Genomic DNA, 57,671 nt, shown 5'->3' with positions numbered 1-57,671 from the left:
GCTTAGGAAAAGGAATTGTACACACTTTATTATCTCGAGCTGTAGATGAAGAAATGGTTTTAGAAGTCGAATACTTTGGTCAGCGTTATAAAGCAACAATGATGACACACTCCCCAGCGGTAGTTTAATTGATCAATCGAAAGACAGGAGGAATGCAGATGTCAACACATTATGATGTCATTATTATCGGATTAGGAGCTATGGGGAGTACGGCTGCTTATCAGCTCGCCAAAAAAGGTCAGCGGGTATTGGGGTTAGAACAATACGGTCCCGCTCATGACCTAGGATCGAGTCACGGCGGTTCTAGAATCATTCGACAGTCGTATTTTGAAGACCCTGCTTACGTTCCATTATTGCTTCGCGCCTACGAATTATGGAATGAAATTGAAAGAGAAAGCGGTCAAGAAATTCTTACGGTTACCGGTGGACTTATGATGGGACCTCCTGATAGCTTGACGGTTTCTGGAAGCATCGAAAGCTCTAAACAGTGGAATCTTGCGTATGAGATTCTAGAAGCAAAGGATATTTACAAACGGTTTCCGGCGTTTACACCTTCACCTGCTACGGTTGCTCTATATGAAGAAAAAGCTGGATTCGTTAGGCCGGAAGCGAGCGTATATACTCACCTTCTTCAAGCAGAAAAGTACGGAGCTGAGCTTCATTTTTTTGAGGAAGTGGTGTCGTGGGAAGCTCATCCTTCTGGTGAAGGCGTGCGCGTTGTAACAGCTAATGGAATATATGAAGCTGGAAAAATCATTATTTCTGCAGGCGCTTGGGCACCCGATTTATTACGGGATTTAGGTGTTAGCTTACAAGTAGAGCGTCATATGCAAATGTTTTTTGAACCAACACAAGGAATAGATGTTTTTTCAGTGGGAAAACAGCCGATTTATATTTGGGAAGCAGATGATTATGTACAGTTGTATGGTTTCCCTTCTTTTGGATTAAAGGCTGAAGGAGCAAAAGTGGCGTTTTTTCGAAAAGGAACAGCGTGTACGCCGGAAACGATTGATCGAAATATATATGAAGACGAAGTGAACATGATGCGGCACTATCTATCTCAAGGTATTCCACAGCTTAACGGTCGATTTTTACAAGGGAAAACGTGCATGTATACCAATACACCAGATGAGCATTTTGTCATTTCACTGCATCCTGAATATCCTCAAGTAGCGATTGCAGCTGGATTTTCTGGACATGGTTTTAAGTTTGCAAGCGTAGTAGGAGAGATTTTAGCAGATTTAGTGATAGAGGGAAAAACTAATCACCCAATTGATTTGTTTACTCCGCAGCGATTTGCGGCGAATAAACTAGTATAAATCGTCGTCAGCTCTTGCGAAAGGTTCTATTTAAATGTTTCTAAAGAAGCGAAGGAGGAATAGTAGATGGTTATGGAACATGGTTTAGTGAATGATAATGGGAGACTTGAGCCCACGTTGAAAGGAGAGCTGTATACATCTTCGGACATTTTTAAGTTAGAAAAAGATCATATATTTTCTAAATCATGGAGTTTAGTTGCATTTGAATACGAAATAGCAGAGCCGGGACAATATATTACGACGAGAGTTGAAGGCGAAAATATTTTAATTACTAGGGGAAAAGATCACGTGCTGCGTGGATTCTTGAACGTATGTCGGCATCGAGGAGCTAAGCTGTGCAGCCAAGCATCCGGTAAAGCAGGTGTTATTCGCTGTCCATATCATTCGTGGAGTTATAGCTTAGATGGTGATTTAGTGGGTGTTCCTAACACAAGCCACTGTCGAGAAGAACTCGTGCATAATGAAAATTACGGACTAACATCCGTTCACATTGAAGTGTGGCACGGTATGGTTTGGGTTAATTTATCTGACAATCCTATGTCTGTTGAATATCAGCTAGATGCACAAATTTTTGATCGTTTTGGAGAACTTTATACGTTTGCTAGATATGAAATTCAAAACTTGAAATCCGCTCATCGTGAAGAATATGAAGTCGAGGCAAACTGGAAGCTTATTGTAGAAAACTTTCAAGAGTGCTATCACTGTTCCTCTATTCATCCTGAACTTACGGCCACGCTGCCTGAATTTCGTTTGGGAGTGGGCACTCAAAATTCCGTGGGAGGCGGAGCTAAGTTTGGAAATGAATTAGAAGCTTTTTCAATCAGCGGGAAAGGAAGCCGTCCTATGCTAAAAGGATTGCTTCCGGAAGATGACCGCACGTATTTTGGCATTACCGTTCTGCCGCTTGTATTTATCAATTTAACACCGGATCACGTTATTATTCATCGTATTATTCCAATTAGTGCGGAAAAGTCTAAAGTGATTTGTGAATGGTTATTCGACCCGGAAGAAATGGCTAAGTCTGATTTTGACCCAAAAGATGCCGTGGAATTATTTCACCGCGTTAATTTACAAGACTTTGAAGCGTGTGAGTGGTGTCAAGAAAATATGAGCTCAAAATCTTATAAAGAAGGAGGTATTTTAGTACCTATCGAACAGCACGTTTCTCATTTTTACAATTATGTATTGGAAGCAATCGGTATGAAGGTCGAATAGTAAGTGGAGGTGGTCTGACACGTTACCTTGAGGTGTCAGACCACCTCTAACAATCTACTTTAAAATAAAGGGGGAAATAAATTGAGTACAAGCTCTAAACTAACAGAACCCATTATCCGCGTTACCGATGTTTCAAAAGTATTTGGTCGCCAAAAAGAACAGGCTCTTAAGCTACGAGAAGCTGGAGAAAGTAAATATGAAGTCGAACAAGCTACTAAGACAACCGTTGCTATTTACAATGCTCATTTCGAAGTGAAAAAGGGAGAAACCTTTGTGTTAATTGGATTATCAGGAAGCGGGAAATCTACTTTACTTCGATGCTTGAACGGGCTTGTAGAACCGACAGAAGGGACGGTATATCTAGAAAACAAAGATATTTCTCATATGCCAAAAAGACAACTTCAGGAAGTCCGGAGAAATAAAATTGGGATGGTCTTTCAAAATGTGGGCCTCCTTCCAAACCGCACCGTGATTGACAACATTACATTCGGTCTAGAGATACAAGGTGTATCAGCAAACGAAAGAGAAAAGCGAGGGAAAAAGGCCCTTGAAATGGTGGGCTTAAATGGACAAGCTTATAAAAGAATTTATGAACTATCAGGAGGTATGCAGCAGCGGGTTGGACTAGCGAGAGCTCTTGCTTCTGAACAGGAGATTTTGCTGATGGATGAGCCTTTTTCAGCTTTAGATCCTCTTATTCGAAGAGATATGCAAAAGCTATTTCTTGATATTCAGGGAGAAGTACAAAAAACAGTTATTTTTGTGACGCATGATTTAGATGAAGCATTAACTTTAGGCCACCGGGCTGCCGTGATGAAAGACGGGGAAATTGTACAGCTTGGAACCGCTGAAGATATTTTAAGTCAACCGGCAACCGGTTATGTAAAGCTGCTTGTTCAAGACGTTAATTACGGCAAAATTCGCCTTGCTAAAGACGCGGTGGTTCCGGTAGAAACGGCTGCCTATGAGTATGAATCACCGCAAGTCGTATTAAGAAGAATGAGAACCAATCATTTATCTACTATTTTTGTTCTTGATAGTGCTGACCGCTTATTGGGCTTAATGAGCATTTATACGGTGATGGAGCTGATAGAAGCTCATAAGCATGATTTAAAAGGAAAAGAAATGACACAGCCGCATTGTGTTAATCCCGATATGTCTTTACAAGAAATGATTCCTTTATTTACAGACAGTCATTCGCCTGTAGTCATTGTTGATAATCATCATCGCCTACAAGGTATGATTTCCCCAAGCACCCTTATTGCAAATCTCACTGAACGTACTGCAGTGACGGAGCAACAAGAAGTTAAGTCATATCAAATGGAGGTCCGATAAATATGATGGTAAATTCCGCGACGATTCCTCGTATTCCTTTAGATAAATGGGCAAACTCATTTGTTGATTACATGATTGATAGTTTTTCAGGTGTATTTACTGGAATCAACCAAATAATGACCAGCTTAATAAGCAGTCTCGAATGGGTATTGACCGCTTCTCCTCCGCTAGTAACGGTCATTGTTTTTGTTCTATTAGCGCTATGGTTAACAGATTGGAAGATAGCTGTATTTACGTGTTTTGGTTTACTTCTTATTATTAGCTTGAATTTATGGGAAGCATCGATGCTGACCTTATCTCTCGTTTTAGCTTCTACTATTATCTCACTTCTATTTGGCGTTCCTTTAGGCATATTATCACACCGCTTTAACAAAGTTGGAGCAGTGATAAAGCCCATTCTTGATATTATGCAAACAATGCCTGCTTTTGTTTACTTAATTCCGTCCGTACTTTTATTTGGATTAGGGAATGTTACAGCTCTTATTGCTACTTTTATTTTCGCAATGCCGCCTGCCGTTCGTCTGACGCTGCTTGGACTTCAGCAAGTTCCCCAGACCACTTTAGAAGCAGCAGAAGCTTTTGGAGCGACGGAATGGCAAAAATTAATTAAAGTCCAGCTGCCGCTCGCTTTGCCTATGATTATGTCGGGTGTAAACCAGGTTATTATGCTATCTCTTTCGATGGTTGTTATTTCTTCAATGGTCGGTGCAGGGGGCTTGGGTGCTGAGGTATTAAGAAGCATCAGTATGTTGGATGTAGGCTTAGGATTTATCGGCGGGATTGCAGTTGTCATTATTGCCGTTATTTTAGATCGTCTGACGCACCTTTCTACTCAAAAAAGAAAAGGTATTCAATCAAGTAAATAAAATGAATAAAGGTGGGAGTATATGAAACAATCAAAAAAATTTTCTTTTATTATGCTAACAATCGTCATTATGCTGCTTGTCTCCGCATGTGGTAATAGCAATACGGCAAGCAGCACGACGACTAAAAAAGAAATTACAATTGGATACATACCATGGGACGAAGCCGTAGCTGTTACGTTTCTATGGAAGGAATTATTAGAGGAAAAAGGTTATAAAGTTAAAGCAGTTCAAAGCGACGTAGCTCCGCTTTTCTCAGGAGTTGCTCAAGGAAACATTGATTTATTTTTGGATGTATGGATGCCGACCACCCATAGTTCTTATATGAAAAGATTTGGAAAACAAGTTGACGTGCTCGGTACTTGGTATGATCAAGCAGATAGCGGATTGGCCGTTCCCGACTACGTAGACGCGCAGTCACTAGCTGATTTAAAAAATAAGAAAGATGAGTTTAACGGAAAGATTATTAGTATTGAACCAGGATCTGGAATAAACGGTCTTACTAAAGATCATGCGATGCCAAGCTATGGGTTAAAAGACTGGAATTTAGTAGAAAGCAGCACAGCCGCCATGTTATCGGAATTAGATAAAGCCATTGCTAATAAAGAACCCATTGTTGTTACGTTATGGCGCCCGCACTGGGCTTTTGAAAAGTATAATCTCAGATACTTAAAAGATCCCAAAAATACGATGAATCCAACTGGACCTGAAAAAATACAGTCGATTAGCAAAAAGGCATTTAAAGAAGATTATCCAGAAGCAGCAAAGTGGCTGAAAGATTTTTCTATTAGTGCCGATCAACTAGCATCTTTAGAATCAGAAATTAACAGTGCAAAAGACGAAACAAAAGGTGTGAAAAACTGGATTTCTAAAAATAAAAAAGTGACGGAAAGCTGGGCAAAATAATAGAAGGAAAAGAAAAGGCTGTCTCATAAGTGAAGCTATTAACTTAGAGACGGTTTTTTTGTGGGAGAACTTTTTATCTGCAGCTTTTCTAACGGAGTAAGGTCGGTAAAAGCTCAATAAATGAAAGTTTTTTAACCTGATATGTAAATTGAAAAAATATATTTAAATTAAAAAAAGTGGCATTGCTTTCTACTATCCAAGTACAATTTAAATAATGAATGCTTTACGTTTCGCATGTAAGTATTTATTTATACCTATGTTGTCATAATTTATGTGATTCCCCAAAGCATAAATTACTTTTCATTACCTTATTGTGTACAAAAATAGTGTAAGATAGGCTCATGCTTTTAACAGCATGGGCCTATTTTTATAGACAGCTTGAAAATAGATATTTCCAAACTGGAAAATTAATCTTTCCCTCTTGTACAATAAATATTCTTCTGTACAAAAATAGAGTGTATAATAGGAATGTTGAATTGATAGAAAAAAGAGAGAAGCCCTATCAAGCAAAGGAAGATGGAGTGGAGAGTGTGTACTGAAAGTAAAATTGTCCAGCGGCAAAAATAAACATGTTTTTCGAATGCTTCTAGAAGAATATCTAGAATGAAAGTAGGAACATTATGGAAAAGAAAATAAGGTTTGGCATCAAATCCAAAATTATTATTGGATATTTAATTGTTATTGTCTGTTTATTTATTGCATTTATTGTTTTAAACAGTCAAATTTCATCTTTGCAAAAAGAACGAAATTTTATCATTGATCATGATATTGAAGTGCATGATCTGACCAATCGAATTGAAAAACACCTGCTCGATATGGAAACCGGACAAAGAGGCTATATTATTACAGGAGAAGCGAGTTACTTAGAACCTTATAACAGCGCAGCATCAAGTTGGGAAAAAGATTATAATGCACTGTATCAGCTTCTAAATAATAATCCAAATCAGCAGGAGAAACTGGAGAAGATTAAAGGAAGCATTCAAGACTGGATTGAAGCCGCTGGTGAACCGACCATTGCATTAAAAAAAGAAAATAATACAAAAGAGCTTCAGCAGTTTTTTGAGAAAGATCCTGGGCGCCAGTATATGGATGATATACGCAGCCAGTTTACCTCTTTTAGAAATGTAGAGAAAAAATCGACTGAAACAAGAGCAACAGAGTTAGACGAGAAAAATCAAAAAATTAAAATTGGACTTTACGGTTTGCTGTTATTTGTTACGCTTATTTCACTTGCTATCGCTATTGTTTTATCCAATTCCATTGTGAATACGATTAAAGAAGTTACGCAAACGATCAAACGAATTACGGCTTCAAAAGGCGAGTTAAAAGGAAGAATTAAAGTTCGATCTAATGACGAAATTAAAGATTTAGGGATAGCCACGAACGCGTTGTTAGAAAATATTGAAGAGCGAAACTGGCTGCAAACGAACATTGCTCATGCTGTAACGATGTACCAAGGCATAGCATCTGTAGACAAGCTTGCGGAAAAATTTCTCTTTACGGTTTCAGAAATGACAGGAGCTTCTTTCGGAGCATTTTATGTTCGAGAGGAAAATGATAAAGGAGATCTATTCGTCAAACAAGCTGCTTTTGCAGATAGAAAAGGCGACGCGGGAAGAGAGAGCTTTTTGATAGGCGAAGGGCTCATTGGACAAGCTGCTTTAGAAAAAAGAACTCTTGTCATAAACGATGTACCTGACACGTACCAGCTCATTGCTTCAGGATTAGGAGACGTAAAACCTAAGAGTATTTTTATTGTACCCGTCTTGTTTGAAGATGAAGTAATTGCAGTTATCGAGCTGGCATCGCTGCACGAATTTACAGTTTTAGAGCAAGAACTTATTAGTCAAGTGATTGAAACGTTTGGTCTCACTATCAATGGTGTAATCAGACGTATGGAAATTGCCCGTCTATTAAAAGAATCTCAGGCGATGACAGAAGAGCTCCAGGCTCAGTCTGAAGAACTTCAAACACAGTCAGAAGAACTGCAAATGCAGTCTGAAGAGCTGCGTATGATTAATGAGCAGCTAGAAGAAAGAACAAAAGATGCAGAAGAAAAATCGTTTGAATTAGAGGCTGCAAAAGAAGATTTAGAAGAAAAAGCGCATCAGCTGGAATTGAATTCTCAATACAAATCCGAATTCCTTGCTAATATGTCGCACGAGCTTCGAACACCGCTTAACAGCATTCTTATTCTGTCTGAAATGCTTGAGGAAAACGCGGCTAAAACGCTATCTGAAGATGAAGAAGAATATGCTCGTATTATTCATTCTTCAGGAAAAGACTTGTTGGCATTAATCAACGACATCTTGGATTTATCAAAAGTAGAGTCTGGAAAACTAGATGTCTTGCTTGCTGAGATGAATATGAGTGAGCTTCCAGATCAAATTGAACGTAATTTTGGCCACGTTGCTGAACAGAAAAAAGTACAATTAAAAATTAATAAAGCACAAGATGTACCGGACATCATTCACACAGATGAAAAGAGATTCCAGCAAATTGTGAAAAATCTTTTATCAAATGCATTTAAATTTACGGAATCGGGATCTGTCACAGTATCCATTCAACGAGTAGCTGACCATCGTCTTACAACAGCTATGCGTACAGTGGATACGGATTGCTGGCTAGAAATAGCTGTAGCTGATACGGGAATTGGTATACCAAAAGAAAAGCATCAGCTTATCTTTGAAGCGTTTCAGCAGGCGGATGGAGCTACGGTTCGCAAGTACGGAGGAACGGGACTTGGCTTATCTATTTGCAGTGAGTTTGCAAAATTATTGGGCGGCTGGATTTCCCTAAGCAGTGAAGTAGGAAAAGGAAGTACGTTTACACTCTATCTTCCTAGTCTCTCTAACGGTCTTGTTGACTATGAAAAAGTAAATTTTGCATATGAAGAAGTAGCAGTATCTGTAGAAGAAGCTGAACCTGAAGCAGAAATAACTGAAATTGACCATCCTGTACAACCAGTTGAACCTTCATTGCAAGATGATGAAAATGTGTTTCAGGATAAGCGAGTGCTCATCGTAGATGATGACCAGCGCAACATCTTTGCCTTAAAAACTGCGCTAGCTAAACAAGGTATGACCATTATGACAGCTCATAACGGAATAGAGTGTCTTGAAATGATGAAGAATAGTGAACCATTTGATCTCATTTTAATGGATATTATGATGCCGCAAATGGACGGATATGAAGCGATGCAGAAAATTAGAGGAGAGCTAAAGCTTGTTGATTTGCCTATTATTGCATTAACCGCTAAAGCGATGAAAAATGATCGTGAAAAATGCTTGGAAGCTGGAGCATCAGATTATATCAGCAAACCTTTAGATTTAAATCAGCTGTTCTCCGTTATGCGTGTATGGCTAGTAAATTAAGCGGGGTATGAAACATAAATGGATATGAAGCACCTAGATTTAAGTGAAGACTTAGTTATGAATAAAAAAACAGATTTGGAGATTGATTTACTGCTGACGGCTATTTATCGATTAACAGGATTCGATTTCAGACAGTACGCTAAATCTTCTATCTGTCGCCGGGTCTATAATCGAATGAAAATTGAACGTATTCCAACTGTGTCTCGATTGCTAGAAAAAGCGATTCACGAAGAAGAATTTATGAATCAGCTTTTAAATGATTTTTCGATAAATGTGACAGAAATGTTTCGCGATCCAAGCTTTTTTAAAGCATTTCGCACAAAAGTGATTCCGGTATTAAAGGATTATCCGGAAATTCGCATTTGGCACGCTGGCTGTGCAACGGGCGAAGAGGTATTTTCTATGGCGATTCTTTTAGAAGAAGAAGGGTTAATGGATAAAACGGTCATTTACGCAACCGATATGAACGAAGATGTATTAGAAAAAGCAAAACAAGGTGCCTTTTCTTTACGTAAAATGAAGTCATATACAAAAAATTATATTCAAGCCGGTGGAAAGAACGCCTTCTCAGAATATTATCAGACGGATCATCACTATGCATATTTTCATCCGTCGCTGTTAAAAAATATTATCTTTGCTCAGCATAATTTAGTCACGGATCAGTCATTTAATGAATTTCACGTCATCATTTGCCGAAACGTCCTTATTTATTTTACAGCTCAGCTGCAAAATCAAGTGTATAATTTATTTTCAGAAAGCCTTTGTGCAAAAGGATTTCTTGGGCTTGGTGATAAAGAAACGCTTCGCTTTGCTGAAGGAGCAGCTTCTTATATCGAGTTTGCAGGGAACGAGCGCATTTATCAAAAGCAATAAAAAAAGACCTCATTTATGAGGTCTCTTTTTATTGTGCTTGTGCTTGAATCATAAGCACGCACATATCATCAGGCTGATTTAACTTTTGTTCTTCTGAAAAAATTTCATTCATAAATGTCTGCGGATTTGTCCATTTTTGTTCAGTAAGCTTTTGAAGACGAAGGGCAGATTCATTTTCGCAAGGGCCCATTGATTCAAGAGCTCCGTCTGTAAATAGCAAAATTTGCACATCGTTCTCAAAGCTGACAACAGATTTCTGAACGTCCATTTCTTCAAAAAACCCTACAGGGCAGCTTCCTCGTTGAAGAGGAACAAGCGTATGTTCATCCACTAACATATAACCTTCTGGATGCCCGGCATTCACATATTCTACTGTCTTAGCTTCCGTATCAATCACTAAATAAATAGCAGTGAAATAGTAAGGGATTTCATCTTTTTCGCTGTGCAATAATTCCATGTAGCGATTCAACTCTGTAATAACCTGCTCAGGGTCTACGAGAGACTTGATAGCTTCTCTGAGCACAGACGAAATAAACATACAAACAAGCGAGGCAGAGATGCCGTGCCCCATCATATCAAAAAGGATAATTCCGTACCGGTGCTCGTCAATTTTGTGCCAATAGTACATATCACCCGCTAATTTAAAAGAAGGATAATATGAAACTTCCATTTGAATATCTTTCTCTCGTAGAGGGGGACTGAGTAAGTTTTGCTGTACGTGCGTAGCTAAATCTAACTCAGTTTGAATTTTCTTTTCATGTTCCGTGTGCCAGTCAATTTCTGCCTTAAGGCGTAAAGCTACCCGCATACGAGCCAGCAGTTCCACTTTATTGATCGGCTTTGTGACGTAATCTGTTCCACCGGCGTCTAGAGCTTCTACTAATTTGCTGCTGTCTTCTAGAGCTGTGACAAAGATAATTGGAATATGTTTTAAGCGTTCTACCTGTTGAATTCGCCTGCAGGCTTCGATTCCATCAATTTCGGGCATCATAATATCAAGTAAAATCAAATCGACCGAATTCGTTTTTGAGTTCTCATCGTCCAGGTTAAGATAGTCGAAAAGGGCATGGGCAGACGTAAGAGACACACAGTTATCGTAGCCAGCGCCTTTTAAAATTTTTTCAATCACAAATAGATTGACTTGATTGTCATCTACTAGAAGAATGGTCATGCTTTATTTCCCCTTATTATGTTTGAAGACTAATGATTGAATATGTAGTTTTCAAGCATTTTTATACTTTTTCTGTTTTTCTATTTATCTATTATACAGAAAAGACAGCGTTTAGGGTATTTTTTAAGATTATTCTTTTCTATTAAAAAAGTCATTCGTCCCCAGAAAAGGAGACAAATGACTTTTTATAGCAATTTGTATAACGCAAATATCCCGAAAGTCAGTACAACCGCTCCCGAAATACGATTTACCCAGATTAAGCTGTTATTCGTAAACTTCGAACGGGCAAGACTAATAGCAAAACTGAGCGAAAGCCACCAGCAGGCCGATCCTAAAAATACGCCTGCAACCATTGTCAAAGCAGAAGCAGCATCAAATGCTGATTTACTAATGCCTACACCAGAAAATACGCCAATAAAAAATAAGATCGTCATTGGATTCGTAACCGTTAAAAAAAGAACGGATGTATAAGAACGAAGCAAACCTTCTCCTTTAGCAGCGGCAGCGTGCTCTGCAGGTCGAGAACGAAAAGTTTGTACACCTAAATAACATAAAAATAATCCCCCAATCAGCTGAAGCCAAATCTTTTGGGTTAGTAAAAAGGTTGTAATGAACGTTAGGCCAAACGCAGCGATGCATCCATAAAGAGCATCTGCTGTAGCTGCTCCCAGACCAGATACAAATCCGTGTAATCGCCCTTTAGATAACGTGCGATTAATACATAAAATACCAATGGGGCCGACGGGTGCAGCAACGGAAAAGCCGATCACTAACCCCTTTAGAAAATAAAATAAGTTCATCTTTTAAGTAGCTCCTAAGAAGTTTTTCTTTAGTATAGTACAAAAGCAATCGTGAATGAAGCCAATTTTGAGAAAGTTGTTAACACATATTTTTAGTCTGTTCGGGTACATCATAATGATGTTATAAAAAACATCACTAGCAAATTTATTTTAATCATTAAAAAGTTCAAAAACTAAATTATTTTACACAGAAAATTAAATGTAGTAAAATAATTCACTGTTACATATATAGAAAGATCTACCACTAAAAAGTAGTCATTCGTAATGAGATGAAGAGAGGTTAGTCATCATGAGTAATCTGTTTGCAAAAAAAGATGTTAACAAGCTGTTAGAGGAAAATGCGGCAAAAGAATCAACTAAGACACTAGGGTTATTTGATGTGATTTTGATGGGAGTAGGAGCAACTATTGGGACAGGAGTTCTGGTTATAGCAGGGTTAGTTGCCGCGAGGGATGCAGGGCCCTCGGTCTCCATTTCCTTTGTTATTTCTGCAGTAGCCTGTATTCTTGTTGCGCTGTGTTATGCAGAATTTGGTTCAGCTATTCCAAGTTCAGGAGGCGCATATACATACATATATGTTTCACTAGGAAAATTTGTAGCGCATTTGATAGGGTGGTCCATCGTGGGATGCTATACGGTATCTTTAGCTTCCGTAGCGGGCGGATGGTCATCTTATGTGAATAATGTGCTTACCGAATTTGGTATTAGACTTCCTGAATCGTTCACGGCCATACCAAGCGGTGGAGGTATTATTAATCTTCCTGCGGTATTTATTGTGCTGTGCATGTCGTTTTTATTAACAAGAGGGGTAAAAGAAAGTAAAAAAATAAATAACTTAATGGTTTTAATCAAGATAGGTATTGTTCTTTTATTTGTAGCCGTCGGCGTCTTTTTTATTCATACAAATAACTGGCACCCATTTACTCCTTTTGGTGTGAAAGGAATCTTTGCAGGCGCAGCTTCCGTCTTTTTTGCTTATAACGGATTTGATGCCATTTCTACTTCGGCAGAAGAAGTGAAAAATCCGCAAAGAAACTTGCCGCTAGGCATTTTGATTGCACTAAGTGTTTGTGCAGTCATTTACGTAGTAATTGCATTAGTATTAACAGGAATGGTTTCTTATAAAGAGCTAAACGTAGGTGATGCGCTGTCATATGCGCTCAATAGCGTAGGACAAGAATGGGCAGCGCTCATTGTATCTATAGGAGCGGTTATTGGTATTATGGCCGTCGTATTTGCTTATTTGTTTGTCGTGCCTCGCATACTGATGTCAATGAGCCATGATGGATTATTGCCGTCTCTTTTTGCGAAAGTAAACCGAAAAAACAGCGAACCTGTCATATCCACATGGCTTGTGGGCGCGTTAGGCGCTGTTGTAGCTGGTTTTGTTGATTTAAAACAGCTGGCAGATTTAGCGAATATGCTAGCGATTGTCACGTTTGCTGCCGTTTCATTTTCGATTTTGGTTCTGCGAAAAACTCAGCCTAACCTAAAGCGCGGTTTCAAAGTACCTTTTGTACCATTTATTCCGATTATTGCTATTCTTTGCTGTATCTTTCTCATGTTCAACTTATCAATGAAAACGTGGATGTATTCAATCGGCTGGATGCTGATTGGCGTCTTTATTTACGTTGGATACGGTAGAAATAAAAAGAGCGTTTAGCAAAAAAAGACTCTAAGCGAACAAGCTGGAGTCTTTTTTGTGTATATATTTATCTTGAAAGTGAGCTATGAACATAACGTAAAAATTAAAAATTTATTTGAGACATATGTCCTTTTTATTTTAGGAAATGTTATTGTTTAATAAAAGAAACCGTTATGATGGAGAGGAAAACATGAGGGAAATTACAAGTGAGAAACAGCTGATGGAGTATATAAATACTTATAAATTAGAGTCGGTTTTCAAAAAAGAGTTACTACCGCATTTGTCACTGTATGATGTCGACGCAGGGGAACGTCTTTGTTCTCAAGGAGATGCGTCCTACTGTTTGTACATATTGATGAAAGGCAAGGTTAAAGTTTATACCATATCGCCCGAAGGCAAGACGCTTGTTCTTTCTTTTAAACAGCCCCTGGAAGTAATAGGTGATATTGAGTACGTACAAGATGTTGATATTATGAATACGGTTGAAGCCGTTTCACCTTTAGTTGTTATTGGTATACCATACAAACGATTAAAACAGCATGCGAGCAAGGATCCACAGCTGCTGACGTTTTTATTGGAAATGCTCACAAAAAAGTTTTGCGCAAAATCGAACTCGCTAAGCTTTAATTTAATGTACCCAGTTGAAGTGCGGCTGGCTAGTTACTTACTCTCTATTTTTTGTGAAGAATCGCATTTGGTTATGAATCAAAAAACAGAAAGCTTAAAAGATATAGCTAATTTAATCGGAACGACTTACCGGCATTTAAATCGTGTTCTTCAGAAATTTGTAGCGCAAGGAGTTATTGAAAAAAAGAAAGGCTCCATTATTCTCAAAGATAAGGAAAAACTGAGCTGTCTAGCAAACGACAATATATACGAATAGAAAAAGCAATAGATTAGTTGAAGGGGAGAGAGAAGAATGAAAACATATCGAACGCTGCTATTTGACATTGATAATACGCTTTTGGATTTTAACGCAGCCGAAGAGCAGGCTTTACAGCTTCTTTTTGCTAACCACGATATTCCGCTGACTGAGGAAAGCAAAAAACGTTATAGTTTGATCAACCAGGGGTTATGGACAGCTTTTGAAGAAAATAAAATAAGCCGTGAGCAAGTTGTAAATACCCGCTTTTCTACTCTATGTAAAGAATATGGAATAGAAAAAGACGGAAAGCTACTTGAAACAGAGTACCGAACATATTTGAACAATGGCCATCAGCTCATTGACGGAGCGTTTGAGGTAATTAAAAACCTGAGCTGTCACTATGAGTTATATGTTGTTACAAATGGCGTATCGGCTACGCAATATAAGCGCCTTCAGGACTCAGGTCTATATCCTTATTTTAAAGAAGTATTTGTTTCAGAAGATACGGGCTTTCAAAAGCCTATGAAGGAATATTTTGATTATGTTTTTTCACGTATAACAGAGTTGTCCGTACATGAAACATTAATTATTGGAGATTCTTTGAGTGCAGACATTCAAGGCGGGCAGCTGGCGGGTATTGACACGTGCTGGCTTAATCCTCAGAAAAAAAAGAATGATACAAATTGGAATTCAACCTATGAAATAGGAAGACTTCTAGAGCTTTATGACCTGCTGAACGTAAATAATGAAGTAGCTTCGGTACAAGTGTAAAAGTGTATAAACGTTAGAAAACGCAAAAAGTGCTAACCTTTTTTTAGAACAAAAAGGGTTGGCACTTTTTCTATTTTACGGCTTTCAAAGGCTTAAAATACGCTAGGGATATTGGTCTATAAATAGGATGGTTAAAGTAATCAATACAAATTTAAACAGTTTTATCCCAAAAGCAATAGGGTATTTTACCAATATCCCAGATAAAGTAAGTAACTAGGAGGTCGTAAAAGATGATTAATGGCAAAAGTTTATCTCGTTCAGGAAAGAGTTCATATAGAAGAGAAACAGCGGTTGGAAAAACAGGAATGGTAGCCAGTGCTCATCCAATTGCAACAGACGCCGGAGAACAAGTGCTAAAAGCCGGAGGCAATGCAATTGATGCAGCAATTGCCGTTCAGTTTGGACTCAACGTTGGAGAGCCGATGATGACGGGTATTGGAGGCAGCGGCTTTTTTATGGTATACCACAATGAAAGCAAAACAACTAAAATTTTTGACGGGCATTCTCAGGCTCCTAAAGCAGCCTATCCTGAAATGTTTCTTGATGAAAATAAAGAAGTTATTCCGTTTAGAAAGCGTTCTACTCATGCAACGGCAATTGGAATTCCAGGGATTTTAAAGGCGATGGAAGCAGCTCGTAAAGAGTATGGAATAAAACCCCTTGCTGAATTGATTGAACCTGCTGCCAAAGCAGCAGAAGCAGGTGTGGAAACAAACTGGGTTCTTGGAGATATTTTAAAAACATATGCCTATCGACTAGGAGAACATGCTAAGCAGCTATATTCTCCAAACGGCAAGCCTATGCAAGAAGGAGATATGATTAATAAAAAAGATCTTGCTAAAACCTTCCGCATTCTTCAAGAAAAAGGTATTGAGGCTTTTTATGAAGGTGAAATTGCAGAAGCCATTATTTCAACGATCAAAGAGCACGGCGGTTTTATGGAACTGTCGGATTTGAAAGAATACCAGATTAAGATTGATGAGCCCGTGTGGGGAGATTATAAAGGATACCGAATTGCTTCTTCCAACATGCCTAGTGCAGGAGGAACCACCGTGCTGCAAATCTTAAAGATATTAGAGGACTTTGATGTGTCTCAGTACGACGTGAAATCTTGGGAAAAGTATTATTTGTTTGCAGAAGCTATGCGTATTGCATTTTCAGATAAAATTGCATTCTCTGGAGATCCAGCCTACAGTGATATTCCACTAAAAGGGCTTTTAAATGATGAATATATAAAGGAACGTCAAAAATTGATTAATTGGAAGCATAAAAATGAGAAAGTTGATTTTGGCAACCCGTGGGATTATGAGAAAGGCCAAAAAGTGAACGTTGTGCGTCAGCCTTATGAACCTGAACGTGAGCTTAGTGAAACAACTCACTTCACGGTAGTTGACCGCTGGGGCAATATTGTCGCTTGTACATCAACTGTGGAACATCCTTTTGGTACAGGAATTATGGTTAAAGACCATGGGTTTTTACTCAACAACGAGCTTACTGATTTTGATGCTATTCCTGGAGGATTAAATCAAGCGGATGCAGGAAAGCGTCCGGTTAGCTGTAAAAGTCCAACCATCGTTTTTAAAGACAGCGAACCTGTACTTACTTTAGGGTCTCCAGGCGGACCAACGATTGTAGGGTCTGTGTTTCAAACGCTTATGAATGTCTTAGACTATGGAATGGATATAAAAGAAGCGATTGAAGAACCAAGAATTTTTAATAGTACAGGATCACTTATCGGTTGGGAAGCCGGAGTGGATATGAATGCCAAGGGAGAGCTAGAAGCCATGGGATTTAATTTTGGAGATGAGCCATTCCCAATCGGAAATGTTCAAGGTATTCAAATTGATAAAGAAACCGGCCGTTTATTTGGAGCAGCTGATTCCAGCCGTGAAGGAAAAGCAACTGGCTTAGACTCTTAATATTCAAAAAATGCATTATACGCTCTCTCTTTTTACAAAAGGGAGAGCGTATAATGCATTAAAAAAGATAAAAATGAGTAGGTAAAAAGAAGGAATATTTTTTTCTGAAAACATACTTTAGACCTTTATTATTATCATCCTAATCTTTAGAAAGGAAAAAGAATAGAACGTTTTCATATCCGGCTAATAAAAAAAAAGTACTGATTTTTTCAAGAGATTGATGAAAATAGAATGGTCGGAAAGTATAAAAAACGGAATAGCGCTTTCAATGCTGGAAAGATAAAGTGTTTAATCATGTAGAAAGTATAAAACGCAACGGCTGGAAATCGTGGTTTGAAATATAAAAAAAGCCTTACACTTTTGTTGGAAAAACGGTTACATAAAAAAGGCCCTTACACGTAAACTTTGGTCCTAGTTACAGCTCAAGGAAAAAGATGAAAATGAGAAATAGCTACATTTGGCATGTTTGACTTTCGCCATTTATCCAAGTAATCTTTTGGTTGAACGGAACCGGTTCTGTTTTCGGATTTTTGATAGCTAATTGAATTAATAAATTTATATTCTTTACTAACACAAAAGGAGAAAACATATGAAAATGAAACGAGTTGCTAAGCATACAACTGCTGCTACATTGGCTGCAGCCCTACTAGTAGGCGGGGGATATCAAACATTTGCTAAAGGAAACGACAGCAAAGACTTTAATAATAGCTACGGAATTTCGCATATTACTCGCGATAATATGGTGAAAATTCCACAGCAGCAAAACAGTGATCAGTTTAAAGTTCCTGCTTTTGATGAATCAACTATTAAAAACATTGCTTCTGCTAAAGGAAAAAATGCATCAGGAAATACAATTGACTTAGATGTATGGGACAGCTGGCCATTACAAAATGCTGATGGAACAGTAGCGACTTATCATGGATATCAAATTGTGTTTGCCCTAGCAGGTGATCCAAAAGATTCGAATGACACGTCTGTTTATCTTTTCTATAAAAAAGCTGGAGACAAATCAATTGACAGCTGGAAAAACGCTGGAAGAGTGTTTAAAGACAGCGATAAATTCGTTCCAAATGACCCGCATCTTAAAAATCAAACACAAGAATGGTCTGGTTCTGCCACGTTAACAAAAGATGGTAAAGTTCGTTTGTTCTACACGGATTATTCAGGTAAACAATACGGAAAACAAACGTTAACGACAGCTCAAGTGAACATGTCTCAGCCAAACGATAATACGTTAAAAGTTGATGGAGTAGAAGATTACAAGTCAATCTTTGACGGTGACGGAAAGATTTATCAAACGGTTCAGCAGTTTATTGATGAAGGCGGTTATGACACAGGGGATAACCATACGCTAAGAGATCCTCATTACATAGAAGACAACGGACATAAGTACCTTGTTTTCGAAGCTAACACAGGAACAGAAGATGGCTATCAAGGCGAAGACTCTCTATATAACAGAGCATACTACGGAGGAAACAATCCTTTCTTCCAATCTGAAAAGAAAAAGCTTCTTGAAGGATCTAATAAAGAAAAAGCTTCTTTAGCAAACGGGGCTTTGGGCATTATTGAGTTAAATGATGACTATACGCTCAAAAAAGTAATGAAGCCGCTTATTACATCAAACACAGTTACAGACGAAATTGAACGTGCAAACATTTTCAAAAAAGATGGAAAATGGTACTTGTTCACCGATTCTCGCGGATCTAAAATGACGATTGATGGAATCGGACAAGATGATGTGTATATGCTAGGCTATGTTTCAAATACGTTAACAGGAAAATATAAGCCTTTAAATGATACAGGATTAGTTCTTCATATGGATTTAGATCCTAATGATAAAACATTCACGTATTCTCACTTTGCTGTACCTCAAACAAAAGGCGATAATGTCGTTATTACAAGCTACATGACAAATAGAGGCTTTTATGAAGACAACCACTCTACATTTGCACCAAGCTTCTTAGTGAACATTGACGGTTCAAAAACATCTGTTGTAAAAGATCGTGTTCTTGAGCAAGGTCAGTTAACAGTAGATGAAGACTGAGCGCTTTGCAATAGCAATAAAAGGAAATGGTGATTGTAATCACCATTTTCTTTTGTTTTATTCGATGTAGACAAAAAAGAGAAAGGTTGGGGTTTGTTTGAAGAAAAAAGGTGCTTATAAATGGATAACGCTTGCCGTTCTTTTAGTTATAATAGCCGGACTTATTATAACAGCCGTATCCAAAAAAGAGGATACAAAAGACCAAGGAAAAGAAAAAGAGAATAAAAGTGAATCCACTTCTCGCCCGGTGTATCACTTTAGTACGCCTGATAAATGGAAAAATGATCCTCAAAAGCCCATTTATTTTGACGGGAAATATCATTACTATTACTTATACAATCATGATTATCCTAAAGGGAACGGGACGGAATGGCGACATGCAACGTCTAAAGATTTGGTTCATTGGAAAGATGAAGGAGTAGCTATTCCAAAGTATACAAATAAAAATGGCGATATATGGTCCGGATCCGTTGTAGAGGATAAAGATAACACAGCAGGCTTTGGTAAAGACGCAATTGTAGCCATTATGACCCAGCCTTCTGCCGATGGACAAAAGCAAGAACAGTATCTATGGTATAGTACCGATAGAGGAAAAACCTTTAAATCATATAGCAAAAATCCTATCATGCCTAATCCAGGCACCAAAGATTTTAGAGATCCCAAAGTCATATGGGATAATGAACATGACAAGTGGGTTCTCGTCATGTCAGAAGGTGAAAAAATCGGATTTTATGAATCTTCTAATCTAAAGGATTGGACGTATACGGGAGGATTTGTAACTAAAGACATTGGCATTACCGAATGTCCAGATCTTTTTCAAATGAAGGCAGATGACGGGACAGTTAAGTGGGTTCTCGGGACAAGTGCAAATGGAAAAGAAAGCAGAAAGCCAAACACCTATGCTTATTGGACAGGAAATTACGATGGAACAACATTCACTCCCGATATGGACGAGCCGCAATGGCTCGATCATGGTTTCGATTGGTACGGAGCAGTCACGTTTGAAGACGGTAAAAATAAAGGTTCCTTAGAAAAACGCTACGCTTTTGCATGGATGAACAACTGGGATTATCCAGATAAGACGCCAACGATGAAAGAAGGGTTTAACGGCTTCGATTCAGTAACCCGGGAAATTACGCTTTCAAAACAAGAAGACGATCAGTACAGCCTGTTATCAAAGCCTGTCGAAGAATTAAATCAGCTAACTGATTCAACAAACTCTGTTGAACAAGTAGAAGTAAACGGAGAGAAAAAGTTAAAGGTAAAAGGTGAAGCTTATCAGCTTGATACAGATATTTCATGGTCAGATGCAGAAAATGTAGGCTTACGACTTCGAGAGTCCGCAGATCAAAAGCGGCACATTGATGTGGGCATTTTTGCAAAAGATAACGTCTCATATGTGAACAGAAGCTATAGCAATCAGCCTGATCAAAGCAAAAAGTATGTGGAAAGCCGTGATTACTTTGATGCAGGCAAGAAAAATGTTCATTTGAAGATATTGGTAGATAAATCAAGCATTGAAGTCTTTGTTGATGATGGAAAAACTGTGCATTCTAGCGAGGTGTTTCCGCGTCACAACGACCAAGGAATTACGCTTTTCTCTCAAGGAGGAACGTCTCTCTTTAAAAATATAGAAATCAAACATCTTCGCTCTCTTCAGTAATTTCCCTACTTTTAAAAAGAAGGAGCAGAATATCGCCTTATTGTGGTTTAGGACTAGATAGAAAGGGTACATGTCTACTAACAGCAAATGAAAGGGTGTTTATTCAAATGGAAGAGAAAATGAGACAACTAATAGAGGGACTTAATACCGATTTAGCGGGTGAATATTCGGCGGTTATTCAGTACACTTACTATGCGTCTACAGTAACCGGCCTAGAATATCAAATTTTAAAACCTTTCTTTGAAGGAGAAATTCCTGATGAGCAAGGACATGCCCTTTATTTATCAGAAAAAATCAAAAACCTTGGCGGTGAGCCAACAACAAAGCCAGCTGAGGTGAAGCACGTCTCAAACGTAACGGAAATGCTTAAAGAAGCGAGCAAGGCTGAAAAAGAAACTATCCAGCGCTACGAAGAGCGTAAAAAACAAGCGGAAGAGTTAGGGTTAACAGAGCTTGTTGTAAAGCTTGAAGATATGATTGCAGATGAAACAAATCATATGGAAGAAATGGAACGTTTATTAAAAGATCCCCGCTTAAGTTGATCATACAAAATATATAAAAGCATCCCGTACCAGGTGTTACGGGGTGCTTTTTTGCAATTTAAAAAGGAAATAAAACATCATGTACGCATGTTTCTATCAATGAGAGGAAAGTCATATTTTTGAAATTATCTATCGCTTTGGAAAAATTTATAGTAAAATAATTATTTGGCTGCATATGGCAGCAACTATATGCGGGGCATCACATACATATAAAGGCTAAAAGGGTATCCGTATATTGAAACCGCTTTTATCTTCTATAAGAAAAACCATGGTATGCCCGCAGTTGCAAGGAGAGAGAAAGATGAGGAAACGAATCATGACAGCGCTGCTGCTTGTCACTGTTTTAGCTGCAATGGAAGGAACCATTGTCAGTACGGCTGTTCCAAGAATTACAAGTGATTTGTCGGGCATTGAGCTAGTTAGCTGGGTATATGCCATTTATATGCTGACAACTGCTGTATCTACACCTATATACGGAAAGTTAGCGGATCTATTCGGCCGCAAAAAAGTTATGCTTGTTGGAATCATTATTTTCTTAATCGGATCGATACTTTGCGGACTTAGCTTTTCGATGCAGCAATTAATTGTCTATAGAGCGATCCAAGGGCTGGGCGCCGGGGTCGTTATGCCGCTTACAATGATTATTATTGGCGACTTGTATGAAGAAGCAAAAGAAAGAGCCAAAGCGCAAGGGTGGATTAGCGCAGTTTGGGGAGTTGCGGGAGTTCTCGGGCCTCTTCTTGGAGGATTCTTAGTGGATACGCTGTCTTGGCGCTATATTTTCTTTTTAAATATACCGTTTGGACTAATGGCTTTTTTTGTTCTTTTAGTAAACTATAAAGAAGAAGTGGTAAAAGAAAAACGCTATATCGATTATATTGGAGCGGTGACGTTTTCAGTGGGAACAATTGCGTTTTTATACGCGCTTTTAACCGGAAGTCAGCATCAAAACTGGGGAGATCCGACCATTATAGGGTTATTTGTTCTAGCTGTTCTAACATTCATTGGCTTTATTTATATAGAAAAGAAATCTCCCGAACCTCTTATCCCGCTTGAACTGTTTTCCATTCGAAGTGTATCTGTTATAAACTTATTAACACTTCTTGTGGGATCAGTAGTTATTAGTATTACGGTCTACCTTCCAATTTGGAGTCAAGGAGTGCTGGGGAAAAGTGCAACCGCTGCTGGTTTTGTATTAATGCCTATGCCAGTATGCTGGACGATTGGTTCACTGCTTTCAGGGAATTTAGTAGGGCGTCTTAAAACGCACTCCATCCTTACGCTGGGCACGGCAATTGTAAGTACGGCTTGTTTTATGCTGTTTTTAGTTTCCACTCACTCACCCGTATTTTTAATTTATGTAGCCGTTGGGGTCCTTGGGTTAGGAATGGGTATTATTACGCCTATTTTTATGCTAGTTATTCAATCATCGGTCCCGGCTAGCAAAAGAGGAGTAGCGGTGGCTCTTAATACGTTTACAAATACATTTAGTCAAACGCTAGGTTCTGCGGTGTTTGGTACAATCTTTAATTTAGTGACACTTTCACAAGCAAAGAAATTAGGGCAAGAGAATTTAAATGCTTCGTTTGAGACAGGCGGAGTACCAGCAGAAGAACTGTCAAAGCTGCATGAAATTCTTGCATCAGGTGTGCACATTATTTACAGTGGAACGTTTTTAGCTGCATTACTAAGCTTTGCTGTTTCATGCTTATTAGTAAAAAACGAACATAAAAAAATAAAGACTATATCTATGCAAAAGTAACGAAAGAGGCTGTTACAAAACCAGTTTAGTTGAAGGATAATCCGAACGAGTTTGATTATGAATCAAACTCGTTCGGATTTTTTATAGGTATGGTGAATGTAGCTTTCACATATCTAGCTATTGAGTGGATTGATTTCGTTATATATCAGTCTCTTCCTTAGAAGAATTATCAAAGAAAGAAAATAAAAAAGATATTGTCTGATAACGTTCCCGTAAACTCATTCATAATAAGAAGGATTCTTATCAATGCAGAAAATTTTTTATTTTTTGTTTTTTTAGTATGGACATTTACCTAGTTGTTTATTATTATGAATTCTATAAGCATTGAATTTTAAGCGCTTTCAAAAGAAACATTTGTCTTTCTCAGGAATACACTTGATTTTTAACTCATATACTGTAAGTGCTTAGATTAATCTTTTAATGGGGAAAAGAGAAGTTTATAAGACGTGTTGAACAACAATGAGGGGGTATGGAAGATGACAAGCAGACGTTTAAAAGAATTCTTGAATAATAATTTAGAAGATTTAAAAGATAAAGGATTATACAATGTCATTAATCCGGTAGAGGGGCCAAACGGACCTGTGATTCAAATTGAGGGAAAGCAATTAATTAATTTATCATCCAACAATTATTTGGGTCTTGCTACAGACGAGAGGCTTATTAACGCGTGCAACGAAGCCACTGAAAAATACGGAGTGGGGGCTGGAGCTGTCCGAACGATTAATGGAACTCTAGATATTCATATTAAGCTAGAGGAAAAGCTAGCCGAGTTTAAGCATACAGAAGCAGCTATAGCTTATCAGTCTGGCTTTAACTGTAATATGGCAGCCATCTCCGCGGTTATGGATAAACATGATGCGATTTTATCAGATGAGCTGAATCACGCTTCAATTATTGACGGATGCCGGCTATCAAAAGCAAAAATTATTCCTTTTAAGCATTCAGATATGGAAGATCTTCGTGTAAAAGCGGGCGAAGCACAAAAATCCGGTTTATATAATAAAATAATGGTAATTACCGATGGTGTATTCTCAATGGATGGAGACATTGCTAAGCTTCCGGAAATTGTAGAAATCGCAGAGGAATTTGACTTAATCACATACGTAGATGATGCTCACGGGTCGGGCGTATTAGGGAACGGCATGGGCACAGTCAAACATTTTGGCTTATCTGAAAAAGTAGACTTCCAGATTGGAACATTATCAAAAGCGATTGGAGCTGTAGGTGGGTACGTAGCCGGAAAAAAAGACTTAATCGACTGGTTAAAAGTAAGAAGCCGTCCGTTTTTGTTTTCGACTGCTATTACACCAGGCACGGCTGCTGCCTGTATAAAAGCAATCGAAATCCTAAGCACAAGTACAGAGCTGCAGCAGCAAATGTGGGAAAACAGTCGGTATTTAAAGCAAGGACTAAAAGAACTAGGCTTTAACATTGGAGAAAGTGAAACACCTATCACTCCGTGCATCATAGGAGAGGAAAACCAAACGCAGATTTTTAGTGAGAGATTAATAGAAGAAGGGGTATACGCTAAATCAATTGTTTTCCCAACCGTTCCAAGAGGGACAGGACGCGTTCGCAATATGCCGACGGCTGCTCATACGAAAGAAATGTTAGATGAAGCACTTCGTATCTACAAACAAGTAGGCAAGGAAATGAAATTAATCTAAACGTTTAATCTAGGCAGTACACGAGGAGGATATTGACATGAAAAAAGTATTAATAACGGGTTCTTTAGGGCAAATCGGTTCTGAGTTAACGACGAAAATGAGAGAGATATATGGTTCAGAAAATATTATTGCCACCGATATTCGCAAAACGACGAGCGATGTCGTGACTTCAGGTCCATTCGAGATTTTAGATGTAACGGATCAGACTGCGTTATTTACGATCGCTAAAAAGCATAAAGTTGATACGATTATTCACTTGGCTGCGCTGTTATCAGCGACAGCCGAGCAAAAACCGCTTCTAGCTTGGAATCTAAATATGGGCGGATTAGTAAACGCGCTCGAAGTAGCACGCGAGCTTCAGTGTCAATTTTTCACTCCAAGTTCAATTGGTGCATTTGGTCCAACGACTCCAAAAGACTGGACGCCGCAGGATACAATTCAACGTCCTACCACGATGTATGGTGTTAATAAAGTAGCGGGTGAATTACTTTGCGATTACTACCACCATAAATTCGGAGTAGATACACGAGGGCTACGTTTTCCAGGCTTAATTTCATACGTAACGCCTCCAGGTGGAGGAACAACGGACTACGCTGTTGAAATTTATTATGAAGCCGTTAAGCATAAGCGATATACGTCCTATATTGACAAAGGAACATATATGGATATGATGTATATGCCTGATGCATTAAATGCTGTTATCCAACTAATGGAAGCAGATGGTTCTAAGCTTAAGCACCGAAATTCATTTAACGTTTCTGCCATGAGTTTTGATCCAGAACAAATGGCGACTGAAATCAGAAAAACGATTCCGGAATTTGTTCTGAATTACCAAGTAGATCCTGTTCGACAAGCAATTGCTGAAAGCTGGCCTAACCATATAGATTCCAGCTGTGCGATAGAAGAGTGGGGATTTAAAACAGAATATAACCTAGAAAAAATGACGAGAGAGATGCTGGGAAAGTTAAAAGTTGAATCACAGCTTGTCTTAACGTAAGTAGAGAAAAATGATTTCTTCTTTGAAAATAAAGTAAGCGCTTACTAAAAAGGTAGGTTCCTTGTTTATGCAAGTTCTACTTCGTAACAGTGTTGGACAATACACATAGATCTCCTAATCCTTTAAGTGAGCGCTCGTTCGTTGAATAATCAGCACCTTTTTAGGTACCGTCTGTTAAAATAATAAGGGGATAGAAGGGAGGGAATGACAGTTGAGCAATAAATTTCAACAAGTTAATGATTTTTCAATGGGAAGATTAACATCTTTACTCGTTCTTTTACATAATACGGAACTAGCTGAAGGTATTGAAAAGGAAATTAATGAGAGAGGATACAGCTACACAGTAGGAAAAGTCGGAGCGATGGAGCTGTCTAAAGTCGTGGCGGCAATTGAAACGAGCGCCAAGACAAACAAAATTATTAATGCCCAGTCGTACCGGGAAGTTCACGCTCTTTATCATGCTATACTTGAAGCCATTCAAGGAGTTAGTCGAGGAACGCTGCAGCTGGGTGATATTTTACGGACGGTAGGACTCACATTTTCAATCGTGCGCGGAAAAATTGAGTTTTCAGGATCAAGCGACGAATGGATTAGCGTTTGTGTGTATGGAACGATAGGTGCGCCTAAAAAAGGCTTTGAACATGATACATTAGGCTTTGGTTTTAACCATATTTGAAAAAATAATGAACGAAATAGTGTGTATGTAAAAAGTGAAAGATGTACATAGCTGCTTTAAAGAAGATATTTTTCTTATTGAAAGGTTCTGTGCGGCGTGTTAACATAATAATTAATATAATAACTGCCTTTAAGACGGTCCAGAGAGGCCGAAAAGGACGGATCACTCATTTACTGCTTCTATGCCTATCTGTGCCCTTTTGCCCTCTGCGACAAAAGGGCTTTTATGTGTTACTTACCTCTTTTAAACGAAGTCCAGAGAGGCTTCAAAAGAGAATGGAGATATGTTATTTATCCATTCCTTCAAAAAAGAAAGAGCGTTGATACGGAAAGAATACACTGGAGGGTGGAACAACATGAATTATCGTAACAAGACAGTTGTAGCATCAGTAGCAGGTTTGACGTTAGAAGGGATGGACATTATGTTTATCTCGTTTGCTATGTCAATGATTATTGCTGAATTTCACATTGATTTAGCAACAGGTGGACTTATTTCTTCTATTACGAATATAGGAATGCTGATAGGTGGAGTCATCTTCGGAATTTTAGCAGATAAATTTGGAAGAGTGCGGGTTTTTACCTACACGGTTCTTCTATTTGCAGTCGGAACGGCATTAACAGGTTTTGCAGCAAATGTTGAACAAGTGTATGCTTCGCGATTTATTGCCGGAATTGGGGCTGGAGGAGAGTACGGGATCGGTATGGCTCTTGTAGCAGAAGCGTGGCCGAAACATAAGCAAGGACGAGCTTCATCCTATGTTAGTATTGGCGCACAATTTGGAGTGATCCTTGCGGCGCTTTTAAGTTCTCTGATCCTGCCGATTTTCGGATGGAGAGCGCTGTTTTTTGTGGGAATCATCCCCGTCATTTTTGCTTTTATCGTACGAAAAAATTTAAACGAATCTCCTGAGTGGCTACAAGCTCAAAAAGAGAAAACAGCGGTTGTTAAAAATAATGGTAAGCTTCGTCAATTATTCGCTACGCCTAGGACGGCGATGACGACTATTTCGCTGGCAGTGATGGCTACAGTCCAAATTGCAGGCTATAACGGACTTATGATATGGCTTCCGTCTATGCTTCAGCAATCACAAGGCCTCTCTGTTTCAAGTTCAGCTCTTTGGACAATCAGTACAGCCGTTGGAATGATTATAGGCATGCTAACATTTGGTCAATTTATGGACCGTTTTGGATCGAAACGTACTTTTGGAATCTTTCTTCTTGCTTCAGCTTGTGCGGTATTTTTATACTCGTATGCCGAAGGAGGTGCAGGGCTGCTTATAGGAGGAGCTGTGGTCGGATTTTTCTCAAACGGAATGTTCGCGGGATACGGAGCATTGATCAGCAGCCACTATTCAGTAGAAGTGCGCAGCACTGCAACGAACACCATTTTTAACTTTGGGCGAGCGCTCGGAGGGTTATCCCCCATTCTTGTCGGCTATCTTTTGCAAAGCTATGATATGACAGTAGCGATGACGTACTTGGCGGGGCTGTACTGTATTTCGTTTATTTTTATGGTAAGTCTTAAAAGAACGGGAGAAAAGAAAGTGAAACAAATGAACGCTCAATCTGTTCTTTAAAATAAAAGATAGATTCTATGCTTTTCTGGAAAAAACCGCGCTTATTCAAAAGGGCGGTTTTTTTGAGTGTATAAAAAATACATTCAGATATACGGTTGTTTTTTCGCAGATGCTTTATTAACAAAGACACATTATCTATAAAAATATTTATGGATAAGCAGATATTTTCTAATTTGTATTATAGTAATTCCTCTCTTACAATAGGGTGTGTAAGGCAGAAACAGAAAATACTATCTTTATTTACAGGAGGACGTTACTATGTCTAAACATATATTAATGGTCGTAACAACGGCTGACAAAATGAAAGAAAATCATCCAACAGGCCTTTGGCTTTCAGAATTTGGTGAAGCGTACGTAGAGTTCGAAAAAGCTGGATTTACGATTACTGTAGCAAGTCCTGTAGGAGGAAAAGCGCCGGTGGATGCTCGCAGCCTTGAAGGGGAGACTTCTCAAGAAATCTTAAATACAGCTAAGCATCTAGAGAATACTCTAAAACTTGATACCATTACAGACAGTGCTAAATTCGATGCTGTTTTCTTACCAGGCGGTCACGGCACAATGTTTGATCTGCCAGATAATCAAACGCTCCACGCTTTAATTCGTGAACTATACGAAGGAGACAAAGTAGTAGCCGCTGTATGCCACGGACCCGCAGGCTTAGTAGGTGTTACATTATCAGATGAAAAGCCGTTGGTCGAAGGAAAAGATGTCGCTGCGTTTACAGATGATGAAGAACGTGAAACAACATTGGACCGCTTCATGCCGTTTCTTTTGGGAACACGTCTGCGTGAACTTGGGGCAAATGTAGTAACTGCTCCAAACTGGGCAGATAATGTACAAGCAGATGGCAACCTAATAACAGGTCAAAATCCTCAGTCAACAATCAGTGTAGCTAAAGCAGTCGTGAAACACTTATTGAAATAAGATGTAAAAAAGCCTGTAGGCTTATAGCCTACAGGCTTTTTTATGAACAGCATCAAGAAAGACCGATGTGGATAACATGTATGTTGTGCCGTCTTGAACTAGAGAAATCAATCATCATACAAAAAATATGATGGTCAGTGTAATAAATTCAAAAAGAGGGAAGCTTTTTATGGAGAATATTTTTAAAGAAATGAGGAAAAACGATGTCAGAAATTATTATTAACGCCATTTTGCAAGCCAAGCCAGGAAAAGAAGAAGAGCTTCGATCAGAGTTAGTAAAAGTTATTAAACCATCAAGAGAAGAAAAAGGATGTATTCAATACACTCTCCACCAGGATACAGACAAAGCAGGCACATTTGTTTTTTATGAGAAATGGAAAAGCCAAGAAGATGTTGAAGCTCACATTGAAACACCTCACTATCAACAATACAGACAGCAAACAGAACCGTTAATTGAAAGCAGAGCGGTACATCGTTTACAAGAAGTACGTTAATACAAAAAGAAGGGGAACAAAAGTGTTTTAGTGGAAAGAAGATCCGAACGAGGAACCGAGATTCTTGATGGAGAATCAAACTCGTTCGGATTTTTTTGTGGTTATGGTGAACGTAGGTTTCATTTAGTGAGATCACGCAGAAGCGTAAGCGATGAGGAAAAATAATGTCAGCTGCGAAACGCCGATTGGAAAAGGGGTAAGACAGTGAAAGAAACAAAAAATAATAGAAGCGGTGTTTGAGAAGCAGACAGGCGGGTAGATAAAAACTAGATGACATAGTTCAACAATTAACAAACTAAAAGGAGAGATCAAATCAATGCGTACAAATTTAAAACACTTTATTAACGGCGAATGGATTGAATCAACAGGAAACGAAACGTCAGATGTGATCAATCCTGCTACTGAAAAATCAATTGGTAAAATTAGCTTAGGTACAAAAGAAGATCTAGATAAAGCCGTGGCAGCAGCTAAAGCAGCTCTTCCCACATTTTCAAGAACAACAAAAGAAGAGCGAATTAAAATGCTTCGCAATATTGCAAAAGGATATGAAAAGCGTAAACAGGAGCTTATTGAAGTTATGACTGAAGAGCTTGGCGCTCCTTTAAAGATTTCAGAAGAAGTTCACTATGAAATGGGACTCAGCCACTTTAAAGAAGCAGCTAATGCACTTGAAGATTACACATTTGAAAAAGATCATGCAAGCTACAAGGTCGTAAAAGAGTCTATTGGAGTAAGCGGACTTATTACACCATGGAACTTCCCAACAAATCAGACCTCTACTAAAATTGCAGGAGCTATTGCAGCAGGAAGTCCAATGGTATTAAAACCATCAGAACTTACACCGTATGCAGCGATGATATTAGCAGAGATCATTGATGAAGCTGGTGTACCAAAAGGTGCCTTTAACCTTGTAAACGGAACGGGAAGCACAATCGGTGACGGTATTAGTTCTCACCCGGACATTGATTTTGTATCATTTACAGGATCAGGTGCTGTAGGCGAGAAAATCATGCAAAATGCGGCTAAAACAATCAAAAAAGTAGCGCTTGAGCTAGGCGGGAAATCGCCGCTAGTTGTATTAGAGGATGCGGATGTAGAAGAAGCGGCTAAAATAGCAGTTTCACACATTGCAATGAATACAGGGCAGGTATGTACGGCAGCAACGCGCATTATCATTCCTGCCTCTATGAAAGAAAAATTTGAAGAAGCAGTGAAGAAGGTTCTACCATCATTCCCAGTTGGTGATCCATTAAATAAAGACAACGTAACTGGACCGCTCGTAGCGGAAAAACAGTGGGATCGCGTACAGGATTATATTAAAAAAGGAATGGACGAAGGTGCAACACTTCTTACTGGCGGAACGGGTAAACCAGACGGCTTAGAGACAGGATACTTTGTTAAACCGACAGTCTTTACCGACGTTTCAAATGATATGGTTATTGCACAAGAAGAAATCTTTGGACCTGTAACAACTATTATTACGTATGAGGATTTAGAGCAAGCTCTTGAAATTGCGAATGATACAATTTATGGACTTGCAGGCTATGCGGTCGGAAAAGACCAAGAAACACTTGACTATGTTGCTAAAAATATTAGAGCTGGTCAAATCATCGTCAACGATGCTGAGCAAGACAGAGCTGCACCATTCGGTGGATTCAAACAATCTGGTATTGGACGCGAGTGGGGAGCATTTGGTATTGAAGAATATCTAGAGCCAAAAGCAATCATGGGCGTTAAAGTTCCGGCAAAAGTATAATTGATGTAAAAAAAGAAAGGAGTTTTTCTCCTTTCTTTTTTTTTATGGATATATAAAAGAGAGCTAGTTAAAAAAAGAATAACGGAAGCAAAGGTGGATAGCATAAACGTGTATCACGTATATGAAGTGACACGTTAAAGGAGGGAATTATAAAGTGAACAGAGAGATGCACGGAAGTTCATCAACGGAAAGTTTTATTCCCATGAGCTCTATAGCCAGTGGAAAAGGAGTCGAAGTGGCACCGGATATCTACAGCTACACTACGCAGATTGTTAACATATGTTTTATAGGAAATCCAGACAAAGAAAATAGTTTTGTACTTGTGGATGCGGGAATGCCTAATTCGGCTTCTATGATTATCAAAGAGGCAGAAGAAAGGTTTGGAAAAGAAAAAAAACCAAAAGCAATTATTCTGACACATGCACATTTTGATCATATTGGATCTATTATTGAACTAGTGGAGAAGTGGAAAATACCGGTATATGCACATCCGCTTGAACTTCCATATGTGACGGGTAAAAAAAATTATCCTACACCAGATGGTACAGTGGAAGGCGGGCTTGTAGCAAAGCTTTCTCCGCTATTTCCAACGGAAGCCATTGATTTAGGTTCTCATGTGCAAGCTTTACCAGCCGACGGTTCTGTACCCCATATGCCGGAATGGGAATGGGTTCACACCCCTGGTCATTCTCCAGGACATATTTCTCTTTTTAGAAAGCGGGATCTTGCCCTTATCGCCGGGGATGCTTTTGTTACCACTAGGCAAGAATATTTACTGGATGTACTAGAGCAAGAATTGGAAATTAGCGGTCCTCCTCGTTATTTAACTACGGACTGGGCATCTGCCAAAAAATCAGTTGAAGTTCTTCAGTCACTTCATCCATCTGCGGCGGTGACAGGACATGGAAAACCGGTTTCCGGCGAATGGCTTTCAACTAATTTATTGAAGCTTACGAAGAATTTTGATGAGATTGCTCGTCCGGATTATGGAAAGTATGTATAAGAATAAAGAAAAAAATTTACTCTTTACGCAGCTCTTAAAAGCTGCAGGTGAAGATCAAAAGCTCTACGAACTCAGTGAGTTCGTAGAGCTTTTTTAGTTTTTCGTATAAAAGTAAAAAAAGTTACAACTACCCTTACTAAAAATTTTGCTGAATAGCCTGCTGCGCTTCGCGTAAATGTCTTAAGTGCTCTTCCATTCTTCTTAATTCTTTATCACCAGACGCCGCTTCTTTTTGTTCATTAATTTGCTGCTGAACGATATTCAAATGCATTTGAGCATTTTGAAAATTAGCTCCATTCAAATTCATCTGTCCTTGATAAACAGCCTGCTCAGCTAATTGTAGTGCTTCTTTAATATGAGTGTATGAATTCATGCCTCTCATCCTTCTGTATAGTATTTACAGTTAACATGCGCCGCTTTTCCGCAGCTATACAAAAGGACTTAGAAATAAAATGAAAATTACGTAGTACAAGCTAAGTAGGCTGCATACATTTATCATAGTTTAATTTATAAAACCTCAGAAGCAGGGAGGGATGTATGTGGGAGCTTTTTTCAGCTATATGTTATTAGGGCTATCGTTAGCCGCGCCAATCGGTCCAATTAACGCCGCTCAGCTTGATAAAGGAATTAAAAATGGTTTTTTACATGCTTGGTTCTTAGGGATAGGAGCAACATCGGTTGACGCTCTTTATATGCTTGTGGTTTATTTTGGGTCCGTTCATTTTTTAAGCAGCGATTTTATGAAAACGTTTCTTTTTTCGTTTGGGTGCTTTGTATTAATTTATACCGGTATTGAAGGATTAATGAGCGCAGGGAAAATTACACAGCATCGGAACGTAAAAGGAGATTCGGTAGTAAAGTGTTTTTTTTCAGGTTTTTTCATTTCATTAACAAACCCGCTTACTATTCTTTTTTGGCTGGGTATTTATGGCTCTGTTTTAGCCAAAACAGCTAATACATACGAAACAGAACAGCTTATTTTATACAGCTGTGCTATTTTTACAGGGATTTTATGCTGGGATATTGCTATGGCAGCTTTAGCAAGCACTTTTCGAAGGTATTTAGCGGCGACGTTTTTGACTGCAGTTTCCGTTATATCGGGTCTTTCTCTAATAGGATTTGGTATATATTTCGGCTGGCAAGCTGTACAGCAATTCATTATTTAAAAGGAGAGAAAGCAGAATTGAATTTAAAGCGTTTTCTATCTGCTGAAAAATAGTAGAAAGCTGCCTCTTTTTGCGCATAAATTTTTCAAACTATCACACACTACATCGAGGTGTAAGGAGTGATAGTATGAAAAAGAAAATAGGCTGCGGAAGTCAGGTTGAAGGGAAATTAAAATGGTGGCAGCTGTCTTTAATCGGGGTAGGGTGCATCATCGGTACAGGCTATTTTTTAGGATCAAGTATTGCAATAAAAGCCACGGGTCCCTCCGTATTAATTGCTTTTTTACTAGCAGCAGTATGTACATTTATTGTATTTGACGCTCTTGCTAAAATGAGTGCTCAAGATCCTCAAAAAGGTTCGTTTCGCTCCTATGCTAAAAAAGCTTATGGAAGATGGGCAGGTTTTAGCAGCGGATGGGTGTACTGGAGTTCAGAGATGCTAATCATGGGGAGTCAGCTCACGGCTTTATCTCTTTTTACACGTTTTTGGTTTGAAGATATTCCACTGTGGGTCTTTGCCTCTATTTATGCTGTTTTAGGCATTGCTGTTGTATTAATCGGAACAAAAGGCTTTGAACGAATGGAAAATGTATTTGCTGTCACAAAGGTGGCTGCTATTTTAATGTTTATTGTACTAGCTAGTCTCGCTTTATTTGGATTTCTTGACGAAGGTGCCAAACAAGGAGTGCCGCGAACGATAAGTGAAGTATTTCCTCATGGATTTTTAGGTTTATGGGGCGCTTTGCTTTATGCCTTTTATGCTTTCGGCGGCATCGAAGTTATGGGGATCATGACGGTTCGTTTAGAAAAAAAAGAAGACGCACCGAAAGCGGGAAGAACTATGCTTATTCTTCTTGGAATTATTTATATTGTTTCACTGAGTTTAGCTATTTTAATTGTGCCATTTCATGATTTTCATGGAAATCAAAGTCCATTTGTAACGGCTTTAGAAACATACCATCTTCCATTTTTCCCTCATGTTTTTAATGGAGCAATGATTATTGCGGGTTTCTCAACAATGTCAGCGTCTTTTTTTTCCGTAACAACAATGATTGTCACTCTTTCAGAAGATGGAGATGCTCCTGCATTGTTTTCAAAACAAAAACAGAAAAAGCTGCAGTTTCCTTTACCGGCTTTACTTTTAACAACAGCAGGATTAATTGTTTCTATTGTTCTTTCCTTGCTATTGCCCGGGAAAATTTATGAGTACATTACAACAGCAGCGGGACTGATGCTGATTTATAACTGGTTCTTTATTTTAATTTCCTTTCATCGCTTAATCAAACAAACCGTTTGGGATAAAGTGAAACAAGCTGTTGGCCTCTTATTAATCCTGCTAGCAGTAAGCGGTACGCTGTTAGAATCTGCAAGCAGACCGGGCTTTTTTGCAAGCTTAGGCTTTTTAATTGTTATAAGTCTTGTTATTTTGAAACTGCGCCATAAGTGGAAAGAAGAAGAAGCCGCTAGCTAACATATATTTAATCTTTATGAGGGATACTATGCACGTTGTACAATTACAAAAATAAAAGGTGGTTATGATCATGCCAAAAAACAAGCAGACTCCTTCTTCACAAGTAGATCAAAAACAAGTAGTAGATGACAAAGCAAAAGCGCTACGAGAAAATAATTATGAAGATGGTCATATTCGCAAGATAACTCAAAGCGGGGCAGACGGTCAATAACAAAAAAAGACGCGTTCGCGTCTTTTTTTGTTGAAGCGTATCCTTACCAACGATGAGCTTTTGCATTACTTCGCAGGATGATGTTCGTTTGAGACATCTCTGTATGTCCATTTACTTGGGACTTTGAACGCTTCGGTCTCGTCCAGTTGTGGCGGAATAGTTCTGAATGCTGATCTACATGATTTTTATCATTCATCATAATCACCTCAAGGATAGGATACTTTCACAAGATATTTGCAGTGAAATATCTCTCTTATAGAATGGGGTAAAAAAGAAGAAATACACCTAGCACTTTTAACCATACATATAAAAGCAGTGCCTATTCATAAACTACAGAAGGCAACTTCTAACTTCAGGTTAAGCTTCGGATTTATAAAGGAAAAACTGCCTTAGTGGGGACTAAGGCAGTTTTTGCTGGAGGAATTAAACTTCAATAATGATGGGAAGAATCATAGGTCTTCTTTTCGTTTGGTTATATAAGAACTGTCCAAGGGTGGTCTTAATTTCTTTTTTCATAATGTTCCATTGGTGAACGTGCGCTTTTTGTAATTGGTTTACGATTTTAGTCACTTGTCGATTAACGTCTTTTAATAGCTGCTCTGAGTCTCTTGTATAAACAAAACCTCGCGAAATGGTATCTGGACCAGAAACAATTTTTCCTTCCGTTTTATTTAAAGTAATCACAATAACCAGCATGCCATCTTCTGAAAGTTGTTTACGGTCACGTAAAACCGCGTTTCCAACATCGCCAATGCCAAAACCGTCTACATATACATTGCCTGCAGGGATTTTTCTTGTTTGAACAGCTGTTCCGCCCTTAATATCAACAATATCACCGTTATTTATAATAAAAATATTCTCTTTTTCCACCCCAACGGATTCCGCTAATAAGCTGTGGTGATGAAGCATGCGAAACTCACCGTGAATCGGGATAAAATACTTTGGTTTCATCAGTGTAGCCATTAATTTTAATTCTTCTTGATAGCCATGTCCTGATACGTGCATCCCTGTTGCGCTTCCTGAACCGTAAATCACATGAGCCCCGAGTGTGAAAAGACTGTCGACAATACGAGAGATATTACGTTCATTACCAGGAATAGGCCCTGCTGATAAAATAACCGTGTCTTCAGGAAGAATTTCTACTTGTCGGTGATTTCCACTGGCTAATCTAGATAGAGCGGCCATCGGCTCGCCTTGGCTTCCAGTGCAGAGAATAGCGACTTGTTCAGGCGCAAGTGAATGTACTTCATAAGGTTCAATTAGCATCCCTTCAGGAATAGTTAAATACCCTTTCTCTAACGCAACTGATACAACGTTAACCATGCTTCTTCCAAGAAGCGCAAGCTTTCTATTCGTTTTAATCGCTGCATCTACAATTTGCTGTACCCGGTTAACGTTGGAGGCGAAAGTAGAAATAATCACTTTTCGCTTTGCTTTACGAAAAGCTTCTTCTACATGTTTGCCAACTAGCTTTTCTGAAGGCGTAAATCCAGGGCGTTCAGCATTTGTGCTTTCGGATATTAAAGCCAGTACACCTTCACTGCCGATTTTCGCCATTTTATGAAGATCTGGATATTGGTCGTTAACAGGAGTTAAATCAAACTTAAAATCTCCCGTATGCACAACAGCTCCTTCAGGGGTATGAAAGACAATGCCGAGACAATCTGGAATGCTGTGATTCGTTTTAAAAAACGAAAGCGGAATATTGCCTAATATAATTTCGGACTCTTCGTTGATTTCAATAAGCTCCGTCTCAGCAGATAATTGATGCTCTTGAAGTTTAATATCAATTAATCCAAGGGTAAGGCTTGTTGCATAAATAGGGAGATTTAACTGTTTTAAAAGATAAGGAATACCTCCAATATGGTCTTCATGACCATGAGTCACAACCAGTGCGCGAACTTTTTCTCGATTCTCTTGTAAGTATGTAATATCAGGTATGATCAAATCAATTCCTAATAAACTTTCATCAGGAAATTTAGACCCGCAGTCAATCACAATGATGTCATCGTCATATTGAACGGCATACATATTTTTTCCTATTTCATTAATGCCGCCTAAAGCAAAAATGGATAGTGTATTGCTATTTGTACTCACACTTATTTCCTCCTATATTTTCAAAATGAATATGCAGAATTTCTACTCTTAGTATGAACATTTATTTCTGGTGCATTCTGTTAAATATGGAGATTTTATTTTTATTTAATATGAGGATGCAAGCAAAAAGAAAAGAAGGTCATTTTCCTAATACTACCTCTTATTTTCTTTTTATAACTCCATAAAATATAGACGTTACACATGGAGGTGGATGAAATGAGTAAACAAAATAAAAGCACAAACCAAGGAGTCAGCAGCAGTGCAGTAGCTGTCGATAATGTAAATAAAAGTATTTTATCAAACGATATTCATACAGATGAGCTTCAAAAAGCAAAAGTAAGTCGTCATAATAAATAAAAGAATGACAGACAAAAGAGCAGCTTTGAGCTGCTCTGGATAAAATAGAGATAGGGAAGTGAAAAAACGTGTCAGAACACAAAAATTCTCAGTATACAGAAGAAAATAAGTCCACGCCTAGTCGTCCTCTTGAATATAAAGAACGCACAAACGAATCACAGAGTACACGTCAAATGCTACGCAGTATTCTCGAATATTCAAGTCGTTATCGTTAACAAATTTTACATATAATCACGGGCATATTCAAAAGGGTTCGTCTTAACAAATATAAGGTAGAAAGAACCTTTTTTGAAAAAATATATATTATTTACAATAAATTTAAAAAAATCATAAATGAACCTGCTATAATCCTCTTGAAAAGACAAGCATTGCAAAAATTTGAGAGGAGCATTTTATATGCGAAAAAAACACACTCGCGTAGGTTATGCCGTTTTAACAATGTGTACGGCTTTATCTATCTCACTGCCTTTTACTACTCATTCAGCATCAGCAGAAAGCGCTACTGATCCTGCACCAGAAATTAAATCCACCGTTGTGAATGACAATAATGGCAAGAAAGTCTTGTTTGATAATACCCATGGCCAAACTGCCGGTACAGCAGATTGGGTTATTGACGGAGGTTTTTCTGATTTTGGGAAAGGACTGGCTGGCAGCGGATTTGATGTAAAAGAACTGCGGAAATCTACGCCGATTACATACAGTGACCTCAGCGGCTATAGCGTGTTTGTTGTGCCAGAAGCAAATATTCCGTATAAATCTTCTGAACAAGCTGCCCTTTTGCAATATGTTCAGAACGGAGGAAGCGTCTTTTTTATTGCAGATCATTACAATGCAGACCGAAACAAAAACCGCTGGGATTCTTCAGAAGTTTTTAACGGGTACCGTCGTGGAGCATGGACAAATCCAGCCAAAGGCATGACAACGGAAGAAGCAAACTCTGATGCAATGCAAAACGTAACAAGCTCTGACTGGCTGGCGAATAACTTTGGTGTTCGCTTTCGCTATAATGCCATCGGCGATGTGACAGCCAATGATATTGTAGCTCCTTCTCAAGCATTCGGTATTACGCTAGGTGTTTCAACCGTTGCTATGCATGCAGGTTCTACGGTTGCTATTACAGACCCAAACAAAGCAAAAGGAATTGTGTATCTTCCTAAGACAACAACAAAATGGTCAAATGCTGTAGATCAAGGAGTGTATAATGGAGGAGGAAGAGCGGAAGGGCCTTTTGCTGCTGTTTCAAAAGTAGGGGCAGGTAAAGCTGCTTTTATAGGAGATTCTTCACCGGTTGAAGATGCTACACCAAAATATAAACGAGAAGATACAGGATCTTTTAAAACCACATATGACGGATTTAAGGAACAAGACGATTCTACACTGCTTGTAAATATGGTCAATTGGTTAGCGAAGCAAGAAAGCTATACCTCTTTGAATCAAGTATCAGGACTTCAATTGGATCAAGCTACAGCATTACTTTCGTCGGAAACGCCAAGTCAGTCCACTGAGCCTCAGACAGAGCCATGGTCAGCACCTACAGCAGGCTATAAATGGTACGATACGTCAACTTTTGCATCTGGTTCATATGGTTATAAAGGTGGAACCACACAGCCCCCAGCTGCTAGTGCTTACGTGTTGGAACATCAAGCCATTTTACCAACGAGCGGCATATTCCAAATACGCGTAAAGGTAAGCGGGCTTTCAGCTAACACTACGTACAGCACGTTTAATCTAGGTGCATATAACGGATCGGGAACTCAAATTGCTAAAGTTCAAAACGCAGATGGAAGCTGGCCGTCATCGTATGGATACAGCAGCAATTTTTCAATTACAACGGACGCATCTGGAAATGGAGAAAAGGTTTTGAATGTCCAATTAAATCCAAGCGCAGTGGGGAGTGCCAATCTTCGCTTACGCCAAAGCGGTACGAATGCATATACAGAAGCTGTGACGGTAGGGAACGTAGCGGTTGAACCATTGCCTTAATAAGGCGGAAGCAAGCACTTGTGCTTGCTTTTTTATTGTTGTATTCTCTATCTTTGAGCGTTAAAGAAGCGTCAGACGAGAGGCTTATCCATAAAGGAGAAATATGATATCTTAGAAGAAAGAATGAAGTAAAAGGAGTCAGCTAATATGTCTAAATATAAAGAATTAGAGACGGGTTATCTAATGGATAAGATTAAAGAATACAAAAACTTAATTTGGAGAGTAGGACCAGGAAGTGAAAGAACTATAGAAGCTGTTCAAGAGATTCAAGGAATGGAAAAAGAGTTAAAAGCACGCAATGCAGAATTTGAAGCTACGGATTGGAAAGCTTTTACTCGGGAAATAAAAGAAAACTACGATTTTACTTATTAAGAAGACACATTCATAATAATGTGATAAGGAAACACGTCTCCAAGTAGAAGGCTTTGTGCTTTCTACTTGGAAACGATAGAAATAGTATGAAGACAATTAAGAAAAATGATCTAATATCAGCGAAGCAAGTAATCCAAGTGCAGCAATTAATCCCGTAATAGAACCTCCTTCTTCATAGGCCTCTGGCATCATTGTAGAACCTACCATAGCAATGATACCGCCGCCGGCAAAAGCAGCAATAGCAGCCATAAGTGTCTCAGATGCATGGTCTAAAAAAACAAAACCTGTCCATGAGCTAAAAGCTGAAATGAACAAAACAGCTGCCCATAGTAAAAAAATTTTCTTTTTAGAGAATCCGCTTTTTACTAGACCGGTCGTACTGGACAGTCCTTCAGGAATATTACTTATAAAAATAGCGATAACAAGAAGCCAGCTAACGGTTGCATTTTCAATTAAGCTAGCCCCAATCATAATGGACTCTGGGATGGCATCCATTACGGTTCCTATAAATATAGCAATTCCAGAACTACTCGCAGCCATTTGTTTGGTAGACCTCTTTCTTTTATTCGCTCCTTGACGTGAAATTAGATAGTCTAAAAAAGTAAAAACGACAGCCCCGGCAAGAAAACCAAGAGAAGTAGCTTTTAACCCGCCGTTATGAACCGAGTCTCCAAGCAGCTCATAGGTAGATGCTCCGATTAATACACCTGTCCCAAAAGCCATAATATAACCAATTATCTTTTTGCCGATAGGCAAAAAAACTGCTGCCAAAGCACCAAGAAGGACAGCTGATCCTGAAATTCCGCCCCACATCGCAGCTTGCCACATGAAAAATCCCTCCTCATCTCTATTTTCTATGGATACTTTCCCTAAGAAGAGAAAGAAAAAACGTAAAAGGAGAAGAAAGGAATTTTTTCGATTAAGTAGTGGTTTCATTTCGTTAGCCTTAAGAAATAGAGTGTTCCCGTACCCTGCGCCTATATTTATTTTGAATGTTCATAAAATTTAAATTATACTGAAATAAAAAACTATTTCACTCAAATGATTGATTTAATAAAGGTTAAAGGTTTAATTGAGTGTTTTTCTGAAAAAAACAATTGTATTTCTGAGGGAAATTTATTATTATAAAATAAGTAATTATACAGTCGGATAGCTAAAAATAGAAAAAGTAGTTTAGTTGTAAAGGTACTAGGTAAAAATGGAAGGTTTTAAAAACGATAGCTGTTCCATCAGACACAAAAAGTATCTTTCCTAACAGAGCTATAACAAGTTTAGGAGGAGGAAATGGAATGGCAGACAAAGAGCTAAAAAGAGGCTTAGAATCCCGTCACATTCAAATGATCGCGCTAGGCGGAACAATTGGCGTTGGATTATTTATGGGATCAGCAAGCACCATCCAATGGACAGGTCCATCGGTATTGCTTGCTTACGCAATCTGCGGAATGTTTATTTTCTTTATTATGCGTGCCATGGGCGAAATGCTGTACATGGAACCAAGCACAGGTTCATTCGCTACATTTGGCCACAAATATATTCATCCATTGGCAGGTTATATGGCTGCGTGGAGCAACTGGTTTCAATTTGTAATCGTAGGGATGTCTGAAATTATAGCGGTAGGAGCATATATGCATTATTGGTTCCCACATTTACCAGCTTGGGTGCCTGGTATTATCGCCATGTTGATTTTAGGCACAGCAAACTTAATTTCAGTAAAATCATTTGGAGAGTTTGAATTTTGGTTTGCGATGATTAAGATTGTAACAATTATTTTAATGATTATCGCAGGACTTGGGTTGATTTTCTTTGGATTTGGAAATGGCGGAGACGCAATTGGGTTATCAAACCTTTGGGCACACGGCGGTTTCTTTGCAGGCGGATGGTCAGGCTTTTTCTTTGCTCTATCTCTTGTTATTGCAGCTTATCAAGGAGTCGAGCTAATTGGTATTACAGCTGGTGAAGCAAAGGATCCTAAAAAAACGTTAACAAGCGCAATTCAAAGCATCATCTGGCGAATTTTAATTTTTTATATTGGAGCAATTTTTGTCATCGTGACGGTATATCCGTGGAATGAGTTGGATTCCTTGGGAAGTCCGTTCGTATCTACATTTGCTAAAGTTGGCGTTACAGCAGCTGCAGGTATCATTAACTTTGTAGTTATTACAGCAGCGATGTCAGGCTGTAACAGCGGAATTTTTAGTGCAGGACGCATGCTTTATACGCTTGGTGTAAACGGTCAAGCACCTAAATTCTTCACAAAAATTTCTCGTAACGGTGTTCCGATTTACAGCACACTCGCTGTTATGATTGGGTTAGTAATTGGAGTTATTTTAAACTACATCGCTCCACCGAATGTATTTGTTTATGTATACAGCGCTAGCGTGCTTCCAGGAATGATTCCTTGGTTCATTATTCTTATCAGCCAAATTCGTTTCCGTAAAGCTAAAGGGGCTGAAATGGACAGTCATCCTTTCAAAATGCCTTTTGCGCCTGTAACAAACTATATAACTATTGCTTTTTTACTTATGGTGCTTGTAGGCATGTGGTTTAATGATGAAACGCGTATTTCACTTATTGTAGGGGTTATTTTCCTGGCTCTTGTTGTCATCAGTTTTTACGCATTCGGAATAAATAAGCGCATGATACCTGATACAGAGAACGATCAACTAAAGAAATAACTATGCTTTTTCATAAATGAAAAGCAAAACAAAAAAACGGCTGAGAAAAGCCGTTTTTTTGTTTTGTTTAAATGAAAGATACAAGAAAAATGTTATTGTGCGCTGATAGTTTGGATAAACTATATTCGTTCATATAACGTAAAGGAGCGAATGTTATGAGAAGCCACAGATATATTATCAAAGATTCACTAAAAGCTGATGAAGTTGCTAGAGATTTGGAACTGCAGCTGGACATAAACCGAATGTCGGATGTCAGAATCCTTTCGGTAAATGCACAAAACCAAATACTCGTTCAAATGGAGGAGGAGAACGAAGAAGCAGGAGATGTTATTGATGTATTTATGAAAGAGTATAAAACCGCAGAAATTATTGAATAGCATGTAATTGAGAAGAATATTGAGGGGTTTCGTTGAATAAATAAAAAGAAAACACCTTTAATTTTTATTAAAAAAGGAACGCACGAAGAAAACTTCTTGTTTATCAAGAAGTTTCTTTTGTATCTGAACATTCGTTTGTATAGGTAAGGAGAGGTGATGAAGGTGAAAAGAAATGGTGAGGGTCACGTCTTTTTTATTATTCTTGGAGGCCTGTTTATTTTAATAGGCACACTCTTTGCAAATACTTCCGTTTATTTTCTCATCTCCGGATGGATAGCAGCCGTCTGTTGTTTAGGAATCAGCGCTGTACTAAAGAAAGGAAAAACAAAATCAGTCAGTAAAGAGGAGGAAGAATAATAATTTTTATATAAAAATGGAAAGTAAATATATGAAAAGGAAGAATGGATATCCATTCTTCCTTAAGTCATGGTGTGTATGAAATTGTCTTAGAAACGTCCGCCGCCAAGTTGTTGCTCAGCTAATTGTACAAGACGTTTTGTGATTTCGCCGCCTACTGATCCGTTTGCACGTGCAGTAGTGTCAGCTCCTAAATTTACTCCGAACTCGCTAGCGATTTCATATTTCATTTGATCGATTGCTTGTTCAGCTCCGTATACTAATAATTCATTATTATTGCTGCTTTTGTTGTTTGCCATTGTATTCAACTCCTTTCTGTAACGTTAAGGTGTGAATAAAGGAAGAAGAATATGCAACAAACTGATATTTATTTTATAAAAAATGTATTTTTACGTTGTTTGTCCTTCTAGAAGCTTAACGGGAAGGCAGATTTCACGAGGTATATTGCTGAATTCTCCTTCAATTTCTTTTAGTAAAATATCAATGGCTGTTTGAGCAATCGATTCAATGGGCTGTTGAACTGTAGTTAGACCAGGTAACAAAGTCTGACTGGCCTCCGTTCCGTCATAGCCCACGATTTTTAAATCTCTTGGGATGTTTTTTCCTCTTTTTTGTGCTTCTGCAACTACTAAAGCTGCAAGTAAGTCATCACTTGCAAAAATACCATCTACTTCCGGATTTTCTTCAAAAACCTTAGAAATAGTTTCTCTCTGGATGTTGCGGTCGAAGGTATTTGAAATTTCATACGTGATAGGCTGTTTTTCGTACTTTTTCATCACGTTTTCATAAGCTTTCCTTCTTAAGTTAGCTGGAGTTTCGAGTTTAAGGGGGCCGTTAATATGAATAATATGCTTACAACCTTTTGAAATGAGCAATTCCGTGGCTTGTTTTCCTCCAGCATAGTTATCAGAAGATACGGTAGGAATATCTGTTGATAAATAATGATCCACTGCTACCACAGGAAGACTTTGACTTTCTGAATCAAAAATACCTCTATTATAAGTGACGGCAATCACACCATCTACCTGATTTCTGATAAGCATCTCTACATATTTTTTTTCTTTATCAATTCGATTAAGACTGTTGCAAAGAAGCACTTTGTAGTTAAGAGAAGCACATATACTTTCAATGTGAAAGGCTAACTCTCCGAAAAAAGGGTTGCTCGTTTGCGGGACAATCATACCGATTAAATTTGTTCGCTTATTAAATAATGAACGTGCAATATCATTTGGGAAATAATTAATTTCTTTCATTGCTTTATAAACATTTTCTCGCGTTTCTTTGCTTATGTAACCACGGTTATTTAATACACGAGAAACGGTAGTCGGTGAAACACCTGCAATTTTTGCTACATCACTAATCTTGGCTTTCATCTAGTTTCCTCCTAATTTCTCCAAAACATTGCTTTTATAGTATATATCAGACATGTAAAAGCCTTAAAATAAATTGCAATCAAGCAAATAGCTTTCAGTCGTTACGTTTTCTTTTGAGTGATAAAAATCTATGTAAGGATTGTAAACGGTTTATTAAACAATTTAAACATACCACAAAGCCCACTTTTACACCTAATACAATCTTTTTTTAAATATAAAATATGAAACCGGTTGACATATGAAACCGGTTGACATAAAATCAAATTGAAAGTGCTTTCATTTTGTTAGATAAAAGATTTTATATCTTAAGCTAAAGGGGTAACTAAAATGAAAAGTTCAAAAAGTTTATATTGGAAGCTGAGTGCATATTTTTTCTTCTTCTTTTTTACGTGGTCGTCAAGCTACTCTTTATTTTCTATCTGGTTAGGGCAAGAGATTAAGTTGAATGGATCAGCAACAGGCTTAATCTTTTCTGTAAACGCTATCTTTGCTTTGTGTATGCAGCCTTTGTACGGATATATATCTGACAGGATAGGTTTAAAGAAACACGTTTTATTTTTTATTAGCTGTCTTTTAGTGTTTGTAGGACCATTTTATATTTTTGTTTATGGACCTTTGCTTCAATACAATGTGTTGATAGGGGCTATTATTGGAGGCCTATATTTAGGAGTAGCGTTTTTGGCGGGCATCGGAGCGATTGAAACATACATAGAGAAAGTCAGCCGAAAATATAAATTTGAGTACGGAAAATCTAGAATGTGGGGGTCATTAGGCTGGGCTGCAGCTACGTTTTTTGCAGGACAATTGTTTAATATTAATCCTCACATTAATTTTTGGGTGGCATCTGTTTCAGCAGTTATCCTAGTGGCTATTATTTTTTCTGTAAAAGTAGAAATGAGCAGTTATGAAATGGAAAAAGCTGAATCCGTCACGCTAAGAGATGTAGGCAGTTTATTTTTATTGAAGGAATTTTGGTTTTTTATGATTTATGTTGTTGGTGTTACATGCGTATATGGGGTATATGATCAGCAATTTCCTATCTATTATGCATCTTTGTTTCCTACTGAATCGATAGGTAACCAAGTATTTGGCTACTTAAATTCGTTTCAAGTATTTTTAGAAGCTGGAATGATGTTCGCAGCACCGTTTATTGTAAATAAGATCGGTGCAAAAAATAGTTTAATTTTAGCAGGGTTTCTAATGGGATTTCGTATTATTGGGTCAGGGCTTGTTGTTGGTCCAATTGGAATATCTTCGATGAAGCTTATTCATGCATTAGAACTTCCTATTATGCTCATTGCCATCTTCAAATATTTGGCAGCTAACTTTGACACGCGCCTATCTTCTATCCTTTATTTGGTTGGATTCCAATTCGCTTCACAAATAGGTGCTTCAGTTCTTTCACCCATAGCGGGAGGATTATATGATAGCGTAGGTTTTTCCCGTACCTATTTAATTATGGGAGGTATGGTTTTGGTATTTAACGTTATTTCAATGTTTACACTACTAAACTCTAAAAAACATAGATTTATAAGAAAAGATGTACAAGAAAACACGCAGATTATATAGGGGGATATGATGATGTTAACGGTAAATAAAATTGAGCAAGCTCAACATTCATTAAATGAAGCAGAGAAAAAGGTGAATCATCAATATCGGTTAGGGTATCATATTATGGCGCCAGCGAACTGGATTAATGATCCCAATGGGTTGGTTCAGTATAAAGGAGAATATCATGTTTTTTATCAGCATCATCCTTATGACGAGAACTGGGGACCGATGCATTGGGGACATGTGAAAAGCAAAGATCTTGTTCATTGGCAGCACTTGCCGATTGCTTTAGCTCCTGGAGATCCATTTGATAAAGATGGATGTTTTTCTGGAAGTGCCGTGGATAACGAAGGAGAGCTTACGCTAATTTATACAGGACATAATTATATAGACAAAGAGCTGGATACTTTTTTTCAAAACCAAAATATAGCTGTTAGTAAAGACGGCATTACCTTTGAAAAAGCAGAGGCCAACCCAGTTATTGCTGAGCCGCCAGCAGATAGCTCTCATCATTTTCGGGATCCTAAAGTATGGAAGCACGAAGATTTCTGGTATATGATTCTAGGAAACTCAACAAAGAAACAAGAGGGCCGTGTTATCTTATACCGATCTTCAAATTTACGAAAATGGGAATATGTTGGTGTCCTTGCTAAAAGCGATGGAGATCTAGGGTACATGTGGGAGTGTCCAGACTTCTTTGAGTTAGACGGAAAGCATGTGTTAATGATTTCTCCTCAAGGGATAGAAGCAAAAGGTGATTCCTATCACAACCTTTTCCAAACGGGATATTTAGTTGGAGAATATAATTATGAAACCAATACATTTCATCATGGGTCATTTACTGAATTAGATTACGGCCACGATTTTTATGCTGTTCAAACGCTTTTAGATGATAAAGGGCGGCGAATTGCAATTGGCTGGATGGACATGTGGGAAGCTAATATGCCAACGAAAGAGGATGGATGGTGCGGTGTGCTAACGCTTCCGAGAGAACTAACTTTAAGAGGGGATAAAGTGTTAATGAACCCCGTCCAAGAGCTTACATCACTTCGGAAAACTCAGTATAATATGCTAACCAATAAAGCTCTTTCTAACAGTTATGTAGTAGAAGTAAATGAAGACTTGCTAGAGATACAAGCTGTATTTGATTTAGCGGACTGCCAAGCTTCATCGGTAGGAATAAAAATTCGTGGAATAAACAACGAAGAAACGCTTATGTGTTACAACCTTAATGAGCAAAAGCTATTGCTTGACTGTACTCACTCGGGAAAAGAAGATGGAGTGAGGAAAGTAGCGTTACAAGCAGGTGAGACACTAGCTTTACGAATATTTGTGGACCGTTCTTCCGTTGAAGTATTTGCAAACGAAGGACAAGCGACCATGACGAGCCGTATTTATCCAAAAGAAAGCAGGCTCGGAATTGAATTATTTACTGAAGGAGGAAACGTAATTGTAAAAGAGTTAACGTATTGGAATTTAAAAGATATTTGGGGGTAAAATACAGAGGAAGAAGTATATTAATACTTCTTCTTTTTTGAGCATTTAATAGCTCGTCAACAAAGCGGAGGTATATAAATGGATAAGGCACTTTAGATTAAAAGTACGAGCAAATACGATATAATAGTAAAAGAGAAAATAAATGAAAGAGAAACTGTCCTGCTCTAAGACGCCCAAAAGAAAGCAGGGTAGAGCAAGGCTTACTGCGCTTATAAAATAACGATCAGTAAAGAAAGAATTATGTTTTAAGACACAAAAAGAAAAGGAGATACGATGACTAATCAAAAAGAAACAGGATGGAATTTACGTAATAGCTATGCGGAGTTACCAAACATCTTTTTTACCCCTCTTGATCCTAATCCAGTGAGTTCACCTAAAATAGTTAAATTTAACGACTCTTTAGCCGCGTCTCTAGGGTTACAAAAAGAACAGCTGCAAAGCCCAGAAGGAGTTAGCATTTTGGCTGGAAACAGTTTTCCAAAAGGTGCTTTCCCGCTTGCACAAGCTTATGGGGGGCATCAATTTGGCCACTTTAACATGCTAGGAGACGGCCGGGCTATGTTAATAGGAGAGCAAGTTACGCCTTCGGGTGAGAAAGTAGACCTTCAGCTTAAAGGCTCAGGCCGAACACCGTATTCCCGAGGAGGAGACGGCCGGGCAGCTCTAGGACCTATGCTGCGTGAGTATATTATTAGTGAAGCCATGCATGCTCTTGGTATTCCGACTACTCGGAGCCTAGCAGTCGTAACAACAGGTGAATCCATTGTTCGTGAAAAAGAACTGCCGGGGGCGATTTTGACGCGTGTAGCTTCCAGTCACCTTCGTTTTGGCACATTTCAGTTCGCTGCAAAATGGGGAACGGTCGAAAACCTTCAAGCTTTAGCTGACTATGCATTAGAACGTCACTTTCCCCACATAGAAAAGAACGAAAAAAAATATTTATCATTGCTTCAAGAAGTGATTAAGCGTCACGCTACCCTAGTTGCTAAATGGCAGCTTATTGGTTTTATTCACGGCGTCATGAATACGGATAATATGACAATTAGTGGAGAAACAATTGATTACGGACCATGTGCATTTATGGATACCTATGATCCAGAAACTGTATTTAGTTCAATTGATGTACAAGGGCGCTACGCTTATCAAAATCAACCAGGCATTACAGGGTGGAATCTTGCGAGGTTTGCTGAGGCTTTATTACCGCTATTGAATCAAGATATAGAAAAAGCAGTTGAAATAGCGCAAAGCGCTGTGACCGAATTTCCAAAATTCTATCGGGAAAACTGGCTGGCAGGTATGCAGGCTAAACTTGGGCTTTTTAACGAAGAAAAAGAAGATGAAGCATTATTCCAAGACCTTCTTACAATAATGAAAACTTATAAAGCTGACTATACAAATACGTTTCGTGCATTAACGTTCGATAAGCTAGAAAATAGTGACTTGTTTGAAAGCAAAGAATTTGCACAGTGGCATGAGCTATGGCAGAAAAGATTAGGTAGACAAAAACAATCTAAAGCGGAGTCACAAGAGCTTATGAAAAATAATAATCCGGCTGTCATTCCTCGAAATCACCGAGTGGAAGAAGCGTTAGACGCAGCACAAAAAGAAGACTACAGCGTCATGGAAACCCTTCTTGAAGTGCTTTCTAGCCCATATGAATCTCCGATTCAGCCAGAGTATTGTACACCGTCTGCTCCGTCTAATCAGCCTTATCAAACGTACTGTGGAACTTGATTCTTAAATAAGAACTGCTATTTAAAAACAGCATAAATGACGTCAAAAAGAGCTCTTTATAAAGAGCTCTTTTTGATTTCCTGAAAAATGTATTATTGATTCATTAAAATGATAACGATTTCTCGTGAAAAGCTACATAAAATTTAATAGGATAAAAGAATCAATTCGAAAAGTAATTATCTAATTCTTTTGTCTCTTATTATTGCCAATAGGAACTATTATATAATAAATTATTCCACTATTTCACAAAAAATACATTAACGATATTTTTTTGAAAATGGCTTACTTAAACAGCTGTAGAAGAGCTTATAAAAAATATCAGGTTAAATATGATGATGAATTTGCCCATTTAATCAAAAAGTTGAAGGTTTAAGACTTTATAACCAAATGAAAAATATAAGGGGAGAAAAAATGAGATGATTACTCCATTTTACCTATTTGACTTTTCAATATTATGCAAGTAATCTTGGAAAGGTAATGGAACCGGTTCTGTTATTTCGCCAGATTGATATTACTTCTCGATACATAGAAAATGAATTGCTTGTGAGTGACACAAGAAAAGGTATTATACAAAAGGGAGAAAAACAGATGAATATTAAGAAAATCGCAAAGCAAACTACAGCTTTATCTTTTGCTACAGCTCTGTTAGTAGGTGCTGGGTCTCAAACATGGGCTGCTGAAAGCAATCATAAAGATACCAACAATAATTATAGAGTTTCCCATATTACGCGTGATAACATGCTGAAAATTCCTCAGCAGCAAAAAAGCGAACAGTTTAAAGTTCCAGCTTTTGATAAATCAACAATCAAAAATATTGCCTCTGCAAAAGGGTATGATAAATCGGGCAATTTAATTGATTTAGACGTATGGGACAGCTGGCCTCTGCAAAATGCTGACGGAACAGTAGCCAACTATCATGGTTACCAAGTTGTATTTGCACTAGCAGGTGATCCGAAAGATGCTGATGATACATCTATTTATGTGTTTTATCAAAAAATCGGTGAAGATTCGATTGACAGTTGGAAAAATGCAGGAAGAGTGTTCAAAGACAGTGACAAATTTGTACCGAATGATCCTCATTTGAAAAAGCAAACACAAGAATGGTCAGGATCTGCTACTTTAACATCAGACGGAAAAATACGCTTATTCTATACTAACTTTTCAGGTACAAACTATGGAAAACAAACCTTAACAACAGCTCAAGTAAATGTATCCCAGCCAAGTGGAGAGACGTTAAAAATTGAAGGTGTTGAAGATCATAAATCCATTTTTGATGGTGATGGTAAAAAGTATCAAAATATTCAGCAGTTTATTGATGAAGGCGCATATGGTTCAGGAGATAATCATACATTGAGAGATCCTCACTATGTAGAGGATAAAGGGCATAAATACCTTGTGTTTGAAGCAAACACAGGAACTGAAGATGGTTATCAAGGTGAAGATTCCCTTTACAATCGAGCTTACTACGGTGGAAATAATCCATTTTTCCAATCAGAAAAAGAGAAATTACTTCAGAGCTCTAATAAAAAGAAAGCCTCTTTAGCAAACGGTGCATTAGGCATTGTTGAACTAAATAACGATTATACCTTGAAAAAAGTAATGGATCCACTGATTACTTCAAACACGGTGACAGATGAAATTGAACGCGCAAATGTATTTAAAAAAGATGGGAAATGGTACTTATTCACAGATTCTCGCGGATCTAAAATGACTATTGATGGTATCGGCCAAGATGACGTATATATGCTAGGGTACGTATCAAATACGCTGACAGGAAAATACAAGCCGCTAAATGATACAGGACTTGTTTTACATATGGACCTCGATCCTAATGACAAAACGTTTACGTATTCACATTTTGCAGTTCCACAAGTGAAAGGAGACAATGTCGTAATCACAAGTTACATGACAAACAGAGGCTTTTATTCAGAGGAACATTCTACTTTTGCTCCTAGCTTCTTGTTAAATATTAAAGGATCAAAAACAGCTGTTGTGAAAAACAGTATTTTACCACAAGGGCAATTAAGTACCGATAAATAATTTTTAAAAACGAAAGAAGATGGCGGTAACTGCTGCTGTTTTCTTTCGTTTTATTATTTAATCAAAAATGTGCTGTAAACGCAGTGCTGATTAAAATAAAAAAGCAGTATATACATTGATAGTTATTTAAAGAAAATGAAATATTCAGACAGACTATAACTTTAAGAATGAAACCGGTTGACATGCAGGTTTGACTAACTTAATATATTTACATATAATGGTTTGAAACGTTTTCATAGATTAGTATGACATGAGGGTACTTGTAGATGAAATAGCTTGTAGTAGTAGGGAATGATCATTTCTTTGAAAGAGAAAATTCCAATCGTGAACTGAAAATAAAGAAGGTGCTTCTAATGAAACGAATTGATAAGGTATACAATCAGCTGTTGAGTAATTTTCAAGAGTTTACAGAAGTGGAACTTTTACATAAACAAGGAAGCTCAGCGATTGAAATTGCTGAACAGTTAGATTTAGAGAGATCTAATGTAAGTCTTGAACTTAACAAACTTGTCCGCATGCAAAAAGTAATCAAAATTAAAATGTTCCCCGTTCGCTACGTTCCGCTAGAGGTTGTTGAAACCATTTGCCATCAAAAGTGGGATACGAATAAGATGGAAGTAGAAAAACTAGAGCAGCTATCTAATGGAGGAAAAGAAGAAGCTCTTCCTGCTAATCCTTTTGAATTAATGATTGGAGCTACCGGAAGTTTGAAAAAATCGATTTCTCAAGCAAAAGCTGCTGTTCTTTACCCGCCTAATGGATTACATATGCTGCTATTAGGTCCCACGGGATCGGGAAAATCTCTTTTTGCAAAACGAATCTATCAATTTGCCTTATATTCAGAGAGGCTAAAAACAGATGCCCCGTTCATTACCTTTAACTGCGCTGATTATTACCATAATCCTCAATTACTTCTTTCTCAGTTATTTGGTCATAAGCAAGGGAGTTTCACCGGAGCAACTGAGAGTAAAGTAGGTTTAGTAGAACAAGCAAATGAAGGGATTCTCTTTATGGATGAAGTACACCGGCTTCCTCCCGAAGGCCAAGAAATGCTTTTTTACCTCATTGATCAAGGTACGTACAATCGCCTAGGGGAAACAGATCATAAGCGAACGTCTAAGGTATTAATTATTTGTGCTACAACTGAAAATCCCGGTTCAGCCTTACTGCAAACTTTCTTAAGAAGAATTCCGATGACTATCCATATTCCCTCATTAGAAGAGAGGTCTTTAAAAGAAAAAATTCGCCTCACCACGTTTCTTTTAGAACAAGAGGCTAAACGAATTAATAAAAAGCTAAGTGTTCACATTGATGTATTAAATGCTTTAATCCACACTGAAAAATTCGGAAATGTAGGGCAGTTAAAGTCGAATGTGCAGCTCGTTTGCGCACACGGGTTTTTAAATAACCTTGATAGTAAACATATGGTGGAACTTACAGTGCGAGATCTGCCTGACGATATTAAACGAGATTGGATTTCAAATAGTAAAAATATGGAGCGTAGCAAAAAAATTTCTGAATATGTAAACCTTAAAACGATTATCTCCCCGGCTATGGAGAGCCAAGAAATAAAAATGGAGGAAGACGTATCATTTAATTTATATCAGTTAATAGAAGAAAAAGTAGATGTTTTAACAAAAGAAGGTTTATCTCAAGAAGACATCAATCAGTATATTCTTACCGACATTCATTTGAATGTTCGAAGCTTTTTTAATCAAAAAAATGGCCAGACCTCTAATTTAATGAAATTCGTAGAAGACGATGTGATTCAGCTTACAAAAGAATTAAAACAGTTGGCTGAAAAAGAATTGAACTGTAAATTTGATCGTAGATTTATTCATTTTTTAAGTATGCATATGGAATCCTTTTTAAAACGAAAAAAACAAGTAGACGTATTAAATACAAAAGAGATAGATGAAATTCGCGAAACATATCCAAAAGAATATGCGGTAGCACTGCTTTTTAAAAATCGAATTGAAAAGTGGTTTAACATTAGCGTGCCAGAAATAGAAGTCATTTATCTCACAATGGTTATTCAATCAATTCGAACGTTGGAAGAAAATAAACGAGTAGGGATTGTAGTTGCTGCCCATGGAAACAGCACGGCAACTTCTATGGTTGAAGTTGCTACGGAGCTTTTAGGAAGCACTCCTATTATAGCTATTGATGTGCCTTTGACGGTATCTCCGGTTGAAATTGTAGACAGGTTAATCCAAGGAATTAAGAAAGTAGATGAAGGAGAAGGCGTATTAATGCTCGTGGACATGGGTTCGCTTGCCATGTTAGAAAGCAAGTTGGAACAAAAAACAGGGACTAAAATTAAAACCATCAGCAATGTGACGACGTCTATGGTATTAGACACCGTTAGAAAAGTAAATTATTTAGATTTAAATTTATATGCCATATTTGATTCAGTGCAAAAAGACTTTATGGAATTTATAGATAAGCAGCAGCACGTGTTTGGAAAAAAGAAAGCACTTGTTTCTATTTGTACAACAGGAAGCGGTACAGCAAAACAATTAGAAAAAATCTTAACGATTATTTCACGCAAAGTATCTCAAGAACCTATTAAAATTCTAACCGTTTCTTCTATTAAATTAGCAGCAAACATTCGAGAAATTCAAAAAGAATATGAAATTGTTGCAACGGCAGGTACTAAAAATCCAAGGATTGATGCGCCTCATGTATCATTAGAAGTCCTCATTGAAGGGCAGGGAGAGCGAATACTTCAACAGGCAATTACAAAAGAAACGATAAGCTATGATGATGAGAAAACCGAAGCGAATATTGTGGTGCGTGAACTTTGCGAAGAAAACTTGCGAAAGTACCTTCTATTTATTAATCCGTACCTCATAAGTGAAATTCTGTTAGAATGGTTAAGTCATGTACAAGATGAGTTAGAAATGGAATTAAGCAACACTGTTATGATTCGAATTGTGATGCATACAGCCTTTGCTTTAGAAAGAATGATAAAAAATGAACCTCTTACTTTTCCCGAGGATGAAGAAATCACTCACCAGTTAGAAAACATTTATCAAAAAACGGAAAAAACATTACAAGCCGTCGAAAAAAAGCTGAAACTTAGCTTAACAAGAGATGAAAAATTATTTATTGCCACCATTTTTGCGGATGAAATGTAAAAATCATATTATAATTCTGAGAAACTAGTTTGATTTATATGCCACTAGTTTCTTTTTTTATCCCATTTTTTAAATAACAGAAAAACCTGTATTAAAACGCATGACGTTTTGATACAGGTTTGTTTATTTTAAGGAACCTGTATCAACAACGCAGGAAAAGGTATTGAAAAATAAATGAAAGCGCTTAATACTCTTTGTTGGCACGATACTTGCAATAAATAAGTGTAGAACGTAAAAGAGAGGAGCAAGTGTACATGATTTCAGTCATTATTAGTGGACATGGTGATTTCGCGCCAGCGTTAGAGGGGTCTTCCAAAATGATATTTGGTGAAGAGAATCACGTAGTAGCCGTACCTTTTCTAAAAGGCGAGGGTATCCAAACCCTTGAAGAAAAATATAAGCAGGCACTAGAGGAGATGCCCTTAGAAAATGAAGTGCTTTTTTTAGTAGATATTTTCGGAGGTACACCCTACAATGCGGCTACTCCATATATCCTTAAAAATAAAACAGCGGATATGGTATCCGGAGTTAACTTGCCTATGTTATTAGAAGTGTTAGCCATGAGGGAACACGTTACATTAAAAGAGATGCTAGGAAGATTAAAGCAGGTGAATGAAGAAAGTTTTCAAGTGTGCAGTGAACATTTGGAGAAAATCCAGCAAGCAAACCAAATCGGAGAGGATGGATTATTATGAAAATCGTTTTAGCAAGAATTGATGACCGCTTTATTCACGGGCAGGTATTAACAAGATGGATCAAAACAAATGCAGCAGATCGAATTATCATTGTTTCAGATGAGGTGGCAGCGGATGAAATGCGAAAAACGCTTATTCTTTCTGTGGCTCCTTCGAATGTAAAAGCGAGCGCTGTCTCGATTTCTAAAATGACAAAAGCATTTCACAGCCCTCGCTATCAGGATACAACAGCCATGCTGCTGTTTGAAAACCCCGCAGACATTGTCGCGCTTGTTCAAGCGGGCGTACCTATTGAGACAGTAAACGTAGGGGGCATGCGTTTTGCTAATGACCGAAAACAAATCACTAAATCTGTAAGCGTTACCGAAAAAGATATCGATGCTTTTGAGAAACTGCAGGAACTAGGCGTAAAGCTTGAGCTGCGCCAATTACCTTCAGATTCTAGTGAAAATTTTATTCAACTACTGAGAAACGAAACAAAAATCAAATAAGGAGATGAGTTTATGTCTTCCATACAAATTATTTTATTATTAGTCATTGCAGCAATAACTGGCATCGCAAGCGTGTTGGACGAAGGGCAATCCCATCGTCCTCTCATTGCCTGCACGTTAGTAGGCTTGGTGCTTGGAGATTTAAAAACCGGCATTATTTTAGGTGGAACACTGGAATTAATGGCTCTTGGATGGATGAATGTTGGATTGGCGATGGCACCTGATACGGCTATTGCTTCTGTTATTTCAACTATTTTAGTTATCACAGCTGGTCAGGGGATTGGTGAAGGCATTGCGGTAGCCATAGCTTTAGCAGCTGCAGGGCAAGTACTCACCATTTTTGTTCGTACCATCACAGTATTTTTAATTCATCGAGCTGATAAGTATGCGGAAGAAGGAAACTTTAAAGGAATTGAAATTATGCATATTACTGCTATGGGGTTTCAGGCTCTACGCGTTATGATTCCAACTTTAATTGTTACATTAATCAGCGTAAGCGCCGTGCAAACTTTCCTCGGAAATATTCCGGAAGTTATTACAAAAGGCCTGCAAATTGGAGGAGGCATTATCGTGGTCGTAGGATATGCCATGGTTATCAATATGATGAACATTCCTCATTTAAAGCCCTTTTTCTATATCGGGTTCTTATTGGCGGCATTTACAGGGTTTAACCTGGTAGGATTTGGAGCGCTGGGTCTTTGTTTAGCACTTCTTTATCAGCAAGTAATGCAGCAGCGAAATCAAATGCAGCCGGCAGGCGTTCCCGCAGCTACAGGGAGCGAACAAGTATATGATGATGACGATGATTTAGATGCCTAAACGGCGAACTTAAGGGAGGGATAGAGATGGAAAATGAAAAAAGATTAACGAAAAAAGATATCTTTAGCATGTTCATTCGTTCGAATTTTTTACTCGGTTCATTTAACTTTGAGCGTGTTCAAGCAATGGGCTACTGTTATGTTATGATTCCAGCAATCAAACGCTTATATGGACCAGGAGCTCAGCGAAATGCAGCATTAAAGCGTCATTTAGAATGGTTCAATACACACCCATGGATTTCCGCACCTATATTCGGCGTCACGGCAGCAATGGAAGAAGAAATGGCAAACAAAAAAGATTTTGATGAAAAAGCTATCAGTGGAATGAAAATTGGATTAATGGGCCCACTTGCTGGTGTAGGAGACCCTATTTTCTGGGGAACGCTTCGACCAGTTCTCGCAGCCCTAGGCGCCTCGCTTGCGTTAGGCGGTAACATTGCCGGACCACTGCTGTTTTTCATCTTAATTAATGCAATTCGATTAAGCACAAAATATTATGGATTAAAATATGGCTACTTAAAAGGAACAGAAATTTTAAAAGATTTAGTAGGGAATCGAATTCAAAAACTGACGGAAGGTGCATCCATTTTAGGACTCTTCGTAATGGGAGCGTTGGTTTCGAAATGGACTACTATTAATATACCAGTGGTTGTTTCTAGGATCAAAGATGATTCTGGTAAAGTTGTGGTAAAAACCGTGCAAGATGTACTTGATAGTATTCTACCGGGGCTGCTTCCTTTAGCGCTAACTTTATTAGTAGCATGGATGCTTCGAAAAGGTACAAATCCGCTGCTTATTATTTTCGGTATTTTCTTAATTGGTATAGGGGGTTATTGGATAGGCTTTTTAGGATGATAAATAACAGGAGTCATCTATTCTTCTAGCATCTGCTGGTGAAAATGTTTTACATAACCAGTATGCAAATAAAGGAGGAAAGGAAGATGAAAAGAACCGTTAAAAAGTTATTGATGATTGGAGTCGCTTGTTCCATAAGCTTGTTTTCTGCATGCCCTGTATTAGCTGATAATACAGGGTATTATCAAGAAAAATACCGGAATCAATTTCATTTTTCTCCAGAAGCGAACTGGATGAACGATCCAAATGGA

Annotated in this window: 52 protein-coding genes (2 of these 52 cut by a window edge); 44 read left to right on the top strand and 8 right to left on the bottom strand. The window is 38.2% G+C overall.

Going from position 1 to position 57,671, the window contains the following annotated elements; all coding sequences use genetic code 11:
* The 8 genes from ACFX4G_RS22720 to ACFX4G_RS22685 all read left to right on the top strand — a co-directional run.
* Positions 1-128, top strand: partial view of a GcvT family protein gene (locus ACFX4G_RS22720; protein WP_237074794.1) — the final stretch only. It extends 2,296 nt beyond the left edge of the window; the window shows 128 of its 2,424 coding nt (coding positions 2,297-2,424); the start codon falls outside the window, past its left edge; its stop codon occupies positions 126-128.
* Positions 129-158: 30 nt separating this feature from the next.
* Positions 159-1,319: an N-methyl-L-tryptophan oxidase gene (gene solA / locus ACFX4G_RS22715; RefSeq protein ID WP_377577179.1), complete on the top strand. Its 1,161-nt coding sequence runs from the start codon at positions 159-161 to the stop codon at positions 1,317-1,319.
* Between the two features lie 66 nt (positions 1,320-1,385).
* Positions 1,386-2,534, top strand: a complete 1,149-nt coding sequence (locus tag ACFX4G_RS22710) for an aromatic ring-hydroxylating oxygenase subunit alpha (protein ID WP_043979196.1) — start codon at positions 1,386-1,388, stop codon at positions 2,532-2,534.
* An 81-nt stretch (positions 2,535-2,615) separates the two neighbouring features.
* Positions 2,616-3,869 (top strand): quaternary amine ABC transporter ATP-binding protein, encoded by a 1,254-nt coding sequence (locus ACFX4G_RS22705; protein ID WP_043979194.1) that lies wholly within the window; start codon positions 2,616-2,618, stop codon positions 3,867-3,869.
* 2 nt (positions 3,870-3,871) lie between these two features.
* A complete protein-coding gene (locus ACFX4G_RS22700) occupies positions 3,872-4,735 on the top strand; it encodes an ABC transporter permease (protein WP_043979191.1) in 864 nt (287 codons plus the stop codon).
* Positions 4,736-4,756: 21 nt separating this feature from the next.
* Positions 4,757-5,638, top strand: coding sequence for a glycine betaine ABC transporter substrate-binding protein (locus ACFX4G_RS22695; RefSeq protein ID WP_043979189.1), 882 nt, complete (start codon positions 4,757-4,759; stop codon positions 5,636-5,638).
* Positions 5,639-6,258: 620 nt separating this feature from the next.
* Positions 6,259-9,012 carry a CHASE3 domain-containing protein gene (locus ACFX4G_RS22690; RefSeq protein ID WP_377577176.1) on the top strand — a complete coding sequence of 918 codons (2,754 nt, stop codon included), beginning with the start codon at positions 6,259-6,261 and terminating at the stop codon, positions 9,010-9,012.
* 18 nt (positions 9,013-9,030) lie between these two features.
* On the top strand, positions 9,031-9,885 hold the full coding sequence (locus ACFX4G_RS22685) for a CheR family methyltransferase (protein WP_013056253.1): 855 nt from the start codon (positions 9,031-9,033) through the stop codon (positions 9,883-9,885).
* A gap of 28 nt (positions 9,886-9,913) precedes the next feature.
* On the opposite strand, the gene ACFX4G_RS22680 is transcribed toward ACFX4G_RS22685, so the two are convergent.
* Complete coding sequence (locus ACFX4G_RS22680) at positions 9,914-11,056, bottom strand: SpoIIE family protein phosphatase (protein WP_028408099.1); 1,143 nt, start codon at positions 11,054-11,056, stop codon at positions 9,914-9,916.
* A 185-nt stretch (positions 11,057-11,241) separates the two neighbouring features.
* Entirely contained in the window at positions 11,242-11,856 is a 615-nt protein-coding gene (locus ACFX4G_RS22675) for a LysE family translocator (protein ID WP_043979180.1), read from the bottom strand.
* 289 nt (positions 11,857-12,145) lie between these two features.
* Here ACFX4G_RS22675 and ACFX4G_RS22670 point away from each other — a divergent pair, with 289 nt between their 5' ends.
* The 16 genes from ACFX4G_RS22670 to ACFX4G_RS22595 all read left to right on the top strand — a co-directional run bounded on the left by ACFX4G_RS22670 (position 12,146) and on the right by ACFX4G_RS22595 (position 32,160).
* Positions 12,146-13,519: an amino acid permease gene (locus ACFX4G_RS22670; protein WP_043979177.1), complete on the top strand. Its 1,374-nt coding sequence runs from the start codon at positions 12,146-12,148 to the stop codon at positions 13,517-13,519.
* A 172-nt stretch (positions 13,520-13,691) separates the two neighbouring features.
* The gene (locus ACFX4G_RS22665; protein ID WP_377577173.1) at positions 13,692-14,384 is read left to right on the top strand and encodes a Crp/Fnr family transcriptional regulator; all 693 of its coding nucleotides are present in this window, start codon (positions 13,692-13,694) and stop codon (positions 14,382-14,384) included.
* A gap of 36 nt (positions 14,385-14,420) precedes the next feature.
* A complete protein-coding gene (locus tag ACFX4G_RS22660) occupies positions 14,421-15,137 on the top strand; it encodes a YjjG family noncanonical pyrimidine nucleotidase (RefSeq protein ID WP_097823869.1) in 717 nt (238 codons plus the stop codon).
* 230 nt (positions 15,138-15,367) lie between these two features.
* Entirely contained in the window at positions 15,368-17,056 is a 1,689-nt protein-coding gene (gene ggt, locus ACFX4G_RS22655; protein ID WP_377577170.1) for a gamma-glutamyltransferase, read from the top strand.
* A 589-nt stretch (positions 17,057-17,645) separates the two neighbouring features.
* Positions 17,646-19,100 carry a glycoside hydrolase family 68 protein gene (locus tag ACFX4G_RS22650; protein WP_097823867.1) on the top strand — a complete coding sequence of 485 codons (1,455 nt, stop codon included), beginning with the start codon at positions 17,646-17,648 and terminating at the stop codon, positions 19,098-19,100.
* Between the two features lie 97 nt (positions 19,101-19,197).
* The gene (locus ACFX4G_RS22645) at positions 19,198-20,763 is read left to right on the top strand and encodes a glycoside hydrolase family 32 protein (RefSeq protein WP_377577165.1); all 1,566 of its coding nucleotides are present in this window, start codon (positions 19,198-19,200) and stop codon (positions 20,761-20,763) included.
* A gap of 107 nt (positions 20,764-20,870) precedes the next feature.
* Positions 20,871-21,305 (top strand): ferritin-like domain-containing protein, encoded by a 435-nt coding sequence (locus ACFX4G_RS22640; RefSeq protein ID WP_013056263.1) that lies wholly within the window; start codon positions 20,871-20,873, stop codon positions 21,303-21,305.
* Positions 21,306-21,606: 301 nt separating this feature from the next.
* Entirely contained in the window at positions 21,607-23,067 is a 1,461-nt protein-coding gene (locus ACFX4G_RS22635) for an MDR family MFS transporter (RefSeq protein ID WP_043979162.1), read from the top strand.
* 476 nt (positions 23,068-23,543) lie between these two features.
* Complete coding sequence (locus tag ACFX4G_RS22630; RefSeq protein WP_377577162.1) at positions 23,544-24,734, top strand: glycine C-acetyltransferase; 1,191 nt, start codon at positions 23,544-23,546, stop codon at positions 24,732-24,734.
* A 37-nt stretch (positions 24,735-24,771) separates the two neighbouring features.
* Positions 24,772-25,731: an L-threonine 3-dehydrogenase gene (locus ACFX4G_RS22625; RefSeq protein ID WP_016763582.1), complete on the top strand. Its 960-nt coding sequence runs from the start codon at positions 24,772-24,774 to the stop codon at positions 25,729-25,731.
* A gap of 211 nt (positions 25,732-25,942) precedes the next feature.
* Positions 25,943-26,407, top strand: coding sequence for a histidine utilization transcription antiterminator HutP (hutP, locus tag ACFX4G_RS22620; protein WP_013056267.1), 465 nt, complete (start codon positions 25,943-25,945; stop codon positions 26,405-26,407).
* Between the two features lie 355 nt (positions 26,408-26,762).
* Positions 26,763-27,983 carry an MFS transporter gene (locus ACFX4G_RS22615; RefSeq protein ID WP_377577159.1) on the top strand — a complete coding sequence of 407 codons (1,221 nt, stop codon included), beginning with the start codon at positions 26,763-26,765 and terminating at the stop codon, positions 27,981-27,983.
* A gap of 258 nt (positions 27,984-28,241) precedes the next feature.
* Positions 28,242-28,907, top strand: coding sequence for a type 1 glutamine amidotransferase domain-containing protein (locus ACFX4G_RS22610; RefSeq protein WP_377577156.1), 666 nt, complete (start codon positions 28,242-28,244; stop codon positions 28,905-28,907).
* A gap of 203 nt (positions 28,908-29,110) precedes the next feature.
* The gene (locus ACFX4G_RS22605; protein ID WP_028408112.1) at positions 29,111-29,401 is read left to right on the top strand and encodes a putative quinol monooxygenase; all 291 of its coding nucleotides are present in this window, start codon (positions 29,111-29,113) and stop codon (positions 29,399-29,401) included.
* Positions 29,402-29,717: 316 nt separating this feature from the next.
* The gene (locus ACFX4G_RS22600) at positions 29,718-31,157 is read left to right on the top strand and encodes an aldehyde dehydrogenase family protein (protein ID WP_377577153.1); all 1,440 of its coding nucleotides are present in this window, start codon (positions 29,718-29,720) and stop codon (positions 31,155-31,157) included.
* Positions 31,158-31,311: 154 nt separating this feature from the next.
* Entirely contained in the window at positions 31,312-32,160 is an 849-nt protein-coding gene (locus tag ACFX4G_RS22595; RefSeq protein WP_377577150.1) for an MBL fold metallo-hydrolase, read from the top strand.
* A 136-nt stretch (positions 32,161-32,296) separates the two neighbouring features.
* Here ACFX4G_RS22595 and ACFX4G_RS22590 read toward each other — a convergent pair whose 3' ends face one another.
* Entirely contained in the window at positions 32,297-32,533 is a 237-nt protein-coding gene (locus ACFX4G_RS22590) for a hypothetical protein (RefSeq protein ID WP_014460820.1), read from the bottom strand.
* Positions 32,534-32,699: 166 nt separating this feature from the next.
* On the opposite strand from ACFX4G_RS22590, the gene ACFX4G_RS22585 reads away from it, so the two are divergent.
* The 3 genes from ACFX4G_RS22585 (at position 32,700) to ACFX4G_RS22575 (ending at position 35,008) form a co-directional block, all read left to right on the top strand.
* On the top strand, positions 32,700-33,326 hold the full coding sequence (locus tag ACFX4G_RS22585) for a LysE family transporter (protein ID WP_097823861.1): 627 nt from the start codon (positions 32,700-32,702) through the stop codon (positions 33,324-33,326).
* 127 nt (positions 33,327-33,453) lie between these two features.
* Positions 33,454-34,797 carry an amino acid permease gene (locus tag ACFX4G_RS22580; protein WP_377577146.1) on the top strand — a complete coding sequence of 448 codons (1,344 nt, stop codon included), beginning with the start codon at positions 33,454-33,456 and terminating at the stop codon, positions 34,795-34,797.
* Between the two features lie 70 nt (positions 34,798-34,867).
* A complete protein-coding gene (locus ACFX4G_RS22575; protein ID WP_013082476.1) occupies positions 34,868-35,008 on the top strand; it encodes a hypothetical protein in 141 nt (46 codons plus the stop codon).
* Between the two features lie 43 nt (positions 35,009-35,051).
* On the opposite strand, the gene ACFX4G_RS22570 is transcribed toward ACFX4G_RS22575, so the two are convergent.
* Together ACFX4G_RS22570 and ACFX4G_RS22565 are read right to left on the bottom strand one after the other, a co-directional pair.
* A complete protein-coding gene (locus ACFX4G_RS22570) occupies positions 35,052-35,204 on the bottom strand; it encodes a YpzG family protein (protein WP_014460817.1) in 153 nt (50 codons plus the stop codon).
* 227 nt (positions 35,205-35,431) lie between these two features.
* Complete coding sequence (locus ACFX4G_RS22565) at positions 35,432-37,105, bottom strand: ribonuclease J (protein WP_097823859.1); 1,674 nt, start codon at positions 37,103-37,105, stop codon at positions 35,432-35,434.
* A gap of 216 nt (positions 37,106-37,321) precedes the next feature.
* On the opposite strand from ACFX4G_RS22565, the gene ACFX4G_RS22560 reads away from it, so the two are divergent.
* From ACFX4G_RS22560 to ACFX4G_RS22545, 4 genes are all read left to right on the top strand, one after another.
* A complete protein-coding gene (locus ACFX4G_RS22560; protein ID WP_377577143.1) occupies positions 37,322-37,462 on the top strand; it encodes a hypothetical protein in 141 nt (46 codons plus the stop codon).
* A gap of 68 nt (positions 37,463-37,530) precedes the next feature.
* Positions 37,531-37,677, top strand: a complete 147-nt coding sequence (locus ACFX4G_RS22555; protein ID WP_377577140.1) for a hypothetical protein — start codon at positions 37,531-37,533, stop codon at positions 37,675-37,677.
* Between the two features lie 181 nt (positions 37,678-37,858).
* On the top strand, positions 37,859-39,445 hold the full coding sequence (locus tag ACFX4G_RS22550) for a DNA-binding protein (protein ID WP_377577137.1): 1,587 nt from the start codon (positions 37,859-37,861) through the stop codon (positions 39,443-39,445).
* Between the two features lie 147 nt (positions 39,446-39,592).
* The gene (locus tag ACFX4G_RS22545) at positions 39,593-39,817 is read left to right on the top strand and encodes a hypothetical protein (RefSeq protein WP_028408120.1); all 225 of its coding nucleotides are present in this window, start codon (positions 39,593-39,595) and stop codon (positions 39,815-39,817) included.
* A gap of 96 nt (positions 39,818-39,913) precedes the next feature.
* Here the strand turns inward: ACFX4G_RS22545 and ACFX4G_RS22540 are convergent, their stop codons facing one another.
* Entirely contained in the window at positions 39,914-40,645 is a 732-nt protein-coding gene (locus ACFX4G_RS22540) for a ZIP family metal transporter (RefSeq protein WP_013082482.1), read from the bottom strand.
* A 461-nt stretch (positions 40,646-41,106) separates the two neighbouring features.
* On the opposite strand from ACFX4G_RS22540, the gene ACFX4G_RS22535 reads away from it, so the two are divergent.
* From ACFX4G_RS22535 to ACFX4G_RS22525, 3 genes are all read left to right on the top strand, one after another.
* Complete coding sequence (locus ACFX4G_RS22535) at positions 41,107-42,492, top strand: amino acid permease (protein WP_043979140.1); 1,386 nt, start codon at positions 41,107-41,109, stop codon at positions 42,490-42,492.
* A gap of 155 nt (positions 42,493-42,647) precedes the next feature.
* Positions 42,648-42,869, top strand: a complete 222-nt coding sequence (locus ACFX4G_RS22530; protein WP_043979137.1) for a hypothetical protein — start codon at positions 42,648-42,650, stop codon at positions 42,867-42,869.
* Positions 42,870-43,025: 156 nt separating this feature from the next.
* Positions 43,026-43,226, top strand: a complete 201-nt coding sequence (locus tag ACFX4G_RS22525) for a hypothetical protein (RefSeq protein ID WP_013056287.1) — start codon at positions 43,026-43,028, stop codon at positions 43,224-43,226.
* A gap of 89 nt (positions 43,227-43,315) precedes the next feature.
* On the opposite strand, the gene ACFX4G_RS22520 is transcribed toward ACFX4G_RS22525, so the two are convergent.
* A complete protein-coding gene (locus ACFX4G_RS22520) occupies positions 43,316-43,525 on the bottom strand; it encodes an alpha/beta-type small acid-soluble spore protein (protein ID WP_013058452.1) in 210 nt (69 codons plus the stop codon).
* A 90-nt stretch (positions 43,526-43,615) separates the two neighbouring features.
* Positions 43,616-44,599 carry a LacI family DNA-binding transcriptional regulator gene (locus ACFX4G_RS22515; RefSeq protein ID WP_043979135.1) on the bottom strand — a complete coding sequence of 328 codons (984 nt, stop codon included), beginning with the start codon at positions 44,597-44,599 and terminating at the stop codon, positions 43,616-43,618.
* 327 nt (positions 44,600-44,926) lie between these two features.
* On the opposite strand from ACFX4G_RS22515, the gene ACFX4G_RS22510 reads away from it, so the two are divergent.
* The 10 genes from ACFX4G_RS22510 to ACFX4G_RS22465 all read left to right on the top strand — a co-directional run.
* Complete coding sequence (locus ACFX4G_RS22510; protein WP_043979132.1) at positions 44,927-46,168, top strand: MFS transporter; 1,242 nt, start codon at positions 44,927-44,929, stop codon at positions 46,166-46,168.
* Positions 46,169-46,180: 12 nt separating this feature from the next.
* Positions 46,181-47,647, top strand: coding sequence for a glycoside hydrolase family 32 protein (locus tag ACFX4G_RS22505; RefSeq protein ID WP_097823856.1), 1,467 nt, complete (start codon positions 46,181-46,183; stop codon positions 47,645-47,647).
* Positions 47,648-47,920: 273 nt separating this feature from the next.
* Positions 47,921-49,381, top strand: coding sequence for a protein adenylyltransferase SelO (locus ACFX4G_RS22500; protein ID WP_377577132.1), 1,461 nt, complete (start codon positions 47,921-47,923; stop codon positions 49,379-49,381).
* Positions 49,382-49,969: 588 nt separating this feature from the next.
* Positions 49,970-51,421, top strand: coding sequence for a glycoside hydrolase family 68 protein (locus ACFX4G_RS22495; RefSeq protein WP_097824371.1), 1,452 nt, complete (start codon positions 49,970-49,972; stop codon positions 51,419-51,421).
* 353 nt (positions 51,422-51,774) lie between these two features.
* Complete coding sequence (locus tag ACFX4G_RS22490; RefSeq protein WP_377577124.1) at positions 51,775-54,561, top strand: sigma-54-dependent transcriptional regulator; 2,787 nt, start codon at positions 51,775-51,777, stop codon at positions 54,559-54,561.
* 254 nt (positions 54,562-54,815) lie between these two features.
* A complete protein-coding gene (locus ACFX4G_RS22485) occupies positions 54,816-55,256 on the top strand; it encodes a mannose/fructose/sorbose PTS transporter subunit IIA (RefSeq protein WP_014460796.1) in 441 nt (146 codons plus the stop codon).
* Positions 55,253-55,747, top strand: coding sequence for a PTS sugar transporter subunit IIB (locus ACFX4G_RS22480; RefSeq protein ID WP_013056296.1), 495 nt, complete (start codon positions 55,253-55,255; stop codon positions 55,745-55,747). Before ACFX4G_RS22485 ends, ACFX4G_RS22480 begins: the two co-directional genes overlap by 4 nt.
* A 12-nt stretch (positions 55,748-55,759) precedes the next feature.
* Entirely contained in the window at positions 55,760-56,566 is an 807-nt protein-coding gene (locus ACFX4G_RS22475; RefSeq protein ID WP_043979122.1) for a PTS mannose/fructose/sorbose transporter subunit IIC, read from the top strand.
* Positions 56,567-56,592: 26 nt separating this feature from the next.
* On the top strand, positions 56,593-57,420 hold the full coding sequence (locus tag ACFX4G_RS22470; RefSeq protein WP_013056298.1) for a mannose/fructose/sorbose PTS transporter subunit IID: 828 nt from the start codon (positions 56,593-56,595) through the stop codon (positions 57,418-57,420).
* 86 nt (positions 57,421-57,506) lie between these two features.
* Positions 57,507-57,671, top strand: partial view of a glycoside hydrolase family 32 protein gene (locus ACFX4G_RS22465; RefSeq protein WP_377577121.1) — the beginning only. 3,414 nt of this gene lie beyond the right edge of the window; 165 of the gene's 3,579 nt are visible here — the first part of the coding sequence; it begins with the start codon at positions 57,507-57,509; its stop codon lies beyond the right edge, outside the window.

Source organism: Priestia sp. YIM B13486 (assembly GCF_042787865.1).
Taxonomy (GTDB): Bacteria; Bacillota; Bacilli; order Bacillales; family Bacillaceae_H; genus Priestia; species Priestia megaterium.
The sequence above is the reverse complement of the archived record's forward strand: the minus strand, read 5'-3'. Positions and strand labels throughout refer to the sequence as shown.

Coding starts and splice junctions, on each gene's coding strand:
- solA (WP_377577179.1), top strand. CDS start 159: ATGTCAACACATTATGATGTCATTATTATCGGATTAGGAGCTATGGGG.
- ACFX4G_RS22710 (WP_043979196.1), top strand. CDS start 1,386: ATGGTTATGGAACATGGTTTAGTGAATGATAATGGGAGACTTGAGCCC.
- ACFX4G_RS22700 (WP_043979191.1), top strand. CDS start 3,872: ATGATGGTAAATTCCGCGACGATTCCTCGTATTCCTTTAGATAAATGG.
- ACFX4G_RS22695 (WP_043979189.1), top strand. CDS start 4,757: ATGAAACAATCAAAAAAATTTTCTTTTATTATGCTAACAATCGTCATT.
- ACFX4G_RS22690 (WP_377577176.1), top strand. CDS start 6,259: ATGGAAAAGAAAATAAGGTTTGGCATCAAATCCAAAATTATTATTGGA.
- ACFX4G_RS22685 (WP_013056253.1), top strand. CDS start 9,031: ATGGATATGAAGCACCTAGATTTAAGTGAAGACTTAGTTATGAATAAA.
- ACFX4G_RS22680 (WP_028408099.1), bottom strand. CDS start 11,056: ATGACCATTCTTCTAGTAGATGACAATCAAGTCAATCTATTTGTGATT.
- ACFX4G_RS22675 (WP_043979180.1), bottom strand. CDS start 11,856: ATGAACTTATTTTATTTTCTAAAGGGGTTAGTGATCGGCTTTTCCGTT.
- ACFX4G_RS22670 (WP_043979177.1), top strand. CDS start 12,146: ATGAGTAATCTGTTTGCAAAAAAAGATGTTAACAAGCTGTTAGAGGAA.
- ACFX4G_RS22665 (WP_377577173.1), top strand. CDS start 13,692: ATGAGGGAAATTACAAGTGAGAAACAGCTGATGGAGTATATAAATACT.
- ACFX4G_RS22660 (WP_097823869.1), top strand. CDS start 14,421: ATGAAAACATATCGAACGCTGCTATTTGACATTGATAATACGCTTTTG.
- ggt (WP_377577170.1), top strand. CDS start 15,368: ATGATTAATGGCAAAAGTTTATCTCGTTCAGGAAAGAGTTCATATAGA.
- ACFX4G_RS22650 (WP_097823867.1), top strand. CDS start 17,646: ATGAAAATGAAACGAGTTGCTAAGCATACAACTGCTGCTACATTGGCT.
- ACFX4G_RS22640 (WP_013056263.1), top strand. CDS start 20,871: ATGGAAGAGAAAATGAGACAACTAATAGAGGGACTTAATACCGATTTA.
- ACFX4G_RS22635 (WP_043979162.1), top strand. CDS start 21,607: ATGAGGAAACGAATCATGACAGCGCTGCTGCTTGTCACTGTTTTAGCT.
- ACFX4G_RS22630 (WP_377577162.1), top strand. CDS start 23,544: ATGACAAGCAGACGTTTAAAAGAATTCTTGAATAATAATTTAGAAGAT.
- ACFX4G_RS22625 (WP_016763582.1), top strand. CDS start 24,772: ATGAAAAAAGTATTAATAACGGGTTCTTTAGGGCAAATCGGTTCTGAG.
- ACFX4G_RS22615 (WP_377577159.1), top strand. CDS start 26,763: ATGAATTATCGTAACAAGACAGTTGTAGCATCAGTAGCAGGTTTGACG.
- ACFX4G_RS22610 (WP_377577156.1), top strand. CDS start 28,242: ATGTCTAAACATATATTAATGGTCGTAACAACGGCTGACAAAATGAAA.
- ACFX4G_RS22605 (WP_028408112.1), top strand. CDS start 29,111: ATGTCAGAAATTATTATTAACGCCATTTTGCAAGCCAAGCCAGGAAAA.
- ACFX4G_RS22600 (WP_377577153.1), top strand. CDS start 29,718: ATGCGTACAAATTTAAAACACTTTATTAACGGCGAATGGATTGAATCA.
- ACFX4G_RS22590 (WP_014460820.1), bottom strand. CDS start 32,533: ATGAATTCATACACTCATATTAAAGAAGCACTACAATTAGCTGAGCAG.
- ACFX4G_RS22580 (WP_377577146.1), top strand. CDS start 33,454: ATGAAAAAGAAAATAGGCTGCGGAAGTCAGGTTGAAGGGAAATTAAAA.
- ACFX4G_RS22575 (WP_013082476.1), top strand. CDS start 34,868: ATGCCAAAAAACAAGCAGACTCCTTCTTCACAAGTAGATCAAAAACAA.
- ACFX4G_RS22570 (WP_014460817.1), bottom strand. CDS start 35,204: ATGAATGATAAAAATCATGTAGATCAGCATTCAGAACTATTCCGCCAC.
- ACFX4G_RS22560 (WP_377577143.1), top strand. CDS start 37,322: ATGAGTAAACAAAATAAAAGCACAAACCAAGGAGTCAGCAGCAGTGCA.
- ACFX4G_RS22550 (WP_377577137.1), top strand. CDS start 37,859: ATGCGAAAAAAACACACTCGCGTAGGTTATGCCGTTTTAACAATGTGT.
- ACFX4G_RS22545 (WP_028408120.1), top strand. CDS start 39,593: ATGTCTAAATATAAAGAATTAGAGACGGGTTATCTAATGGATAAGATT.
- ACFX4G_RS22540 (WP_013082482.1), bottom strand. CDS start 40,645: ATGTGGCAAGCTGCGATGTGGGGCGGAATTTCAGGATCAGCTGTCCTT.
- ACFX4G_RS22535 (WP_043979140.1), top strand. CDS start 41,107: ATGGCAGACAAAGAGCTAAAAAGAGGCTTAGAATCCCGTCACATTCAA.
- ACFX4G_RS22530 (WP_043979137.1), top strand. CDS start 42,648: ATGAGAAGCCACAGATATATTATCAAAGATTCACTAAAAGCTGATGAA.
- ACFX4G_RS22525 (WP_013056287.1), top strand. CDS start 43,026: ATGAAGGTGAAAAGAAATGGTGAGGGTCACGTCTTTTTTATTATTCTT.
- ACFX4G_RS22520 (WP_013058452.1), bottom strand. CDS start 43,525: ATGGCAAACAACAAAAGCAGCAATAATAATGAATTATTAGTATACGGA.
- ACFX4G_RS22515 (WP_043979135.1), bottom strand. CDS start 44,599: ATGAAAGCCAAGATTAGTGATGTAGCAAAAATTGCAGGTGTTTCACCG.
- ACFX4G_RS22510 (WP_043979132.1), top strand. CDS start 44,927: ATGAAAAGTTCAAAAAGTTTATATTGGAAGCTGAGTGCATATTTTTTC.
- ACFX4G_RS22505 (WP_097823856.1), top strand. CDS start 46,181: ATGTTAACGGTAAATAAAATTGAGCAAGCTCAACATTCATTAAATGAA.
- ACFX4G_RS22500 (WP_377577132.1), top strand. CDS start 47,921: ATGACTAATCAAAAAGAAACAGGATGGAATTTACGTAATAGCTATGCG.
- ACFX4G_RS22495 (WP_097824371.1), top strand. CDS start 49,970: ATGAATATTAAGAAAATCGCAAAGCAAACTACAGCTTTATCTTTTGCT.
- ACFX4G_RS22490 (WP_377577124.1), top strand. CDS start 51,775: ATGAAACGAATTGATAAGGTATACAATCAGCTGTTGAGTAATTTTCAA.
- ACFX4G_RS22485 (WP_014460796.1), top strand. CDS start 54,816: ATGATTTCAGTCATTATTAGTGGACATGGTGATTTCGCGCCAGCGTTA.
- ACFX4G_RS22480 (WP_013056296.1), top strand. CDS start 55,253: ATGAAAATCGTTTTAGCAAGAATTGATGACCGCTTTATTCACGGGCAG.
- ACFX4G_RS22475 (WP_043979122.1), top strand. CDS start 55,760: ATGTCTTCCATACAAATTATTTTATTATTAGTCATTGCAGCAATAACT.
- ACFX4G_RS22470 (WP_013056298.1), top strand. CDS start 56,593: ATGGAAAATGAAAAAAGATTAACGAAAAAAGATATCTTTAGCATGTTC.